28 protein-coding genes and 1 pseudogene are annotated in these 40,664 nt (G+C 72.0%); 14 read left to right on the top strand and 15 right to left on the bottom strand.

What is annotated here, in order from left to right:
• Nucleotides 1-75 precede the first annotated feature (75 nt).
• Complete coding sequence (locus AB0D94_RS06460) at nt 76-1,020, top strand: GDP-L-fucose synthase (protein WP_362046361.1); 945 nt, start codon at nt 76-78, stop codon at nt 1,018-1,020.
• An 18-nt stretch (nt 1,021-1,038) separates the two neighbouring features.
• Here AB0D94_RS06460 and AB0D94_RS06465 read toward each other — a convergent pair whose 3' ends face one another.
• The gene (locus tag AB0D94_RS06465) at nt 1,039-2,514 is read right to left on the bottom strand and encodes a sugar transferase (protein WP_362046364.1); all 1,476 of its coding nucleotides are present in this window, start codon (nt 2,512-2,514) and stop codon (nt 1,039-1,041) included.
• 381 nt (nt 2,515-2,895) lie between these two features.
• Between AB0D94_RS06465 and AB0D94_RS06470 the strand changes: the two genes are divergently transcribed.
• On the top strand, nt 2,896-5,163 hold the full coding sequence (locus tag AB0D94_RS06470) for a M4 family metallopeptidase (RefSeq protein WP_362046367.1): 2,268 nt from the start codon (nt 2,896-2,898) through the stop codon (nt 5,161-5,163).
• A gap of 229 nt (nt 5,164-5,392) precedes the next feature.
• Nucleotides 5,393-6,862, top strand: coding sequence for a nitronate monooxygenase (locus AB0D94_RS06475; protein WP_362046370.1), 1,470 nt, complete (start codon nt 5,393-5,395; stop codon nt 6,860-6,862).
• A 16-nt stretch (nt 6,863-6,878) separates the two neighbouring features.
• Here AB0D94_RS06475 and AB0D94_RS06480 read toward each other — a convergent pair whose 3' ends face one another.
• From AB0D94_RS06480 to glgP, 3 genes are all read right to left on the bottom strand, one after another.
• On the bottom strand, nt 6,879-7,667 hold the full coding sequence (locus AB0D94_RS06480) for a hypothetical protein (protein ID WP_362046373.1): 789 nt from the start codon (nt 7,665-7,667) through the stop codon (nt 6,879-6,881).
• A 233-nt stretch (nt 7,668-7,900) separates the two neighbouring features.
• Nucleotides 7,901-9,397, bottom strand: coding sequence for an MFS transporter (locus AB0D94_RS06485; protein ID WP_362046376.1), 1,497 nt, complete (start codon nt 9,395-9,397; stop codon nt 7,901-7,903).
• Nucleotides 9,398-9,650: 253 nt separating this feature from the next.
• Entirely contained in the window at nt 9,651-12,293 is a 2,643-nt protein-coding gene (gene glgP, locus AB0D94_RS06490) for an alpha-glucan family phosphorylase (RefSeq protein WP_362046379.1), read from the bottom strand.
• Between the two features lie 701 nt (nt 12,294-12,994).
• On the opposite strand from glgP, the gene AB0D94_RS06495 reads away from it, so the two are divergent.
• From AB0D94_RS06495 to glgB, 4 genes and pseudogenes are all read left to right on the top strand, one after another.
• Complete coding sequence (locus AB0D94_RS06495; RefSeq protein WP_362046382.1) at nt 12,995-14,989, top strand: alpha-1,4-glucan--maltose-1-phosphate maltosyltransferase; 1,995 nt, start codon at nt 12,995-12,997, stop codon at nt 14,987-14,989.
• Entirely contained in the window at nt 14,986-16,704 is a 1,719-nt protein-coding gene (treS, locus tag AB0D94_RS06500; RefSeq protein WP_362046385.1) for a maltose alpha-D-glucosyltransferase, read from the top strand. The genes AB0D94_RS06495 and treS overlap by 4 nt, the downstream gene beginning before the upstream one ends.
• A 167-nt stretch (nt 16,705-16,871) precedes the next feature.
• Nucleotides 16,872-18,403, top strand: a pseudogene (locus AB0D94_RS06505) (phosphotransferase).
• Nucleotides 18,400-20,739: a 1,4-alpha-glucan branching enzyme gene (gene glgB, locus AB0D94_RS06510; protein WP_362046388.1), complete on the top strand. Its 2,340-nt coding sequence runs from the start codon at nt 18,400-18,402 to the stop codon at nt 20,737-20,739. The pseudogene AB0D94_RS06505 and the gene glgB overlap by 4 nt, the downstream one beginning before the upstream one ends.
• Here the strand turns inward: glgB and trxA are convergent.
• Nucleotides 20,729-21,082: a thioredoxin gene (gene trxA / locus AB0D94_RS06515; RefSeq protein WP_362046391.1), complete on the bottom strand. Its 354-nt coding sequence runs from the start codon at nt 21,080-21,082 to the stop codon at nt 20,729-20,731. The two genes, glgB and trxA, sit on opposite strands and share 11 nt — an antisense overlap.
• Nucleotides 21,083-21,152: 70 nt before the next feature.
• Nucleotides 21,153-21,545, bottom strand: a complete 393-nt coding sequence (locus tag AB0D94_RS06520) for a MerR family transcriptional regulator (protein WP_362046394.1) — start codon at nt 21,543-21,545, stop codon at nt 21,153-21,155.
• 317 nt (nt 21,546-21,862) lie between these two features.
• On the opposite strand from AB0D94_RS06520, the gene AB0D94_RS06525 reads away from it, so the two are divergent.
• On the top strand, nt 21,863-22,555 hold the full coding sequence (locus AB0D94_RS06525) for a helix-turn-helix transcriptional regulator (RefSeq protein WP_362046397.1): 693 nt from the start codon (nt 21,863-21,865) through the stop codon (nt 22,553-22,555).
• Nucleotides 22,556-22,692: 137 nt separating this feature from the next.
• On the opposite strand, the gene AB0D94_RS06530 is transcribed toward AB0D94_RS06525, so the two are convergent.
• Nucleotides 22,693-23,718, bottom strand: coding sequence for an ATP-dependent 6-phosphofructokinase (locus AB0D94_RS06530; RefSeq protein ID WP_362046400.1), 1,026 nt, complete (start codon nt 23,716-23,718; stop codon nt 22,693-22,695).
• 225 nt (nt 23,719-23,943) lie between these two features.
• Between AB0D94_RS06530 and pta the strand changes: the two genes are divergently transcribed.
• The 3 genes from pta (at nt 23,944) to pyk (ending at nt 28,792) form a co-directional block, all read left to right on the top strand.
• Nucleotides 23,944-26,037, top strand: coding sequence for a phosphate acetyltransferase (pta, locus tag AB0D94_RS06535; RefSeq protein WP_362046403.1), 2,094 nt, complete (start codon nt 23,944-23,946; stop codon nt 26,035-26,037).
• 47 nt (nt 26,038-26,084) lie between these two features.
• Nucleotides 26,085-27,299, top strand: a complete 1,215-nt coding sequence (locus tag AB0D94_RS06540; RefSeq protein WP_362046406.1) for an acetate kinase — start codon at nt 26,085-26,087, stop codon at nt 27,297-27,299.
• Nucleotides 27,300-27,361: 62 nt separating this feature from the next.
• The gene (gene pyk, locus AB0D94_RS06545) at nt 27,362-28,792 is read left to right on the top strand and encodes a pyruvate kinase (RefSeq protein ID WP_362046409.1); all 1,431 of its coding nucleotides are present in this window, start codon (nt 27,362-27,364) and stop codon (nt 28,790-28,792) included.
• A gap of 151 nt (nt 28,793-28,943) precedes the next feature.
• Here pyk and AB0D94_RS06550 read toward each other — a convergent pair whose 3' ends face one another.
• The 4 genes from AB0D94_RS06550 to AB0D94_RS06565 form a co-directional block, all read right to left on the bottom strand.
• Entirely contained in the window at nt 28,944-30,278 is a 1,335-nt protein-coding gene (locus AB0D94_RS06550) for a hypothetical protein (protein ID WP_362046412.1), read from the bottom strand.
• Nucleotides 30,268-30,855: a DUF6114 domain-containing protein gene (locus AB0D94_RS06555; RefSeq protein WP_362046415.1), complete on the bottom strand. Its 588-nt coding sequence runs from the start codon at nt 30,853-30,855 to the stop codon at nt 30,268-30,270. The genes AB0D94_RS06550 and AB0D94_RS06555 overlap by 11 nt, the downstream gene beginning before the upstream one ends.
• 108 nt (nt 30,856-30,963) lie before the next feature.
• Entirely contained in the window at nt 30,964-31,617 is a 654-nt protein-coding gene (locus tag AB0D94_RS06560) for a DUF6230 family protein (protein ID WP_362046418.1), read from the bottom strand.
• Between the two features lie 595 nt (nt 31,618-32,212).
• Nucleotides 32,213-33,223 carry a tetratricopeptide repeat protein gene (locus AB0D94_RS06565; RefSeq protein WP_362046421.1) on the bottom strand — a complete coding sequence of 337 codons (1,011 nt, stop codon included), beginning with the start codon at nt 33,221-33,223 and terminating at the stop codon, nt 32,213-32,215.
• Between the two features lie 282 nt (nt 33,224-33,505).
• Here AB0D94_RS06565 and AB0D94_RS06570 point away from each other — a divergent pair, with 282 nt between their 5' ends.
• On the top strand, nt 33,506-34,156 hold the full coding sequence (locus AB0D94_RS06570; RefSeq protein ID WP_362046424.1) for a TetR/AcrR family transcriptional regulator: 651 nt from the start codon (nt 33,506-33,508) through the stop codon (nt 34,154-34,156).
• A 78-nt stretch (nt 34,157-34,234) separates the two neighbouring features.
• On the opposite strand, the gene AB0D94_RS06575 is transcribed toward AB0D94_RS06570, so the two are convergent.
• The 4 genes from AB0D94_RS06575 to AB0D94_RS06590 all read right to left on the bottom strand — a co-directional run bounded on the left by AB0D94_RS06575 (nt 34,235) and on the right by AB0D94_RS06590 (nt 38,210).
• Complete coding sequence (locus tag AB0D94_RS06575) at nt 34,235-35,935, bottom strand: methylmalonyl-CoA mutase family protein (RefSeq protein ID WP_362046427.1); 1,701 nt, start codon at nt 35,933-35,935, stop codon at nt 34,235-34,237.
• Between the two features lie 74 nt (nt 35,936-36,009).
• A complete protein-coding gene (locus AB0D94_RS06580) occupies nt 36,010-36,339 on the bottom strand; it encodes a DUF3817 domain-containing protein (protein WP_362046430.1) in 330 nt (109 codons plus the stop codon).
• A 68-nt stretch (nt 36,340-36,407) separates the two neighbouring features.
• Nucleotides 36,408-36,917, bottom strand: a complete 510-nt coding sequence (locus AB0D94_RS06585) for a MarR family transcriptional regulator (protein ID WP_362046433.1) — start codon at nt 36,915-36,917, stop codon at nt 36,408-36,410.
• 21 nt (nt 36,918-36,938) lie between these two features.
• Nucleotides 36,939-38,210 (bottom strand): MFS transporter, encoded by a 1,272-nt coding sequence (locus AB0D94_RS06590; RefSeq protein WP_362046436.1) that lies wholly within the window; start codon nt 38,208-38,210, stop codon nt 36,939-36,941.
• Between the two features lie 93 nt (nt 38,211-38,303).
• Between AB0D94_RS06590 and AB0D94_RS06595 the strand changes: the two genes are divergently transcribed.
• Both AB0D94_RS06595 and AB0D94_RS06600 read left to right on the top strand, forming a co-directional pair.
• On the top strand, nt 38,304-39,296 hold the full coding sequence (locus AB0D94_RS06595; protein ID WP_362046439.1) for a DUF5937 family protein: 993 nt from the start codon (nt 38,304-38,306) through the stop codon (nt 39,294-39,296).
• Between the two features lie 208 nt (nt 39,297-39,504).
• The gene (locus AB0D94_RS06600) at nt 39,505-40,488 is read left to right on the top strand and encodes a glycoside hydrolase family 6 protein (RefSeq protein WP_362046503.1); all 984 of its coding nucleotides are present in this window, start codon (nt 39,505-39,507) and stop codon (nt 40,486-40,488) included.
• Nucleotides 40,489-40,664 lie beyond the last annotated feature (176 nt).

Here is a 40,664-nt window from a genome sequence, read left to right on the forward strand (position 1 = left end):
ACCCGCAGAGGAAGCGGCCCGCCAGCGCCCGGACTGCTGCCACCCCCGCGGGAGCGGGCTGGCATCATCGGCGGTATGACAAGTTCGCTGCCGCTCCTGCCCCCGAACGCCCGCGTCTTCGTCGCGGGCCACCGCGGCCTCGTGGGGTCCGCGGTCGCCCGCCGGCTCACCGCCGACGGCCACGAAGTGCTGACCCGGGGCCGCGCCGACCTCGACCTGCGCGACGCCGCCGCGACGGAGGCGTACCTGAAGGACGTCCGCCCGGACGCCGTGGTGCTGGCAGCCGCCAAGGTCGGCGGGATCATGGCCAACAGCACGTACCCAGTGCAGTTCCTGGAGGACAACCTCAAGATCCAGCTCAGCGTGATCGCCGGGTCGTACGCGGCCGGAGTGGGTCGGCTGCTCTTCCTCGGCTCCTCGTGCATCTACCCGAAGCTGGCGCCGCAGCCGATCAGCGAGGACGCACTGCTGACCGGCCCGCTGGAGCCGACCAACGAGGCGTACGCCCTCGCGAAGATCGCCGGCATCGTCCAGGTCCAGTCGTACCGCAAGCAGTACGGGGCCTCGTACATCTCGGCCATGCCGACGAACCTCTACGGTCCCGGCGACAACTTCGACCTGGAGTCCTCGCACGTCCTGCCCGCCCTGATCCGGCGGTTCCACGAGGCCGCCGCCGAGGGCCGCGAGGAGGTCACCCTGTGGGGATCCGGCACTCCGCGCCGGGAGTTCCTGCACGTGGACGACCTGGCCGCGGCCTGCGCGGTCCTGCTGAACAGCTACGACGGGGACGAGCCCGTCAACATCGGCTGCGGCGAGGACCTGACCATCCGGGAGCTGGCCGAGACCGTCGCCGGAGTGACCGGCTTCGAGGGCCGGCTCGCCTGGGACACGTCCAAGCCGGACGGGACCCCGCGCAAGCTGCTGGACGTCGGCCGCCTCACCTCGCTCGGCTGGAAGCCCGGCATCCCGCTGCGGGACGGCATCGCGGCCACGTACCAGTGGTGGCGCGAGCAGAGCTGACCTCAAGACCTCGGCCCCTCAGTACGCTCCGCGACCGTCGACGACGGCGCGGAGGGTACGGCCCATGACGTCGACATCGCTGGTGAAGGACCAGTTGTCCACGTACTGGAGATCGAGCTGAATCGTTTCGTCCCATGACAGGTCCGACCGTCCGCTGATCTGCCACAGCCCCGTCATCCCGGGCCGTACGGTGAGCCGGCGCAGCTCGACCTCGCCGTACTCCGCCACCTCCTCCGGCAGCGGCGGGCGCGGCCCGACCAGCGACATGTGTCCGGTGAGCACGTTGATCAGCTGCGGCAGCTCGTCCATCGAGGTGCGGCGCAACAGCCGGCCGACCCGGGTCACGCGGGGGTCGCGGCGCATCTTGAACATCAGGCCGTCGTTCTCGTTCGCCCCGGAGAGCTCGGCCTTGCGGGCATCGGCGTCGACGACCATGGTGCGGAACTTCCACATGACGAACGGGACGCCGTCGCGGCCGATGCGCCGCTGGCGGTAGAAGGCCGGGCCGCGGGAGCCGAAACGTATCGCCAGGACGATGCCGAGGAAGAGCGGCGAGAGCAGCAGCAGTCCGGCCGCGGCCCCCGTCCGGTCCAGGACCGACTTGAGCAGGGTCTGCCAGCCCCGGCTGAGGGGCGGTACGACCCGCAGCACCGCGAGCCCGCCCGCGGTCAGGGTCTCCAGCCGCTTGACGGAGACCTCGACCAGCCCCGGGAAAACGGCGAGTTCCAGGCCCGCGTCGTGCAGGGCCCAGGCGACCCGGCGCAGCCGGTCACCGGCGAACCGCGCGCCCGGGGTGACGAGCACCAGGTCGGCGTGGTGGCTGCGGACGGCGCCGAGCACGGCCTCGGAGTCGCCGCCCGGCGCCTGGGGCATGGCCTCGCCGAGCCGGGCCGCGACGGGCACCCCGCTGGCGAGCGACCCGGCGCCGACCGGGACCACGCCGACCACGACGTACGGGTGGTCGGTGCGCGCGGCGAGGTGCGCGATGACGTCCTCGGCGGCGTCGGGCTCGCCGACGACCAGGACCCGGCTGACGGCCTGGGCCTCGCGGCGGGCCGCCGAGAGGTGACGGTAGGTCAGCTTGTGGCAGGCCACGGTGATCAGCAGGGCGGGCAGCAGGGCCCCGAGGGCCGAGAGCCGGGGGGTGTCCTCCTCGGTCACCACGCGGGCCACGGCCAGGACGCCGATCAGAATCAGCCAGTCGTGCAGGACGGGCAGCACACCGCGGGATTCCCCGAGCAGCCGGGACGCGTAGCGGCGGCGCAGCGCCTGCACGCCGGTCCACGCGAGGGCGGCGCCGAGGGCGCAGTAGACCGGTCGTACCTGCTGGGCGGCCTCGAAGACGAGCCCGACGGGCACGGCGGCGCCGAGGAAGTCCGCGGCGAGGGCGGCGGGCAGGTACCACCTCGCCTTGTCACCGAGCCGACGGGCAGGGGCTGTCGGCCCCTGGGCCGTTCTGGCCACTCTTTGCGCAGGAAAATGAACATGCCTCATGGGCCCCCCTGGCACGTGGTCTATGTCTGTGGCGAGTGTCCACGGCTTCCCCAGGCAACGGACATCTGTCGCACCGGGAAACAGTACGACAAACGCCCGTACGGTAAATGCCGTTTGGGTTAACGAGACCTCTTGTTGCCCAAGTGTTAGCAACCGGTATCAGCCGTTCCTGTTGGCGCACTCTTCTCTCGCACACAAAGGTGAATGGTCCGGATACCGGATACGTCTCTTCGGACAACGAACCGTTTCCAGCCAACCTTTTGACGCGACCCTGACATTCCGCGCGCCAAGTGGCAATCTTCGACCGTTCATCGCACCAGCCCTGATCTGCCCGGAGGCCCACCCAGCCGTCCGGAACCCCCCTTGCAGAAGGAGTCTGCGTTGAGAGCCACCCCCCAGAGGCGTGCCACCGCGGCCGGCGCACTTGTCGCCGCGGCAGCCCTGCTCGCCGTAGGCATACAGGCCGGATCCGCCACCGCCGACGCCACCGCGTCGCAGGCGAGCACGGCCGTCCAGTCCAACCCGGGCGCGGCCCCCCTCAAACTCAGCGCTTCGGAGCGTGCGACGCTCCTCGCCGAGGCCAACTCGACCACCGCGCAGGCGGCCAAGGCCCTCGGCCTCGGCGGCGGCGAGAAGCTGGTCGTCCGCGAAGTCACCAAGGACGCGGACGGCACCACTCACACCATGTACGAGCGGACCTACGACGGTCTGCCCGTGCTCGGCGGCGACCTGACCGTCCACGCCAAGGACGGCGCCACCAAGAGCGTCACCAAGGCGACCCAGCACGAGATCAAGGTCGCGGACACCAACGCCTCGGTCACCCCGGCGGCGGCCGAGAGCCAGGCCGTCTCCGCCGCCAACGACGAGGGTTCGAAGGAGGCCAAGCCCTCCAAGAACGCCCGCAAGGTGATCTGGGCGGCCGAGGGCGTTCCGGTCCTCGCGTTCGAGACCGTCGTCGGCGGCCTCCAGCACGACGGCACGCCGAACGAGCTGCACGTGGTGACCGACGCCAAGACCGGCGCGAAGATCACCGAGTGGCAGGCCGTCGAGAACGGCACCGGCAACACGCAGTACAGCGGCCAGGTGACCCTCGGGACCACGCAGTCGGGCAGCAACTGGAACCTGACCGACGCCGTCCGCGGCGCCCACAAGACGTACAACCTCAACCGCGGCACCTCCGGCACCGGCACGCTCTTCTCCGGCCCGGACGACACCTGGGGCAACGGCCTGCCGACCAACCTGGAGACGGCCGGAGCCGACGCCCACTACGGCGCCGCGATGACGTGGGACTACTACAAGAACGTGCACGGCCGCAACGGCCTGCGCAACGACGGCGTGGCCCCGTACAGCCGGGTCCACTACGGCAACAACTACGTGAACGCGTTCTGGCAGGACTCCTGCTTCTGCATGACCTACGGCGACGGTGACGGCAACGCCAAGCCGCTGACCTCGATCGACGTGGCCGCCCACGAGATGACCCACGGTCTGACCTCGGTCACCGGCAACATGACGTACAGCGGTGAGCCCGGCGGTCTGAACGAGGCGACCTCCGACATCTTCGCCGCGGCCGTCGAGTTCTACGCCAACAACCCGCAGGACGTCGGCGACTACCTGGTCGGCGAGAAGATCGACATCCGCGGCAACGGCACCCCGCTGCGGTACATGGACAAGCCGAGCAAGGACGGATCGTCCAAGGACGCCTGGTACTCGGGCATCGGGTCGATCGACGTCCACTACTCCTCGGGCCCGGCCAACCACTGGTACTACCTGGCCTCCGAGGGCTCCGGCGCCAAGGTCGTCAACGGCGTGAGCTACGACTCGCCGACCTCCGACGGCCTGCCGGTCACCGCGATCGGCCGCGACGCCGCCTCGAAGATCTGGTTCCGCGCGCTGACCACCGGTCTGTTCCGGTCGAACACCAACTACGCGGCCGCCCGTACGGCCACGCTGCAGGCCGCCGCCGACCTCTACGGCGCCGGCTCGACCACGTACAACAACGCGGCCAACGCCTGGGCGGCCATCAACGTCGGCCCCCGTGTGGTCAGCGGCGTCACGGTCACCAACCCGGGCAACCAGACCACCGTCACGGGCAGCGCGGTCAGCCTCCAGGTCCAGGCCACCAGCACCAACCCCGGTGCGCTGAGCTACGCGGCCACCGGCCTCCCGGCCGGCCTGTCGATCAACTCCTCGACCGGCCTGATCTCGGGTACGGCCTCCACCGCGGGCACGTCCAACGTGACCGTCACGGTGACCGACTCGCAGAGCAAGACGGGTACGGCGGCGTTCACCTGGACGGTCGGCACCTCGCAGCCGAACGTCTTCGAGAACACCACCGACTACGCGATCGCGGACAACGCGACCGTCGACTCCCCGATCACCGTGAACCGCACGGGCAACGCGCCGAGCACCCTCAAGGTGGACGTCAACATCGTCCACACCTACATCGGTGACCTGAAGGTCGACCTGGTCGCCCCCGACGGCACCCTCTACAACCTGCACAACCGCACCGGCGGCAGCGCGGACAACATCGTCAAGGCCGTCACCGTCAACGCCTCCTCCGAGGTGGCCAACGGAGTGTGGAAGCTCCGGGTCAACGACAACGCGAACCTCGACACCGGCAAGATCGACAGCTGGAAGCTCACCTTCTGACCCCACCGGGGTCCGCGTGAAGGACAGCTGAACCGCTAGACACGGGGCCGCCCGGGAGGAAACCTCCCCGGGCGGCCCTGTCCCATTCGGCCGTCTCCGCCCGGGACCACCTGCCCCCGGGCCCGTGACCTTCGGCGCCGTCGCCCGGGCTCCCGTACGGGGAGACTGGATCCGAGCGAACCTACGCAACCGTAGGTTCGGCTGACCCCCCGAGTGACGGACGTGCCCCATGCCGCAGCTCCCTCCGACCGCCCCGCCCGCTCCCGCCGCGCGGCGCCCCTGGCTGATCCAGGGCGGCATGGGCGTCGGCGTCTCCGGCTGGCGGCTCGCCCGGGCCGTGTCCCGGGAGGGCCAGCTCGGCGTGGTCTCCGGCACCGCCCTGGACGTCGTACTCGCCCGCGTCCTGCAGACCGGCGACCCCGGCGGACACGCCCGCCGCGCGCTCGCCGCCTTCCCGCTCCCCGAACTCGCGCAGACCGCGCTCGACTGCTACTTCCGCGAGGACGGCCTCGACGAGGGCGTCCCCATGCGGACCACCCCGCGGCTGCGCGCGACCGGCGGGGCCCCGGCGGAGATCCTCACCGTCCTCGGCAACTTCGCCGAGGTCTGGCTCGCGAAGGAGGGACATGACGGCCTCGTCGGCATCAACTACCTGGAGAAGATCCAGCTGGCCACCGCCCCCGCGATGTTCGGCGCGATCCTGGCAGGCGTCGACCACGTGCTCGTGGGCGCGGGAGTCCCCGGCCAGATCCCTGCCCTCGCCTCACGGCTGGCGCGCTACGAACCCTGCGTGACCAAGATCGCCGTCGAGGGCGAGGAGCAGCCGCTCGACCACCTCTTCGACCCGCGGGCCCTGCTCGCCGGTCACCTGCCGGGCCCGCTGCGCCGCCCGGACGTCCTCGCCATCGTGTCGCTCCCGGTGCTGGCCGCCTACCTGGCCCGGGACGAGGCGACCCGCCCCGACGGGTTCGTGATCGAGACCAGCCGGGCGGGCGGCCACAGCGCGCCGCCGCGCGGCCGGCTGACGCTCGACGCGGACGGGGAACCGGTCTACGGGCCGCGCGACCAGCCGGACCTGGCACGGATGGCGGCGCTGGGGCTGCCGTTCTGGCTCGCCGGGGGCCAGGCCGACCCCGGTGCGGTGGCCGCGGCCCGGGCCGCGGGGGCGGCCGGGGTGCAGATCGGCAGTGCCTTCGCCCTGTGCGAGGAGTCGGGGATGGCCCGCCCCCTGCGCGAGGAGCTGCGCGGCCGGGCCCACGAGGGCACCCTCACCGTCCGCAACGACCCCGAGGCCTCGCCGACCGCGTTCCCCTTCAAGGTGGCGGAGCTGGCGGGCACGGTGTCCGAGCCGGAAGTGGCCGCGGCCCGGCGCCGGGTGTGCGACCTCGGCTTCCTGCGCACGCCGGTACGGGGTCCCCGCGGGCTCGCGTACCGCTGCGCGGCCGAACCGGTGGCGGCCTACGTCCGCAAGGGCGGGGACGCGGCCGACACCGAGGGCCGGAAGTGCCTGTGCAACGGGCTGCTCGCCACCATCGGGCTGGCGCAGCGCCGGCCCGGCGGGCGGGTGGAGCCCCCGCTGGTGACGATCGGCAAGGACCTGTCGTTCCTGCGGAGGCTCTCCCCGGACGGCGGCCCCTACACCGCGGCCGATGTGGTGCGGTGGCTGGCCGCGGGGGCCGGCGCGGTGGCGCGCGGCTGAGAGGCGGGCCGGGCGGTCAGCCGATGGAGCGGAAGATCCGGGTGATGAGGTCCTCCTCTTCGCCCTCCGCGCCTTCCTGATCGGTGTCGGAGGCGTTGTCCCCGCGGCCGGTCTCCCCGCGGCCGCCCTGGTCCGCGTTGCCCGCGCCGTCCTCAGCGACCCCGTCCTCGGTGCCCTGCTCGCCCCGGCCCTGATCGCCGGTGCCCTGGTCGCCACGGCCCTGCTCACCACGGCCCTGGTCCCCGGTCCCCTGGTCACCGCGGCCCTGCTCGCCACGGCCCTGGTCCCCGGTGCCCTGCTCGCCGCGGCCCTGGTCCTCGCCGGTCTCGTCCCCGCTGCCCTGGTCACCGCGGCCTTGGTCACCGCGGCCCTGGTCACCGCGGCCTGGGTCCTCTCCCCCCTGGTCACCGCCCTGGTCACCGCGGCCCTGGTCCCCCCGGCCGTCGACCGCCCTGAAGAAGACCGCGATGACCTCCAGGTCCCGCGCCCGCTGGCCCGGCGCCAGCACCCTCGCCGGTCTCCCCGCGCAGCCCTGGTTGTCGTAGAGGACGGCCTGCGACCTGGTCTGGTTGACCACTTCGACGGCGGGCTCGTTGCGGGAGGTGTGCGTCAGCAGGTAGCAGGTGTCGTTGTCCGCGGGACGGATCTGCGCTCGGCGCTCGTCCCCGTCCTGCTCGTAGAAGCGGTAGTGCAGCGTGCCGAGGCCGCGCCCTCCGGTGTCGTCGGCCGGCGACGGGCCGGCGGTGGGCAGGACGAGCGCGACAGCGCCGACGAACACGGCGGCGGCGGTGGTACGAAGACGCATGGGGAGTCCGTTTCTCGGGTTCCGCGGATGCCGGGTCGGGGGTGGCATCCGCGGGCAGCGTAGGAGCGGACAAAGGTGCAGAAACGGTTAGGCATGCTGAATGCGTTCGAAGGTTCACCCTCCCGGAAGGCCTGGCTGAGCCCATCCGGCAGCGCCCGGGCAGACCCCGTACGCCCCAGTCGTGATCGGCGAGACCCCCTGAGGATGCGGAGCGTACGGGAAGCCGCGCCGGGTCAGGCGGAGGCGCGTTCGGGGGTCGCCCCGGCGGCCCGGCCCGCGGCGGCCGGGCGGACCAGCACCACCAGCACCAGCGCACCCAGCAGCCCCATCACCCCCGCGACCACGAACACCTCCCGCAGCCCGCTCGCGAAGGCCGCCTCCACCCAGCCCCGGGCGCCGTCGGACGCCGCCAGCAGCTCCCCCGCCCTGCCGGAGGCCAGCGCCCCGGCCGTGCCCGGCGGCCGGCCCGAGCCGTCGAGCCCGTCCGCCAGCCCGGACTGGAAGACCGCGCCGAGCACCGCGATCCCCAGGGCCATGCCCAGCTGCCGCGCGGTGTTCAGCGCGCCACCGGCCATGCCCGCCCGGCCCGGGGCCACGGCGGCCATCGCGGCGGCGGCCAGCGGCGGGATCGCGACGCCCACGCCCACCCCGGCCACCACCATCCCCGGCATCAGGGCCGGCCAGCCGTCGCCGGCGTCCAGCAGCCACGCCTGGAGCAGCGCGCCCGCGCCGATCAGCAGCAGTCCGCCGCCGATGGTCAGCCGGGCGGGGGCCTCGTGCAGCAGCCGGCCCGCCAGCGCCGACGCGACGAAGGAGGCCAGGCTCAGCGGCACCAGCACCAGGCCCGCGTCCACCGGGCCCATCCCCTCGGCGGACTGGAGCCACAGGGACACGTACATGAGGTACGAGAACGCCGCCCCGGACAGCAGCAGGGCGGACGCCATCACCGCGACGAAGACCGGGCTGCGGAAGAGCGAGAGGTCCAGCATCGGACGGGAGCTGCGCCGTTCGACGAGGACGAAGGCTGCGAAGCAGGCGGCGCCCAGGCCGATGACACCGAGGGTGGCGGGCTCGGTCCAGCCGTGCTCGCCGGCCCGGATCAGGCCGTACGTGAGGGCGGCGGCGCCCGCGGTGAAGGTGGCCGTGCCCGGCAGGTCCAGGCCCTTGGCGTGCGGATCGCGGGACTCGCCGACCGCCTTGAGGGTGACGTAGACGGCCAGTGCGCAGACGGGCAGGTTGATGTAGAAGATCCAGCGCCAGCCGAACTGCTCGGTGAGCAGCCCGCCGATGACCGGCCCGGCCGCGGCGGCGGCGCCGTTGACCGCGCCCCAGACGCCGAAGGCGATCCCGCGGTCGCGGCCCTGGTAGGCCCCGCTGAGCAGGGCCATGGTGGTGGCGAACATGGCGGCGCCGCCCACCCCCTGGACGGCGCGGAAGGCGATCAGCGCGGCCGGGCCGCCGGCCAGGCCGCAGGCGAGCGAGGCGAGGGCGAAGACCCCGATCCCCGCGAGGTAGAGGCGCCGGCGGCCGATCCGGTCGGCGAGGGCGCCCGCGCCGAGCAGCAGGGCGGCCAGGGCCAGGGCATACACGTCCAGCACCCACTGGAGCCCGGCGAACGAGGTGTCCAGGTCGGCGGCCATGTCGGGCAGGGCGACGGTCACGATCGTGACGTCGACCAGGAGCATGAAGGCCCCGAGGCACACCGCCGTCAGCGGCAGCCACTTGCGCATGGTTCTCTCCTCGGGGGTCGGGCCGGATCCCGGTCCCGGCGGCCCCAAGGTCTCAGGCACGGGCCTCGATCCCGCACCTGGAAGCGGGTTTCCGGCTGATCTCCGCCAGCGAGGTGCCTGGGATGACGGAAATCCATGGACCCAGTGGAGCCGGACCCCCTCGACCGAGCCTTGATCCAGGCTTTGGTGGTGGAGGACGGGCGGCCGGTGGACCCGCCGCCCGTCCTCCAGGTCGTGTCGTCGAAGCGGCGGCTCAGCGCAGGACCACGCCGTCTCCCGGACCCCCCTCCCCCGGCGCCGGGCCCACGACCAGGCCCAGTTCGGCCGGGGTCGCCAGCAGCGGGTGCGCGGGCAGGATGCGTACGGTGTAGCCGAACGGCCCCGTGCGGTCGAGGGCGAGCGGGCCCTCGTACACCCAGCGGCCCTCCAGGTCGGGACCGGCGGCCGGCTTGAGCGGGAAGGTCCGCGCGTCCCGGATCACGTCCTGCGGGTCCACCCGGCCGGCGACGGCCTGCACCTCCACGTCGTCGGGCGCGAGCGCGTCCAGTGACACCCGCACCCGCAGCGTGAGCGTGGCCCCGAGTTCGGCGGTGCCGTTGACGGGCGCGGCGGCCAGGGCCTCCACGTGCTCGACGGTGACCCGCGGCCAGGCCGCCCGGACCCGTCCCTTCCACCAGGCGAGGTCCCGGGCCGCCCCGGCGGTCAGGGCCCGGTGGGCGAGCGCGGCCGGCGCGTACAGCCGCTCCACGTACTCGCGCACCATCCGCCCCGCCAGCACCTTGGGCCCCAGCGAGACCAGCGTGCGCCGGACCATCTCGATCCACCGCACGGGCAGCCCGGTGCCCCCGGTCCGGTCGTAGAACCGGGGTGCGACCCGGCCCTCGATCAGCTCGTAGAGCGCGGTCGCCTCCAGGTCGTCCCGGCGGTCCTCGTCGGCCCCGAGCCCGTCGGCGGTCGGGATGGCCCAGCCGAAGTCGGGCTCGAACCACTCGTCCCACCAGCCGTCCAGCACGGACAGGTTGAGGCAGCCGTTGAGCGCGGCCTTCATCCCGCTCGTCCCGCACGCCTCCAGCGGACGCAGCGGATTGTTCAGCCAGACGTCGCAGCCCGGGTAGAGCTTCTGCGCCATGGCCATGCCGTAGTCGGGCAGGAAGACGATCCGGTGGCGCACCCGCGGGTCGTCCGCGAAGCGCACCAGCTCCTGCACGAGCCGCTTCCCGCCGTCGTCGGCCGGGTGCGCCTTGCCGGCGACCACGATCTGCACGGGCCGGTCCGGGTCCAGCAGCAGCCTGCGCAGCCGCTCCGGGTCGCGCAGCATCAGCGTCAGCCGCTTGTACGAGGGCACGCGCCGGGCGAAGCCGATGGTGAGCACGTCCGGGTCGAGTACGGAGTCCACCCAGCCCAGTTCGGCGTCCGCGGCCCCGCGCTGGCGCCAGGAGGCCCGCAGCCGGTCCCGTACCTCCTGCACCAGCTGCTCGCGCAGCACCCGGCGCAGGTCCCAGACGTCCTGGTCGGGGATGTCCGCGACCGCGTCCCAGCGCTGGGAGCCGCCGACCGAGAGGGCGTCCTCGGTGCGGCCGGCGCCGATCTGCCGGACGCCGAGCCGGACGACCTCGGGGGCCACCCAGGTCGGGGCGTGCACCCCGTTGGTCACCGAGGTGATGGGCACGTCGGCGGCGTCGAAGCCCGGCCACAGCCCGGCGAACATCCCCCGGCTGACCGAGCCGTGCAGGGTGGACACCCCGTTGGCCCGCTGGGCCAGGCGCAGCCCCATGACGGCCATGTTGAACACGCCGGGGTCGCCGCCGGGATAGGACTCGGCGCCGAGTTCGAGGATCCGCTCGACCGGTACTCCGTCCAGTTCCCCGCCCTCTCCGAAGTGCCGGGCGACCAGGGCGCGCTCGAAGCGGTCGATGCCGGCGGGGACGGGGGTGTGCGTGGTGAAGACCGTCCCGGCGCGGACCGCCTCGACGGCGGCGTCGAAGCCGAGGCCCCGCTCCCGTTCCAGTTCCCTTATGCGTTCGAGTCCGAGGAAGCCGGCGTGGCCCTCGTTGGTGTGGAAGACCTCGGGGTCGGGGTGGCCGGTCAGGGCGCAGTAGAGGCGGACGGCGCGGACTCCGCCGATGCCGAGGAGCATCTCCTGGAGCAGCCGGTGGTCGCTGCCGCCGCCGTAGAGCCGGTCGGTCACCTCGCGGGCGGCGGTGTCGTTGTCCTCGACGTCGGAGTCCAGGAGCAGCAGGGGCACACGGCCGACGCGGGCCTGCCAGACGTGCGCGTGCAGGGCGCGGCCGCCGGGCAGGGTCAGCGAGACCCGGGCGGGGGTGCCGTCCTCCTGGCGAACCAGGGCGAGGGGCAGCTCGTTGGGGTCGAGTACGGGGTAGTGCTCCTGCTGCCAGCCGTCGCGGGAGAGCGACTGGCGGAAGTAGCCGTGGCGGTACAGCAGTCCCACGCCGATGAGGGGGACACCGAGGTCGCTGGCGGCCTTCAGGTGGTCCCCGGCGAGGATCCCGAGCCCGCCGGAGTACTGGGGCAGGGCGGCGGTGATGCCGAACTCGGGGGAGAAATAGGCGATCCCGGCGGGCAGGGCACCTTCGGACTCGTGTCCCTGGTACCACCTCCCGCCGTTCAGGTAGTCATCGAGGTCGGCGGCGACGACGGCGAGCCGCCGCAGGAACCGGCGGTCGCCGGACAGCTCCGCCAGCCGGGCGGCGGACACGGCGCCGAGGAGCCGGACGGGGTCGCCGTCGGCGGCCTGCCAGCCCTCGGGATCGACGGATTGGAAGAGTTCGCGGGTCTCCGCGTGCCACGACCAGCGCAGGTTGTGCGCGAGGTCGGTGAGCGGCAGCAGGGTCTCCGGGAGGACGGGGCGCACGGTGAATCGACGGATAGCCTTCACGTGTTCCACCTTCGCAGGGGATTGCGGATCGGAGCGGCCGCACCACGCTGTGCACCCGCGCATCACCCCCGGAAGGCTAGCGAGGACGGCCTCCGCCGACCATGGCGCCCCGGCCCGGCCCCTGCCCTCCCCCTGCCCTCCCGCTGCCCTTCCCCTGCCCTCCCGCTGCCCTTCCCCTGCCCTTCCACGGCCCCGCGGCGGATCGGCCGGCCCGGGGACGGAACCGCCCTCCGGACTCTCACGGGCTCGCCGAACCGGTCGGGAACGGTGGCCGACCGAGCGGGTGTTGCGGTGGGCGGCGGAAGGTGAATCGGGGCACGGGAGGGACCCGGGAGGTGGATGTGACGCCTGATGTCCGTACCCACATCAGGTAGTCCTGTCCGACTTGACGGAGCCCCGCCGGATGTCGACCCGGGGCTTCATATTGCCCGTGCCACTACGTACGAGTAGTTAACCAGGCGCCCGGATTGGGCGGGGCGAGAGTGGGAAGGGCTCACCGGGTACGCGCGGTACACGCACGGCGCACCCGCCCCCAACCTCTCCCCGCCACCCGAGTGAACGCGGACAGGAGCGGCCATGCCCGCAGCCCAGCCGTCTTCCGAGCGGCTAGAAACAGAGCGAACAGAGCGTGCACGACCAGCCGGTTCCCCGGCTGCGCTGTTGTCACCGAGCCCTGCGAACTGCCCCCAGGTGATCCCATCATGATCGGTCGCATTCCCGTGCTGGACGTCCGCCCCGCCGTCGACTGCGGCGCCAGACCCGCCAAGGCGGTCGTGGACGAGGTCTTCGAGATCTCCGCCACCGTGTTCCGTGAGGGACACGACGCCGTGGCCGCCCATGTCGTGCTCCGAGATCCGAGCGGGCGGCTGCGGCCCCCCGTGCCCATGCGCGAGCTCGCCCCCGGTACCGACCGGTGGGGGGCCCGGGTGTCCGCCGAGGCCGAGGGGAGGTGGACGTACGCCGTCGAGGCGTGGAGCGACCCGGTGGCCACCTGGCGGGCCCATGCGGCGATCAAGATCCCCGCCGGGATCGACACCGGGCTCGTCCTGCTGGAGGGCGCCGAGCTCTACGCGCGCGCCGGGGCCCGGATCCCCAAGCGCGACGGCCGCGAGGCCGTGCTGGCCGCGGCCGAGGCCATGCGAAACGAGGACGCCGAGGTCGCCGACCGGTACGCGGCCGCCCTCGCCCCCGAGGTGGACGCGGCGCTCGCGCGGCGCCCGTACCGGGAGCTGGTCACCTCCGCGAAGGCCCTGCCGCTGCTGGTCGAGCGCAAGCGGGCCCTCTTCGGCTCCTGGTACGAGCTGTTCCCGCGGTCCGAGGGGGCCTTGGTCGACGCCGGGGAGGTGCCGATCAGCGGGACCTTCCGGACCGCCGCCGACCGGCTGCCCGCGGTCGCCGCGATGGGCTTCGACGTGGTGTACCTGCCGCCGATCCACCCCATCGGCAGCACCTACCGCAAGGGCCCGAACAACACGCTGTCGGCGGGGAGTTGGGACCCGGGCGTGCCCTGGGCCATCGGTTCCACGGAAGGCGGGCACGACGCCGTCCACCCGGACCTCGGCACCATCGAGGACTTCGATGCCTTCGTCGCGCGCGCCCGCGAGCTGCACCTGGAGATCGCGCTCGACTTCGCCCTCCAGTGCTCCCCCGACCACCCCTGGGTGGAGAAGCACCCGGAGTGGTTCCGCCACCGCGCCGACGGGACGATCGCGTACGCCGAGAACCCCCCGAAGAAGTACCAGGACATCTACCCGATCCACTTCGACACCGACATGGCCGGCATCGTCGAGGAGACGGTCCGGATCCTGCGGTACTGGATGGCGCACGGCGTCCGCATCTTCCGGGTCGACAACCCGCACACCAAGCCGGTGGTCTTCTGGCAGAAGGTGATCGCGGACATCAACAAGTCCGACCCCGACGTGATCTTCCTGGCCGAGGCCTTCACCCGCCCGGCGATGATGCGCGCCCTCGCGGCCGTCGGCTTCCAGCAGTCGTACACGTACTTCACCTGGCGCAACACCAAGGCCGAGCTCACCGAGTACCTGACCGAGCTGTCCGGCGACCGCTCGGCCTCCGTGATGCGGCCGAACTTCTTCGTGAACACGCCCGACATCCTCCACGAGTACCTCCAGCACGGCGGGCGCCCCGCCTTCGAGGTGCGGGCCGTGCTCGCCGCCACGCTGTCGCCCTCCTGGGGGGTCTACGCCGGGTACGAGCTCTGCGAGAACACCCCGGTGCGGGAGGGCAGCGAGGAGTACCTGAACTCGGAGAAGTACGAGTTCCGGCCGCGGGACTGGTCGGCGGCCGACCGCGAGGGCCGCACGATCGCCCCGCTGATCACCTCCCTGAACCGGCTGCGCCGCCGCAACCCCGCCCTCCAGCAGCTGCGCGACATCCACTTCCACCCGACCGACAACGAACAGGTGATCGCCTATTCGAAGCACGCCGGACCCAATTCCGTACTGGTGGTCGTCAACCTCGATCCGCACCACACCCAGGAGGCGACGGTCTCGTTGGACATGCCGGTACTCGGCCTCGACTGGCACGGGTCCCTCGCGGTGCGCGACGAGCTCACCGGCGATACCTATCACTGGGGCAGGGCGAACTACGTGCGCCTAGAGCCGGGCCGCACGCCCGCGCACGTACTTTCCGCTCTGCGACCGTCCCCGCCCACCGGAGGGTCACCCACCACATGATGATCAACGATCCCGTCCCCGACACCTTCGAGGACACCCCCGCCAAGGACCGCGACCCCGACTGGTTCAAGCGGGCCGTCTTCTACGAGGTCCTCGTCCGCTCCTTCCACGACAGCAACGGAGACGGCGTCGGGGACCTCAAGGGGCTCACCGCGAAACTGGACTACCTCCAGTGGCTCGGCGTCGACTGCCTCTGGCTGCCCCCGTTCTTCGCCTCACCCCTGCGCGACGGGGGCTACGACGTCTCCGACTACACCTCCGTACTCCCCGAGTTCGGCGACCTCGCCGACTTCGTGGAGTTCGTGGACGCCGCGCACCACCGCGGCATGCGGGTGATCATCGACTTCGTCATGAACCACACGAGCGACCAGCACGAGTGGTTCCAGCAGTCGCGCAAGGACCCCGAGGGGCCGTACGGCGACTACTACATGTGGGCCGACAACGACAAGCAGTACCAGGACGCCCGCATCATCTTCGTCGACACCGAGACCTCGAACTGGACGTACGACCCGCTACGCAAGCAGTACTACTGGCACCGCTTCTTCTCGCACCAGCCGGACCTGAACTTCGAGAACCCGGCCGTGCAGGAGGAGATCGTCTCCGCCCTCAGGTTCTGGCTGGACCTCGGCATCGACGGATTCCGGCTCGACGCCGTCCCGTACCTGTACGCCGAGGAGGGGACGAACTGCGAGAACCTGCCCCGCACGCACGAACTGCTGAAGCGGGTGCGGGCCGAGATCGACGCGCACTACCCGGACACCGTCCTGCTCGCCGAGGCCAACCAGTGGCCCGAGGACGTGGTCGACTACTTCGGCGACTTCGCGAAGGGCGGGGACGAGTGCCACATGGCCTTCCACTTCCCCGTCATGCCGCGCATCTTCATGGCCGTACGGAGAGAGTCCCGCTACCCCGTCTCCGAGATCCTGGCCAAGACCCCGGCGATCCCGGACCGCTGCCAGTGGGGCATCTTCCTGCGCAACCACGACGAGCTCACCCTCGAAATGGTCACGGACGAAGAGCGCGACTACATGTACGCCGAGTACGCCAAGGACCCGCGGATGCGGGCCAACATCGGCATCCGGCGCCGCCTCGCCCCGCTCCTGGACAACGACCGCAACCAGATGGAGCTGTTCACCGCCCTGCTGTTGTCGCTGCCGGGCTCGCCGGTGCTCTACTACGGCGACGAGATCGGCATGGGCGACAACATCTGGCTGGGTGACCGCGACGGCGTCCGCACCCCCATGCAGTGGACCCCGGACCGCAACGCCGGTTTCTCCTCCTGCGATCCGGGCAGGCTGAACCTGCCCGTCATCATGGACCCGGTCTACGGGTACCAGGTCACCAATGTCGAGGCCGCGATGGCATCGCCCTCCTCACTGCTGCACTGGACCCGCCGACTCATCGAGATCCGCAAGGCGAACCCCGCCTTCGGACTCGGTTCGTACACCGAACTGCCCTCGTCCAACCCGGCGGTGCTCGCCTTCCTGCGCGAGTTCGGGGACGACCTGGTGCTGTGCGTGCACAACTTCTCGCGCTTCGCGCAGCCCACCGAGCTGGATCTGCGGTCGTTCAACGGGCGGGTCCCGGTGGAGCTCACGGGTGATGTGCGCTTCCCGCCGATCGGCGAGTGGCCGTACCTGCTGACCCTGGCGGGACACGGCTTCTACTGGTTCCGGCTGCGATCCGAACAACGGGCCGAGCCGCGAGCCGAATAGCCGGCCGGCAGCCCCGAACGATGAGGGGCGGGCAGCTCGAATGGGTCAACCGCCCGCCCCTGTACGGATCATCCTGACCCGACACTCGCACACGCCGGAGAAGCAACTGCCGCACATCCGGGACACTCTGCGCATTCTGTGACGGCCCGGGGAAAGGACGCGACGCCATGTCGGAGGCTGCATCCGCCCGGAGCCGACTGGCGGCCGACCGGGCCGCCGGGATCGGCCCGCTGGAACCGATGCTGCGGGCCTGGCTGCCCGCACAGCGCTGGTTCGCGGGCAAGGGCCGCACCATCAGCAGGCTCAGGGCCGTCTCGGCCGCCGAACTGCTGCCCCCGGGCTCCACCCCCGGACTGCTGCACCTGCTCCTCGACGTGGACGGGGACTGCTACCAACTGCTGCTGGGCATCCGCCCGTCCCTGCCGCCCGCGCTCGCACCCACCCTGATCGGCCACCCCGAGGACGGCCCGTACGCCGGCCGGGCCGTGTACGAGGCCCTCGGCGACCCCCGGCTGGCGGCGATGCTGCTGGAGCGGCTGCGCTCCCCCGGCACCCTCGGCCCGCTCCGCTTCGACCGGGACCCGCAGGCTCACGTACCGGCGGGGCTGGTCCCCCGGCCGCTGTCCGGGGAGCAGACCAACTCGTCCCTCATCTACGGAGATTCGTTCATCCTCAAGGTGTTCCGCCGGGTCGGCCCCGGGGTCAACCCCGACCTGGAGCTGCCCAGGGCGCTGGCCACCGCCGGCTGCGCCCGCGTCCCGGCGCCCGTCGCCTGGTACGAGGCCGAGCTGCCCGGCAGCGAACCGCTGACCCTGGGCGTCCTCCAGCCGTACCTGCGCGGCTCCGACGACGGCTGGCAACTGGCGCTGCGCCGGCTGGGGGCCGGGGAGGACTTCACCGCCGAGGCGAACGCCCTCGGCCGGGCCACCGCCGAGGTGCACAGCGCGCTGGCGGGCACCCTGCCCACGCTCGCGCTCGGCCCCGAGCAGACCGCCCGGCTCGCCGCCGGGATGACGGCGCGCCTGGCGGCCACCGCCCGCGAGGTGCCCGCGCTGCGGCCCTACGAGGCGGGGCTGCGGGGGGCCTTCGACGCACTGGCCGCCTCCCGCGGGGCGGGGGTCGCCGCCCAGCGGATCCACGGGGACCTCCATCTGGGGCAGACCCTGCGCACCCTGGACGGCTCCTGGTCGTTGATCGACTTCGAGGGCGAGCCGGCCCGGCCGCTGGCCGACCGGCGCCGCCCCGAACCGGCCGTGCGCGACATCGCCGGGATGCTGCGCTCCTTCGACTACGCCGCCCGCTCGCACCGGCCGTTCGCCCCCGCCTGGGCGGACGACTGCCGGACCGCCTTCTGCGAGGGCTACGCCCGCACCACCGGGCGCGACCCGCGGGAGGACCCCGTACTGCTGCGGGCGTACGAGACCGACAAGGCGGTGTACGAGGCCCGGTACGAGTCCCGGCACCGCCCCGACTGCACGTGCCGATGGCCGCGATCCGGCGGCTCGCCTCCGGCACGGACCGGAGCTTCGGCCGGGCCATGCCGGGCCCGGGGTCCGTCGCCCGCCCGGGGCCGGCCACCGGGGCCGGTCCGGGTCCCGGTTCCGGTGCCGGTTCCGGTTCTGGTCCTGGTTCCGGTGAAGGCTTCTCCTCCCTCTCCCCCCACCCCCGCCCGCAGCCGCCTAGGAGGCCGCACACGTGAGCCCCGCCCGTCAGTCCCCGTCCACCACCTCGCCGTCCCCGGCACCGGCCGCCCCCGCTGCCCCGGCTCCGGCCGCGGCTCCGGGCCGCGGAGCGCCGGTCGCGGCGGCGCGCAAACCCAAGGCGCCGGCGCCACGCACCCGGAGGGCTCCCGCGCACGGGCTCCGGCCGGCGCCCGCCCTCGGCGGTGACGAACGGACCCGGCTGCTGGAGGGCCGCCACCACGATCCGCACGCCGTGCTGGGCGCCCGCGCCCAGCGGGGCGGGGTGGCCTTCCGCGTGCTGCGCCCGTACGCCAAGGCGGTCACCGTCGTGGCCAAGGGGCTGCGCGCCGAGCTCCTCGACGACGGCGACGGGCTGTTCTCCGGGCTCCTGCCGCTCGCCGGGGTGCCCGACTACCGGCTGCTGGTCACGTACGACAGCGACGAGATCGAGATCCACGACCCGTACCGGTTCCTGCCCGCGCTGGGCGAGCTGGACCTGCACCTGATCGGTGAGGGCCGGCACGAGCAGCTGTGGAAGGCGCTCGGGTCCGAGCCCATGGAGCACCAGGGGGTGGCGGGCACCCGGTTCACGGTGTGGGCGCCGAACGCCCAGGGGGTCCGGGTCACCGGTGACTTCTCGTACTGGGACTCCGTCGCCTACCCGATGCGCTCCCTGGGTTCGACCGGGGTGTGGGAGCTCTTCCTGCCGGGCGTGGCCGAGGGCGCGCTGTACAAGTACGACATCACCCGGCCCGACGGCAGCCACACCCTGCGCGCCGACCCGATGGCCCGGTCGGCGGAGGTCCCCCCGGCGAACGCCTCGGTGGTCGCCGCCTCGCGGTACGTGTGGCAGGACGAGCGGTGGATGGCGGAGCGGGGCGCCCGCCCGGCGCACCAGGCCCCCCTGTCGGTGTACGAGGTGCACCTGGCGTCCTGGCGGCCCGGGCTCTCGTACCGGCAGCTGGCGGAGCAGCTCCCGGCCTACGTGAAGGAGCTGGGCTTCACGCACGTGGAGCTGATGCCGGTCGCCGAGCACCCCTTCGGCGGCTCGTGGGGGTACCAGGTCACCGGCTTCTACGCGCCGACCTCGCGGATGGGCACCCCGGACGACTTCCGCTGCCTGGTGGACGCGCTGCACCGGGCGGGGATCGGGGTGATCGTCGACTGGGTGCCGGCGCACTTCCCGCGCGACGACTGGGCCCTCGCCGAGTTCGACGGGCGGCCGCTGTACGAGCACCAGGACCCGCGGCGGGCCGCGCACCCGGACTGGGGGACGCTGGAGTTCGACTACGGCCGCAAGGAGGTCCGCAACTTCCTCGTCGCCAACGCCGTGTACTGGTGCGAGGAGTTCCACGTGGACGGGCTGCGCGTGGACGCGGTGGCCTCGATGCTCTACCTCGACTACTCGCGCGGCGAGGGCGAGTGGACGCCCAACGAGCACGGCGGACGGGAGAACCTGGACGCCGTGGCGCTGCTCCAGGAGATGAACGCCACCGTGTACCGGCGCTGCCCCGGGGTGGTGACCATCGCGGAGGAGTCCACCGCCTGGGAGGGCGTGACGCGGCCGACGGACTGCGGCGGTCTCGGCTTCGGGCTGAAGTGGAACATGGGCTGGATGCACGACACCCTGCGCTACATGTCGAAGGAGTCGGTGCACCGCAAGTACCACCACCACGACATGACCTTCGGGATGATCTACGCGTTCAGCGAGAACTACGTGCTGCCGATCTCGCACGACGAGGTGGTGCACGGCAAGGGCTCGCTGGTGTCGCGGATGCCCGGGGAGGACTGGTGGCAGCGGCGGGCCGCGCACCGGGCGTACCTGGGCTTCATGTGGGCGCACCCCGGCAAGCAACTGCTGTTCATGGGGCAGGAGTTCGCCCAGGGTTCGGAGTGGTCGGAGGTGTACGGGCCGGACTGGTGGCTGCTGGACGAGTCCTACCCCGCGGCCGCCGACCACCGGGGGGTGCGCACCCTCGTGCGCGACCTGAACCGCGCGTACACGGCGGCGCCCGCGCTGTGGGAGCGGGACACGGTGCCGGAGGGCTTCGCCTGGGTGGAGGCGGACGCGGCGGAGGACAACGTGTTCGCCTTCCTGCGGTACGCGCAGGACGGGTCGCAGCTGCTCGCGGTGTCGAACTTCTCGCCGGTGGTCCGGCACGGCTACCGCATCGGGGTGCCCGAGGAGGTGCCGCTGTGGCGGGAGGTGCTCAACACCGACCACCAGGCCTACGGCGGCAGCGGCGTCCACCACGCGCAGCCGCTGCGGCCGGAGCCGGTGCCGGCGCAGGGCCGGCCGGCGAGCCTGCGGATGACCCTCCCGCCCCTGGCGACGGTCTGGCTCAGGCCGTAGCGGCGGCCTCCCGCTCCTCCTCCAGTTCCTGGAGGAGCTTGCGCTTGGCCCGGGCCCCGATCATCTGCTTCACGGGCTCGCCGTCGCGGAAGACGAGCAGGGTCGGCATGGACAGCACCCCGTACCGCGCGACGGTCCCGGGGTTGCTGTCCGCGTCGATCTGCACGACCTTGAGGCGGCCGGCCTCCTCGGCGGCCACCGCGGACAGGACGGGCGCGAGCTGGCGGCAGGGGCCGCACCAGTCCGCGGTGAACTCCACGAGGACGGGCCGTCCCCGCTCCCCCAGCACCTCGGCCTCGAAGTCCTCGTCGGTCACTTCCGCCACGCCTTGTGCGCGCACCATGTCGTTTCCCCTCTCGTTCGTGATGTGGGTCGCCGGGTTCGTGCTGCTGGTCGCCGTGCCCGCGGGCAGGTCAGCCCGTCATCTCGCAGCGCGGCGGCGCGGCCGCACCGGCGGCCTCCTCGGCGCCGGCCAGCTGCCGCGCGACCTGTTCGCGTACGCCGGTCAGCTGGCCGATCAGGCCGTCCAGCTCGGCGAGCTTGCGCCGGTACACGGCGAGCGAAGCCGGGCAGGAGTCCCCGGCCGGATGCCCGGCGCGCAGGCAGTCCACGAAGGGCCGGGTCTCCTCCAGCTCGAACCCGAAGTCCTGGAGCATGCGGATCTGGCGAAGCAGCCGCAGGTCGTCCTCGTCGTAGGTCCGGTAGCCGTTGCCGTCCCGCCGCGCGGGCAGCAGTCCCCGCGACTCGTAGTACCTGAGCGTCCGGGTACTGGTCCCGGCCCGCTCGGCCAGTTCGCCGATGCGCATGTCCCGACGGTAATCCTTGACGCGGACGTCAAGGCAAGAGGTGGTGCGGGACCCCTCGCCACCCCCGTATGCGAGGGGTCCCCGGTATGGATCACGTACGGGAGTGGCGACTGGTTCACGGGGTGTGAGCGGTGTCACGGGTCTTGCGCCGACGGGCAATGGCTGGAACCGTATCCCGGGAATGGATCTTACGGTGGAACCGATTACCGGACAGTCGCTAAGAAAACCGACTAATGCCCTGAACTTCATAGGACTTTCCTACGAGTTATGGGCTTGTTTGTTCGGTCTGTAGTCGCCATGCCCCAGCCACTTCTACGGTGTGCCATGTGCACTCCAGCCCACCTTTCAATGCCCCCGCCGCGCGTCGCCTGCGCGCGGCCCTGGGCATGGCGCCCGGTCATGTCGCCTATGGCCTCCGCGCCCAGTACGGACTGCTCGTCACGCCCGAGACCGTGATGGCGTGGGAACGTGGCGAGATATCGCCCTCTTCCGCCGAACTCACCGCTCTCGCAGGCGTCCTGTGGTGCTCACCCGGGGAGCTGCTCGCCGAGCCGGTCACCTTGCGGGAGCACCGGATCTCCAGGGGGCTGACCGCCGAGGAGCTGGCCCGGCGGGTCGGCCTGGAGACGAACTCCTACCAGAAGATGGAGGACACCGGGCGCTGGCGGGGCAACGAACGGCAGTCCGCGGCGCTCGCGGGCCTGCTGAGCCTGACGCTCGCCCAGTTCGTGACGGCGACCGGCAAGCAGGAGGAGCTCGCCGAGCTGCTGCGCAGCGCGGTCACCACGCGCTGGCAGGCGTACGTGAAGCCGCTGGGCAAACTGCTGCCGATCCCCAAGGCCCACCTGGAACGGGTGCTGGACCAGCTGCACGGGGAGTACCAGTCGCGGATGGTGGCGACCCTGAGCTGGGGCGGCGGCGAGGGCGAGGCCGGGAGCGGCGACTCGGGGCGGGAGTTCCTCGCGGAGATCGTGGACCGGTTCTGGCGCCTGGCGGGCGGTGCGGCGTAGGGGCGGGCCGCACGGCGCCCCCGCGACGGCGAACGGCCCCGGGCCCGTCCCTCACGGGGACGGGCCGGGGCCGTTCGGCGGCGCGATCCGGGGCGGAAGTCCCTGCCCCGGGGGCCGCAGGTCCCGTCCGGGGCGGTTCAGAAGACCGACTCGGCCTCGTACATGCGGTCCTCGGGGACGGTCTTCAGCTCGGTGACCGCCTCGGCCAGCGGGGCCATCACGATGTCCGTGCCGCGCAGGGCGGTCATGTTGCCGAAGTCGCCGCGGTGGACGGCCTCCACGGCGTGCCAGCCGAAGCGGGTCGCGAGCACCCGGTCGTAGGCGGTGGGGGTGCCGCCGCGCTGGACGTGGCCGAGGATGACCGGGCGGGCCTCCTTGCCCAGGCGGTGCTCCAGCTCGACGGCGAGGCGGTTGCCGATGCCGGCGAAGCGCTCGTGGCCGTACTGGTCGATCGCGCCCTTCTCGTACGGCATGGAGCCCTCGGCCGGGTGCGCGCCCTCGGCGACGCAGATGACGGCAAACTTCTTACCGCGGGAGAATCGTTCCTCCACCATCTTCACCAGGGCGTCCACCTCGAAGGGCCGCTCCGGCAGGCAGATCCCGTGGGCGCCGCCGGCCATGCCGGACTCCAGGGCGATCCAGCCCGCGTGGCGCCCCATGACCTCGACCACCATGACGCGCTGGTGCGACTCGGCGGTGGTCTTGAGGCGGTCGATGGCCTCGGTGGCGACCATGACGGCGGTGTCGAAGCCGAAGGTGCGGTCGGTGGACGAGATGTCGTTGTCGATGGTCTTCGGCACGCCGACGACCGGCATCCCCGCGTCCGACAGCATCCGGGAGGCGGTCAGGGTGCCCTCGCCGCCGATCGGGATGAGGGCGTCGATGCCGTAGCGCTTCGCCAATTCCTGGGCGTTCTCGGCGGCTTCGTGCAGGCGGGCGCGCTCCATGCGGGCCGACCCCAGGATCGTGCCGCCCCGGGCGAGGATGCCGCTGACGGCATTGATGTCGAGGGGCCGGTAATGGCCGTCCAGGAGGCCCTTGAAACCGTCCTCGAAGCCGATGACCTCGTCGCCGTGACCGACCAGGGCACGGTGTACGACCGAACGGATGACAGCGTTCAGGCCGGGGCAGTCGCCGCCTGCGGTGAGAACTCCGATACGCATCGTCCTGTGTCTCCTGCCGTACAAATGAAGGGCGTAATGGTGAAGCCTGTCCGATTGTTCCACGGGCCGGGGGTGGCCCGCGTCTTCTGATACTCCGGCCACCGGGCCCTTCGACCCTCCCCGCCAGGCCTTTTTCCCGGCGGGCGTCCTAACCACTGGCGGAGGTATTGTCAAGAGGTCAAGGCACATCAATCAGACATTCGCAGCAGGGACGGGAGAGCACGCGTGACGCGCAGCGTGTACGTGACCGGTATCGAGCGGGGGGACGGCCGGCAGGTCGTCGAGCTGGGGATCATGGAGCTCCTCACCCGGCAGACGGGCCGGGTCGGCGTCTACCGGCCGTTGCTCCACGACGGACCCGACCGGCTCTTCGACCTGCTGAAGGCCCGCTACCGGATCGACCAGGACGCCGGTACGGCCTACGGCATGGAGTACCGGGAGGCCTCCGTCCTCCTCGCCGAGAAGGGCACCGACGAGCTGGTCTCCCAGCTGGTGGACCGCTTCCACCGGGTGGCCCGCGACTACGAGGTCATGCTGGTCCTCGGCACCGACTACGCCGACACCAACCTCCCCGACGAGCTGGCGCTCAACGCCCGCCTGGCCAACGAGCTCGGGGCGGTCGTCGTTCCCGTCGTGGGCGGCACCAAGCACCCCGCCGACGCCGTGCGCGCCGAGACCCGCAACGCCTACCGCGCCTACGAGAGCCTGGGCTGCCACGTCGTCGCGATGGTCGTCAACCGGGTGGCCGCCGAGGACCGGGACGCCATAGCCGAGCGGCTGGCCGCCCGGCTGCCCGTCCCCTGCTACGTGCTGCCGGACGACAAGTCGCTGTCCGCGCCGACCGTCGCGCAGATCACCCGGGCGCTCGGCGGCGAGGTGCTCCTCGGCGACGACGCCGGGCTGGCCCGCGACGCCCTGGACTTCGTCTTCGGCGGCGCCATGCTGCCGAACTTCCTGAACGCCCTGACCCCGGGCTGCCTGGTCGTCACCCCCGGCGACCGCTCCGACCTGGTCATCGGCGCCCTGGCCGCACACACCTCCGGCACCCCGCCGATCGCCGGTCTGCTGCTGACCCTGAACGAGCGCCCCAGCAAGGACATCCTGACGCTGGCCTCGAAGCTGGCGCCGGGCACCCCCGTGGTGTCGGTGGCCGGCAACAGCTTCCCGACCGCCGCCGAACTCTTCGCGCTGCAGAGCCGGTTGAACTCCGCGACCCCGCGCAAGCTGGAGACCGCACTCGGCCTGTTCGAGCGGCACGTGAACACCGGCGAGCTGCGCGACCTGCTGTCGGTGTCCCGCTCCGAGCGCGTCACGCCGATGATGTTCGAGCACGAGCTGCTGGAGCGGGCCCGCTCCCAGCGGCGCCGCGTCGTCCTGCCCGAGGGCACCGAGGAGCGCGTGCTGCGCGCCGCGGACGTGGTGCTGCGCCGCGGTGTGTGCGACCTGACCCTGCTGGGCGAGGAGCAGGCGATCCTGAAGAAGGCCGCCGACCTCGGCATAGACATCTCCGGCGCGCAGCTCATCGACCCGGCGCTGTCCCCGCTGCGGGAACGTTTCGCCGAGTACTACGCCAAGGTCCGCGCCCACAAGGGCATGACCGTCGAGCTGGCCGGCGACGTGGTCACCGACGCCAACTACTTCGGCACCCTGATGGTCCAGGAGGGCCTGGCCGACGGCATGGTCTCCGGCTCGGTGCACTCCACCGCCGCGACCATCCGCCCGGCCTTCGAGATCATCAAGACCAAGCCCGAGGCCTCCATCGTCTCCTCGGTCTTCTTCATGTGCCTGGCCGATCAGGTCCTCGTCTACGGCGACTGCGCGGTCAACCCGGACCCCGGCGCCGAGCAGCTCGCCGACATCGCCGTCCAGTCGGCCGCCACCGCCGCCGCCTTCGGCGTGGAGCCGCGGATCGCGATGCTCTCGTACTCGACCGGCACCTCGGGCTCGGGCGCGGACGTGGACAAGGTCCGCAAGGCCACCGAGATCGTCCGCGAGCAGCGCCCCGACCTGCTGATCGAGGGACCGATCCAGTACGACGCCGCCGTTGAGCCCTCGGTCGCCGCGACCAAGCTGCCCGACTCCGAGGTCGCGGGGCGGGCGACGGTGCTGATCTTCCCCGACCTCAACACGGGCAACAACACGTACAAGGCCGTGCAGCGTTCGGCGGGCGCCGTCGCGGTCGGCCCGGTGCTCCAGGGTCTGCGCAAGCCGGTCAACGACCTCTCGCGCGGGGCGCTCGTCCAGGACATCGTCACCACCGTGGCGATCACCGCGATCCAGGCGCAGACGCCGCCCCAGGACCCCGCCCCCTCCGCATGACCGCCCGTACGACCGTCACCACCCCCACACGAGAAGGCTCCGCACCCGTGACCGCATCGCGCGTACTCGTCCTCAACTCCGGCTCCTCGTCGGTCAAGTACCAGCTCCTCGACATGGCGGACCGCTCCCGGCTCGCCGTGGGGCTGGTGGAGCGCATCGGGGAGGAGACCTCCCGGCTCGTGCACGAACCGCTGATCGGTCCGGGCGCCGCGGGCGGCAAGCGCGAGCGGCTCGGCCCGATCGCCGACCACGAGGAGGCACTGGGCGCCGTCGCGGCGGAGCTCGCCGCCGACGGGATGGGCCTGGACTCCCCCGAACTGGCCGCCGTAGGACACCGGGTGGTGCACGGCGGTACGAGGTTCACGCAGCCGACCGTGATCGACGACGAGGTGCTGGCGGAGATCCGGAGCCTGATCCCGCTGGCTCCGCTGCACAACCCGGCGAACGTGACGGGCATCGAGGTGGCCCGCGGGCTGCGCGGGGACATCCCGCAGATCGCCGTCTTCGACACCGCCTTCCACTCGACGATCCCGGAGTACGCCGCCCGGTACGCGATCGACGCGGCGACGGCCGACAAGTACGCCATCCGGCGGTACGGCTTCCACGGCACCTCCCACGCCTACGTCTCGCGGGCGACCGCCGGGCTGCTCGGCAAGCCGGTGGAGGACGTGAACGTGATCGTGCTGCACCTGGGCAACGGGGCCTCCGCCTCCGCCGTCCGCGGCGGCGTGTGCGTGGAGACCTCCATGGGCCTGACCCCGCTGGAGGGACTGGTCATGGGAACCCGGTCGGGAGACCTGGATCCGGCGGTCATCTTCCACCTGGCCCGGGTGGGCGGCCTCTCGGTGGATGAGATCGATTCGCTCCTGAACAAGAAGAGCGGTCTGCTGGGCATGTGCGGCGACAACGACATGCGCGAGGTGCTGCGGCGCGCGGGCGAGGGAGACGAGGCGGCGGCGACGGCCTTCGCCGCGTACGTCCACCGCCTGAAGAAGTACATCGGTGCCTACTCGGCGGTGCTCGGGCGGGTGGACGCGGTGGCGTTCACGGCCGGGGTCGGCGAGAACGCGCACCAGGTCCGGGAGGCTGCGGTGGGGGGTCTGGCCGAGCTGGGCCTGGCGCTGGACCTCCAGGCGAACGCCGTGCGCTCGCCGGAGCCGCGGCTGGTCTCGGCGGAGTACGCCCGGGTGGCGGTGGCCGTGGTCCCGACGGATGAGGAACTGGAGATCGCCACCCAGGCGTACGCGCTCGTTACCCGCTAGTCACTTGGACTTTCCACCAGACGGAATATTCCGCTGCGAAACAAACCGATAGGATCCGCTCCATGCGCCGTTCCAAAATCGTCTGCACGCTGGGCCCCGCCGTCGACTCGTATGAGCAGCTGAAAGCGCTCATCGAGGCAGGCATGAACGTGGCCCGATTCAACTTCAGCCACGGATCCCAGGCAGAACACCAGGAGCGGTACGACCGCGTCCGGCAGGTCTCCGCGGACACCGGGCGCGCCGTCGGCGTCCTCGCCGACCTCCAGGGCCCGAAGATCCGTCTGGAGACCTTTGCCGAGGGTCCCGTCGAGCTGGTGCGCGGTGACGAGTTCACCATCACCACCGAGGACGTCCCCGGCGACAAGTCCATCTGCGGCACCACCTACAAGGGTCTGCCCGGTGACGTCTCCAAGGGCGACCAGGTCCTGATCAACGACGGCAACGTCGAGCTGCGGGTGACCGAGGTCGAGGGCCCGCGGGTCAAGACCATCGTCATCGAGGGCGGTGTCATCTCGGACCACAAGGGCATCAACCTGCCGGGCGCCGCGGTCAACGTCCCCGCCCTGTCGGAGAAGGACGTCGACGACCTCCGCTTCGCCCTGCGGATGGGCTGCGACATGGTCGCCCTGTCCTTCGTCCGCGACGCCAACGACGTCAAGGACGTCCACAAGGTCATGGACGAGGAGGGCCGCCGGGTCCCCGTCATCGCCAAGGTGGAGAAGCCGCAGGCCGTCGCCAACATGGAGGCCGTCGTCGACGCCTTCGACGCGGTGATGGTGGCCCGCGGCGACCTGGCCGTCGAGTACCCGCTCGAAAAGGTCCCGATGGTCCAGAAGCGGCTCATCGAGATGTGCCGCCGCAACGCCAAGCCGGTGATCGTCGCGACCCAGATGATGGAGTCGATGATCACCAACTCCCGGCCGACCCGCGCCGAGGCCTCCGACGTGGCCAACGCGATCCTCGACGGCGCGGACGCGGTCATGCTGTCGGCCGAGTCCTCGGTCGGCGCCTACCCGATCGAGACCGTCAAGACGATGTCGAAGATCGTCGCGGCGGCCGAGGAGGAGCTCCTCTCCAAGGGCCTCCAGCCGCTGGTGCCGGGCAAGAAGCCCCGTACCCAGGGCGGCTCCGTCGCCCGCGCCGCCTGCGAGATCGCGGACTTCCTCGGCGGCAAGGCGCTCATCGCCTTCACCCAGTCCGGTGACACGGCCCGCCGGCTGTCGCGCTACCGCGCGACCCAGCCGATCCTGGCCTTCACCACCGACGCCAACACCCGCAACCAGCTCACGCTGAGCTGGGGCGTCGAGTCCTACATCGTCCCGCACGTGGACAACACCGACGCGATGGTCGACCTGGTGGACGGCGAGCTGCTCAAGCTCCAGCGCTACAACGACGGCGACACCATGGTCATCACCGCCGGTTCGCCCCCCGGCGTCCCCGGCACCACCAACATGGTCCGGGTCCACCACCTGGGCGGCGGCGCCCGCGACTGATGCCGTAGGCACCGCACCGCACGACTCTGCCGCACAGAGGCCGAGGGCGGCACCCCGCAGTGATGCGGGGTGCCGCCCTCGGCGCGTCCGTACGGGACTGCGGGACTGCGGACTGCGGGACTGCGGACTACGGGACTGCGGCCTACGGGGACTACTCGGGCGGGCCGATGTAGTTCTTCAGGCCCGGGACGGTCAGGGTGCCGCCGAACTGGCCCGCCTGGACGACCTTGACGTCCGTGAAGAACGCGAAGGGGACGTTCAGGGGCGGCGGGCTGTTGGGGGTGAACTCGATGGGGATCAGCCCGAAGAGATTGCCCTTGAGACTCTCGGTGTACATGGTCACCGTGCCGCCGCGGATCTCGGACGTGGAGCCCGGACGGGACTTCAGGTGGGCGACGTTCCCCTCCTTGCCGACCGTCTGGTACAGGTCCTTGATGTCCAGCGAGTCCGCCGTGAACTTCAGGACCTTCTTGATCTTGCCGCCGGCCGTCTTCACCTCGACGATGCCGTGGTAGTCCAGGCCGTAGAGGGTCAGCCGCGAGCTGTCGAGGTACCAGGGCTGGTCCGGCAGGAGCGGGACGTCCTGCTCCAGCTCGGCGTCGGCCAGGGCCTGGGCGTCGTAGGTCGGGCAGGGGAAGGGTTCCTTCCCGTCCGCGTCCTTCGTCTCCTCCGGCTCCGCCTCCTCGCCCTCGGTCTTCTCCTTGTCCTTGTCCTCCGCCTCGGTCTTGCCGTCCGCGTCCTCGTCCTCGGACGCGTCGGGCTTCTTGTCCGTCTCGTCCTTCGGGGTCTTCGCGGTGTCCTTGACGTCCTGCGGGAGCTCCGCGACCTCGACGCCGGCCTGCTTCGCCGCCTCGCGGATCGCGTCTGCGGCCGGGTCCGGTGTCTGCGCGCCGCTCGGGGTGGGCGCAGGGGCCGGGGTCGCCTTCTCCTGGCCGCCGGTGAGCGGCTTGCCGAGCCCGTCGACGAGACCCTTGAGCGCGTCGCCGACGCCCAGCGGGTCCAGCGGGTTCGGGGTCTTGGACGGCTCCGGCGTGGTGGCCGGGGCCGTCGTCTTGGTCTCCGGGGTCTCGGCCGGCTTGTCGGCCGTGGGCTCGGACTCCGTCTTGGGGTCCGGCTTGGCCGCCGGCGGGGTCACGCCGGGCTTGGGCGTACCGGACGCGGAGGGCGAGGGCGTCGCGCTGGGCGACGTACTCGGCGTGGGCGTCTTGGAGGGCGTCGGCGAAGCCGACTCCTCCGGCTCGTCGGACCGCGTCACGCACGGTCCGGGGGCGAAGGGGATCTCCTTGTCGTCGGCCACGGCCAGCTTCGGCGCCATGCCCATCCCGACGAACACCGCAGTCGGCATGGCGGCCAGCGCCATCGTCCTGCCGACGGGTATCTGGAGCTTGTTCAGCAGCGACTTCCTGGGGGCAGCGTGGCGCGGCCCCTTGCTCTCACGGGACTCTGCACCTGGGGCCACGCCCCGCTGCGTCTCGTCACCCCGCACTGTTCCTCCCGCCATCGGCGTGGGCAGTCGTCTCGCTCGCGTGTGCCGGTGATTCCGTTTCGCGCTGTCCGGGGACGACCTGGCCCGCCATCGCATCGTTCTTGCCCAGGCTGACCGGCTGCCGGTCCGCCTCATCGTCCCTGTCGGCCGCGGCCTCGTCCTCGTCCTCCACCGGGTTCCCGGGGGCCCACGACAGCGCGAGTGCGCCGCCGATCAGGGAGCTGAGGAAGCCGATGAAGAAGCCGCCGAGGTTGGACACCGGGATCGACACCAGGGCCAGCAGGATCGCCGCGACGCCCGCGAAGACGCGGATGGTCTGCTGGAACCACAGGGCCAGGCCCAGCGTGATAAGCAGTACGCCGATGATCAGCGCACCGGCCCCGCCGGTGGTGGCCATGGCGAGGGTGACGTTGCCCAGCCGCAGGTCCGCGTACGGGAAGTAGGCGATCGGCAGACCACCGAGGAGCGTGAACAGACCGGCCCAGAAAGGACGGCTACCTCTCCAGGCACTGAAGGTGTGGCGAGCCACGGTGAGCCAGTGGTCGTCTGCGGCGTGCACCGGGGACTGGGGGTTCATGGACAACAGCTCCCTGGAAACGGTGGTACTTGAGAACTCTGTGGAGCCCGGACGGGCGGGCGGCGACTCGCGCCGCCGGCCGCCCTTCCGGTCACCCGCCGGGACGGACTACTTCTCGTCCTGGTAGCACGGCTTGTCGCCGCCGAGCAGGCGCAGCTTCAGGTCGGGAAGCTTGAACGTGCCCGCCGTGGTCGCCCACGCCTTCTGGCGCACGTTCGTCAGGACCGCCTTCTCGGCGCGCTGCGAGAACGCGGACTTGTTCCGCTCGTTGACCGTGCCGGCCTGCGGCTTCATCCGCTCGTTGTGGCTCGGGTCACCGACCGCGATACCGATGTCCAGGTTCTTGAACTCGGCATCGGCGTCGAGCTCGGCGACATCCAGGTAGATGTTGTCGGCCTCGGCCGGCGTGCCCTTGTGGCCGGTCCTCAGCTGCAGGGTGATGTTGCCCAGCGGCGTCGGGGTGACCAGGGACTGGCACATGTTCGTGATCTTGGCGTGACTGAACCCGGAGATGGTGACCGGGTGCTGGACGGCCTTGTTCGTCCCGAGTTCGTGCCCCTCGGCGATACCGCCGTACTGGATGAGGTTGTCACCGTCGAGCTTGTCGGCCGAGACCTTGAAGTCCTGGCCGGAGACGCTGAAGGACGCCGCGAGGGCTCCCTGCGCCAGACCCACACCGACCGCGGCCGTGGCCGCGATGCTCGGCACCATGACGAGCGCGAAGCGCTTCCATCTGGTCCCGCCACGAACCTGAGAACTCATTTCGTTCCTCCTTCTCGGACGTACATCTCCGGTCCGGGCCGTGCCCGTCCTGGGATGGGAGAAGTGCTACGTCCTCGGGAAGAAGCGCAGGCGGCCGGGCCGCGGCTGTGCCACGTCCGATACACCGGCGATCACCCCCGAGCGACAACCACTCGGCCACGCGTTCGCGCAACCTGGGGGACAGGCCCTGCCGGTGCGGCAGAGACCCCCCTGTCCCACGGCCGGTGCCACTGCCACCGGCCGGCCCGGTGGGGACCCTTCACCGCGGCTCCGGATGAGCGGCTCTGCGGGAAGGACCGAGCGTCGCCGATCGTGGTCCATTCCCGGCCGGGGCACAAGGGGGTTCGTTACTGGCGGGTAACGGACAGATAACCTGGGGGCGACCCGCCGCCATCGGCCAGCAACACAGGGTGTCACCAAGGGCCACGACAGATCGGCGGAAGAGTGAACACTCCGGACAGTTCACGGGGTTCGATTTACTGCGAGTAACAGCGGCCGCGTTTGCCAAGTTTTGGCAAAGCGCGGCCGCTGTTTATCTCTGTGTCAACAAATCGCCGGTGGGCCACCGGCGTCCGGAATCCTTCCGGGGACGGGCCTAGAAGAGCACCCGTGCGAGCGCCGTGCGCGCCGCGGAGACCCGCGGGTCGTCCGCGCCGATCACCTCGAACAGCTCCAGCAGCCGCAGCCGTACGGAGTCCCGGTCCTCACCGAACGTCACCCGTACGGTGTCCACCAGGCGCCCGAAGGCGTCCTCCACGTGACCCCCGACCAGGTCGAGGTCGGCCGCTGCGATCTGCGCCGCCGGGTCGCGCGGGTTCTCGGCGGCCGCGGCACGCACCGCCTGCGGGTTCATGTCCCGCACCCGGGTGAGCAGTTCGGCCTGGGCCAGGCCCAGCTTGGCCTCGGTGTTGCCCGGGTCGTCGGCCAGCACGTTCTTGTACGCCTGCACCGCGCCGCCCAGGTCACCGGCGTCCAGCGCGACGACGGCCGCCTCCAGCAGCGCGTCGTGCGGACCGGCCGGGACCTCGGCCCCGGCGGCGGCATCGGCGGCGCCCGGACCAGCGCCCTCGGCGTTCGGGTCCACCTCGATGCCGATGATCCCGAAGCGCTCCTCGGCGACCTGCACCAGCTGGGCCAGGGTCTCGCGGATCTGCTGCTCGGGGGCCACGCCCTGGAACAGGGGCAGCACCTGGCCGGCGACCACGGCGAAGACGGCCGGGATGCCCTGGATGCCGAACTGCTGCATCAGCATCTGGTTGGCGTCGACATCGACCTTCGCGAGGACGAGGCGGCCGTTCGCCTCGACGGTCAGCCGCTCCAGGAGCGGGCTGAGCTGCTTGCACGGCTCGCACCACTCGGCCCAGAAGTCGAGGACGACCGGAACCTCGGCGGAGAGCTGGAGCACATCACGTTCGAAGCCGGCCTCGTCTACGTCGATGACGAGCGCTGAGGGCGCGACGGCGCCGGCGGACGCGCCGCCACCGCCCTGGGCGGCCTGCCGTGCCGATTCGGCGCGGGCCTGCTCGGCCTTCGCCTTGGCCTCACCGGCCGCCTTCACCGCGGCGAGGTCGACGACGCCGCTCATGGACATGTTTCTGGGCTGCATGCGTACATCCTCCCCCGAGTGCGCGCGTCGACGAAAAAGATCGCGTGAATTGCCGCGCCGAACCCGCCGTACTGCGGGTCGGCGCGGGTGGTGCGGTCATGGAACTGCGGTCCTGAGTTGTTCGGCGCCGGGTCCCCACCTGGCGCCTGTAGCCCTTCGCGTGGTTGTCGCTCTTACGCTACGAGCCGTAGCGTAACTCCTCGCGCCCCGCGGCGCCCCGTGATCTGAACCACAGCGATTCCCGGCCCGGCCGTTCCCCTACCGACGGGTATGGTCTCGGCCATGCGCAACCCCAGCCACGGCACGAGCACCGGCACCGGCACCACGACCGGCCGCACCGGCCGCCCCCGGAGCGCCGCGGCGGACGCCGCCATCCTGGAGGCGACGCGGGACGCGCTGGTCGAGCTGGGCTGGTCGAAGCTGACGATGGGCGACGTCTCGGCGCGCGCGGGGGTCGCCAAGACCACGCTCTACCGGCGCTGGGCGGGCAAGAACGAGCTGGTCGTGGACGCGGTCGCGGAGCTCTTCGACGAACTGGAGCTGCCGGACCGGGGCTCCCTGGAGGCGGACATCGAGTACGTGGTCCTCCAGTTCGCGCAGCTGCTGCGGCGCCCGGAGGCCCGTACGGCCCTGATGGCGGTGGTCGCCGAGTCCACCCGGGACGAGGCCCTGCGCGACCGGATCCGGTCGGCCATCGTGGACCGGCAGAAACGTCTCGTCGTACTGGGCCGCGAACGGGCGCAGGCCCGTGGCGAACTCCCGGCAGAGGAGGACGAGGCCCTCGCGGGCCACACCACGGACCTGATCTTCGACGTGATCGCGGGCACGGTGGTGCACCGGGCGCTGGTGAGCTCCGAACCGGTGGACGAGCTCTGGGTGTCCACCTTCACGGCCCTGCTGATGCACGGCCTGCGGGGCCCGGCCCCGGCCTGAACCGCGCGACGGGCCCGCCACCACGGGGGCGGCGGGCCCGGAGGACGCCCGGGCCGTACCGGGCGGGCGGGGCGGGACTCAGAAGCCCGGCGGCTCCGTGTAGGTGCCCCACTCCTCGCGCAGGACGTTGCAGATCTCGCCGAGGGTGGCCTCCGCCCGGACCGCGTCCAGCATGGCCGGAATCATGTTCGACCCGTCCCGTGCGGCCTCCAGCATGGACTTCAGCGAGGCCGCGACCTTGGTGTCGTCCCGCCGGCCCTTGCGCGCCGCCAGCTCGCTCACCTGGACGGTCTCCACCTCGTGGCTGACCCGGAGGATCTCCAGGTCCCCGGTGACCGACCCGTGGTGGACGTTGACACCGACGACCCGCTTGTCGCCCTTCTCCAGCGACCGCTGGTACTGGAAGGCCGACTCGGCGATCTCCCCGGTGAACCAGCCGTCCTCGATGCCGCGCAGGATGCCCGAGGTGATCGGCCCGATCGGGTGACGCCCGTCCGGGTGGGCGCGCAGCCCGCGCTCCTTGATCTGCTCGAAGATCTTCTCGGCGTCCGCCTCGATGCGGTCGGTGAGCTGCTCGACGTACCAGGAACCGCCCAGCGGGTCGGCCACGTTGGCCACGCCCGTCTCCTCCATGAGCACCTGCTGGGTGCGCAGGGCGATCTCGGCCGCCTGCTCGCTCGGCAGCGCGAGGGTCTCGTCCAGGGCGTTGGTGTGCAGCGAGTTGGTGCCGCCGAGGACGGCCGCGAGCGCCTCCACGGCGGTGCGTACGACGTTGTTGTACGGCTGCTGCGCGGTCAGGGAGACCCCGGCCGTCTGGGTGTGGAAGCGCAGCCACATGGACTTCTCGCTCTGCGCCCCGTAGACCTCCTTCATCCAGCGCGCCCAGATCCGGCGGGCGGCGCGGAACTTGGCGATCTCCTCGAAGAAGTCGAGGTGCGCGTCGAAGAAGAAGGAGAGCCCGGGCGCGAACTCGTCCACGTCCATGCCGCGCGAGAGCCCGAGCTCCACGTAGCCGAAGCCGTCCGCCAGGGTGTACGCGAGCTCCTGCGCGGCCGTCGCCCCGGCCTCGCGGATGTGGTAGCCGGAGACGGACAGCGGCTTGTAGGCGGGGATGCCCTTCGTGCAGTACTCCATGAGGTCGCCGATGAGGCGCAGGTGCGGCTCGGGCTCGAAGAGCCACTCCTTCTGGGCGATGTACTCCTTGAAGATGTCGGTCTGGAGCGTGCCGTTCAGCACGGCGGGGTCCACGCCCTGCCGCTCGGCGGCCACCAGGTACATGCAGAACGCGGGCACGGCGGGGCCGGAGATGGTCATCGAGGTCGTGACGTCGCCCAGCGGGATGTCCTTGAACAGGACCTCCATGTCGGCGGCGGAGTCTATGGCGACCCCGCAGTGCCCGACCTCGCCCAGCGAGCGGGGGTCGTCGGAGTCCCGCCCCATGAGCGTCGGCATGTCGAAGGCCACGGAGAGCCCGCCGCCGCCGGCGGCGAGGATCATCTTGTACCGCTCGTTGGTCTGCTCGGCGTTCCCGAAGCCGGCGAACTGCCGGATGGTCCAGGTCCGCCCCCGGTACCCGGTGGCGTGCAGGCCCCGGGTGTAGGGGTACTCCCCCGGCCACCCGATGCGCTCGAACCCCTCGTACGCATCGCCGGGCCGGGGCCCGTACACCGGATCGACCGCATCGCCGGAGAGAGTGGTGAAGTCGGCCTCGCGCTTGCGGGCCTTGTCATAGCGGGCCTGCCAGCGACGGCGGCCTTCCTCGATGGCGTGAGCGTCCATGGCTCGAATTTACTAGGACGTCCTAGTAAATGTCGATGGGCAACCCCGGGGAGTCGCCCCGGGGCTGTGGGAAATCAGGCCTTCGCGGTGGCCAGACCGCCGCTGACGAGCGGCTCGACCTCGGCGCGAACCGTGCGCTCGACGAAGAAGGCAGCGAGCGGGATCGTGCCGGAGAGCATGATCCACAACATCTTGCCGAAGGACCACTTCGCCTTGGAGCTGAGGTCGAAGGCGAAGACCAGGTAGATCATGAAGAGCACGCCGTGGGCCTGGGACACCACGAAGGTCAGATCGGCGCCCTTGTCGAAGCCGTACTTGAAAACCATGCAGGTGCAGAGCACCAGCAGCATGACGGCAGTGGCGAAGGCCATCACCCGGTAGCGGGTCAGCACGCTTTTCTTCATGCGACTGAGCCTAACCGTCCGTTTTGCGCGATCCCGACGCGGGTCATCGGGGGGCGGCGTGACGGTGGTTACTTCTCCTCGAAGTCCGCGGCCGCCACCCGCAGGGGGCGCAGCAGCGCGAAGATCTCCGCGCACTCCTCGGCGTCGTACGCGCCGAGGCCGAAGTCGATCTCCATCAGGTCCTTGGTGGCGGCCTCGACGACCTCGCGGCCCTTGTCCGTGATGGAGGCGAGGGTGCCGCGGCCGTCGTTCGGGTTCGGGCGCTTGTCGACGAGCCCGGAGCGCACCAGCCGGTCGACCGTGTTCGTCACCGACGTCGGGTGGACCATCAGCCGCTCGCCGATCTTCGACATCGGCAGCTCACCGGCCTTGGAGAAGGTGAGCAGCACCAGCGCCTCGTACCGCGCGAAGGTCAGTCCGTACGGCTTGACCACCGCGTCGACCTCGCCGAGCAGGATCTGGTGCGCCCGCATGATCGAGGTGATGGCGGCCATCGAGGGCACCGGCCCCCAGCGCTGCTGCCACAGCTCGTCGGCGCGGGCGATGGGGTCGAAGGGAAGACTGAGCGGCTTGGGCACGCACCAGACCCTACCGGGCGGTCATTTGGTGGCCAGCCCCGTCTCACGCCTCGGCCGCCCGTCCTCCGGGCCCGCGGCGCGCAGTTCGGCGAGGAGCAGCAGGACCACGACGGTGCCGAGGGCTCCGGCGCCGGTGACGACGGTGTGGACCGGCAGGAACTCGGCGGCGAGGCCGCCCAGGGCCATGCCGACGCCCTGGAGGGTCATCATCCCGGTGCTGAGCAGGGTCATCGCGCGGCCGCGCAGCTCGGCGGGGACGGCGTCCACCCACCACCGGTCGAGCCCCAGGGTGTAGGCGTGGGCGAGCCCGGCGAGCAGCAGCGCCACGAGTACGCCGGGCACGCCGGGCCGGACCGCGAAGAGGAGGAGCGGCAGCAGGGCCACGGCGGCGAGCGGGACCACGATGCGCGAACGCGTTCGGGCGGTGAGCGCCGAACCCGCGTACACCTCACCGGCGATGGTGGCGGCGGGCAGCGCGCACATCAGCAGTCCGAGGGTGGCGGTGCCGGCGCCGAGGCCGTCGGCGTACGGGGCCAGCAGCACCTCGGGCACGACGACGAAGACGGGCGGCAGCCAGAACAGCAGGGTCAGGGCGCGCACCCGGCGCCCGCCGAGCACGGCGCGCAGCCCGGCGAGCGGTGCGGGGCCGCTCCCGGGGGACCGGGCGCCCGCGCGGGCGGGGCGGGCGCGGGTGCCCAGGCCGAGCAGGAGCGCCGAGCCGAGGAACCCGGCGGCGGTGAGGGCGACGGCCCCGCGCGGCGCGAGGACGGTCAGCAGCAGCCCGCCGAGGCCGAAGCCCACCAGCTGGGCGCTCTGGGCCACCATGCGCAGCAGCGAGCGGCCGAGGACGAAGGCGTCGCCGGTGCCGAGGATGTCGGCGAGGGAGGCGTTGCGGGTGCCCTGGAACAGCGGCGCCACGAAGGCCAGGACGCAGCGCAGTACGAGGAGCAGCGCGACCGGGGTGCCCGGCCAGGCCATGGCCGCGGCGCCCGCCGCGCAGAGGAGGTCGCACCCGACGAGCACCCGCCGGGCGGGGTAGCGGTCCGCGATCCCGGCGAGCAGGGTGCCGCCGATGGCGTACGGGAGGAAGCCGAGGGCGAAGGTGAGCGCGCTCATCAGCGGCGAGCCGGTGGCGCGGTAGACGAGGACGGTGAGGGAGATCTCGGCGACGACGAGGCCGAGCACGGACATCAGGTGGGCGGCGAAGACGGCTCGGAACTCCCCGATCCGGAAGACGGAGAGGTAACCGGCGGAGCCGCGTGCGGCCGCCGGGGCCGGTGTGACGGTTGCCATGCCCGCAGCGTCGCGGGCCTAGGCTGGCCGGCGTAGAGATTCGGCCTGGGCCGAATGTCGAGCCGAATGTTCCGGAGAGCGAGAGGGTGCGGCATGGGGTTGCACCACCGGTTCGGACACGAGGATCTGCTGCGGTGCCGGTTCGCGCTGTCGCCCGCGTGGGAGACGCAGGAGGCGGTCCGCACCCTGAGCCGCCCGGACCGGCAGGGCTATCACCTGCCGTGGCTGCAGCGGATCCGCGACGCCGCTGACGGGCTGGACCTGCGGCCGCTGTGGCTGCTCATGCCACGGCGAGGGCACAGTACGGACTTCATCAGCCCGCCGCCGAGCGGCCCCGGCGTGTCCTTCGCGGAGGAACTCGCGCTGATCCGCGCGGCGGATCCGGCCGAGGCGCGCGAGGACATGCGCAAGTCACTGGCCTGCACGCCGGGCGCGCTCGACAGCGGTCTGGGCCGGGCACTGCTCGCCGATCCGGCGCGGGCGGTGCACGAGCTGGCCGATCTGCTGGAGCAGGCCTGGAGCGTCCTGGTCGAGCCGCACTGGCCGCGGCTGCGGGCCCTGTTGGAGGCGGACGTCCTCTTCCACTCGCGCCGCCTCGCCGCCGGCGGGCTGGAGTCGCTCTTCGACGGTCTGCACCCGGACCTCCGCTGGGACGCCGCTTCCCTCACCCTGACCATCGAGCGACCCACTCACCACGAGCGCGTCCTCGGCGGCCAGGGCCTGCTCCTCATGCCGAGCGCCTTCGTCTGGCCGCAGATCGCGGGCGGCTTCGACCCGCCCTGGCAGCCGACCGTCGTCTACCCGGCCCGCGGCGTCGGCGCCCTGTGGACCCCGGCGGGGGAGGACACCCCGGCCGCGCTGGCCCGGCTGCTGGGGCGCGTACGGGCCGACGTGCTGTGCGCCCTGCACGAGCCGGCCTCCACCACGGTCCTGGCGGACCGGCTGGGCCTGGCGCCCTCCACGGTCTCCGCGCACCTGGGGGTCCTGCGTGCGGCGGGCCTCCTCGTCTCGGCCCGCCACGGGCATCAGATCCTCTACGAACGGACCCCCTTGGCCATCGCCCTCACCACGGGAGACCACGCGTAGGGAACGGTGTCGCGACCCGGGGCTGACGGTCCGTCATGTGACGATGTCCCGGTTCGCTGCCCGACCCTTCGTCCCGAGGAGCCGGATGTCAGGCCGACGCCGCCCCACCGATCCCGCCGACCCTTCCCGCGGGCCGGCCCCTTCCCGCGGGCCCGCCCCTGCCCGTGCGCGCGGACCCCTGGCCGCCCTCGGGCTCGTCCTGCTGCTCATGGCGCTCCCCGGCTGCGCGGACGACGAGCGGCCGGCGGCCGCGCCCGCCCCGGCACCGGCCGCGGCCGGGAGTGGCGCGCCCCCTGCCGGGAGCGGCGCGTCCCCGCTCTGGGTCGACCCGCGGAGCGAAGCCGCCCGGCAGGTCGCGGCCTGGGAGGCGCAGGGCCGCTACGGCGACGCGCAGGTGCTGCGCCGGATCGCGGACCGGCCGCTGGCCCTGTGGCTCACGGGCGCCGACCCCGGACCCGGCGTCCGCCGGGCCGCGGCGGCCGCCAGGGCGGCCCGGCAGACGCTGGTGCTCACCGCGCACCACATCCCGTACCGCGACTGCGGGCAGCACCCGGCCGGGGGTGCGCGCGACGCGCGGGCCTACCGCGGGTGGATCGCCGCCCTCGCCGAGGGCATCGGCGACACCCGGGCCCTGGTGGTCCTGGAGCCGGGCGCCGTCGCCCGCGTCGTCGACGGATGCACCGCGCCGGAGCACGGCGCCGAGCGCTACCGGCTGCTGTCCGAGGCCGTCGACCGGCTGAAGAAGAACCGGAACACCAAGGTCTACCTGGACGCGGGCGGCCCGGCCTGGATCCCGGACCCGCGCGACCTCGTCGAGCCGCTGCGCAAGGCCGGTCTCGCCCGCGCCGACGGCTTCGCGCTCAACGTCTCCGGCTTCCAGCCCGACGCGACGGTGCGGGAGTACGGCGCCAGGATCTCCGAGGCGGCCGGCGGCGGGCACTTCGTCCTCGACACCAGCCGCAACGGCGACGGCCCACTGCCCGGCGAGGGGAAGCAGGCCGCGTGCAATCCGCCGGGCCGCTCCCTGGGGGTGGCACCGACCACCGACACCGGGGACCCGCTCGTGGACGCGTACCTCTGGGTCAACCGGCCCGGCACCTCGGACGGGCCCTGCCGCGGCGGCCCGGCGGCCGGCCGGTGGTGGCCGGAATACGCACTGGGCCTGGCCCGGCGCGCCAAGGGCACGCCCTAGCAGGACGGTCACAGCACTAGGCGGTGTCTGATGGCTCTTGCCCGGGTGGTGGATCTGCTGCCGTTCCGGGCATGAGTCGGTCATGGTGCGTCGGCATGAACTGACGAATGCTCAGTGGGATCGCATAGCCCCGCTGCTGCCGGAGACCGGTGGGCCGGGTGGTCGGTGGGCGGATC

The sequence above is a fragment of the Streptomyces sp. NPDC048255 genome, assembly GCF_040652415.1.
Classification (GTDB): domain Bacteria; phylum Actinomycetota; class Actinomycetes; order Streptomycetales; family Streptomycetaceae; genus Streptomyces.

Excerpts from the sequence above, each read along its gene's own strand:
- AB0D94_RS06460 (WP_362046361.1), top strand. The coding sequence starts at position 76 with ATGACAAGTTCGCTGCCGCTCCTGCCCCCGAACGCCCGCGTCTTCGTC.
- AB0D94_RS06465 (WP_362046364.1), bottom strand. The coding sequence starts at position 2,514 with ATGAGGCATGTTCATTTTCCTGCGCAAAGAGTGGCCAGAACGGCCCAG.
- AB0D94_RS06475 (WP_362046370.1), top strand. The coding sequence starts at position 5,393 with ATGCCGCAGCTCCCTCCGACCGCCCCGCCCGCTCCCGCCGCGCGGCGC.
- AB0D94_RS06480 (WP_362046373.1), bottom strand. The coding sequence starts at position 7,667 with ATGCGTCTTCGTACCACCGCCGCCGCCGTGTTCGTCGGCGCTGTCGCG.
- AB0D94_RS06485 (WP_362046376.1), bottom strand. The coding sequence starts at position 9,397 with ATGCGCAAGTGGCTGCCGCTGACGGCGGTGTGCCTCGGGGCCTTCATG.
- AB0D94_RS06495 (WP_362046382.1), top strand. The coding sequence starts at position 12,995 with ATGATCGGTCGCATTCCCGTGCTGGACGTCCGCCCCGCCGTCGACTGC.
- treS (WP_362046385.1), top strand. The coding sequence starts at position 14,986 with ATGATGATCAACGATCCCGTCCCCGACACCTTCGAGGACACCCCCGCC.
- trxA (WP_362046391.1), bottom strand. The coding sequence starts at position 21,082 with ATGGTGCGCGCACAAGGCGTGGCGGAAGTGACCGACGAGGACTTCGAG.
- AB0D94_RS06520 (WP_362046394.1), bottom strand. The coding sequence starts at position 21,545 with ATGCGCATCGGCGAACTGGCCGAGCGGGCCGGGACCAGTACCCGGACG.
- AB0D94_RS06530 (WP_362046400.1), bottom strand. The coding sequence starts at position 23,718 with ATGCGTATCGGAGTTCTCACCGCAGGCGGCGACTGCCCCGGCCTGAAC.
- pyk (WP_362046409.1), top strand. The coding sequence starts at position 27,362 with ATGCGCCGTTCCAAAATCGTCTGCACGCTGGGCCCCGCCGTCGACTCG.
- AB0D94_RS06555 (WP_362046415.1), bottom strand. The coding sequence starts at position 30,855 with ATGAACCCCCAGTCCCCGGTGCACGCCGCAGACGACCACTGGCTCACC.
- AB0D94_RS06560 (WP_362046418.1), bottom strand. The coding sequence starts at position 31,617 with ATGAGTTCTCAGGTTCGTGGCGGGACCAGATGGAAGCGCTTCGCGCTC.
- AB0D94_RS06565 (WP_362046421.1), bottom strand. The coding sequence starts at position 33,223 with ATGCAGCCCAGAAACATGTCCATGAGCGGCGTCGTCGACCTCGCCGCG.
- AB0D94_RS06570 (WP_362046424.1), top strand. The coding sequence starts at position 33,506 with ATGCGCAACCCCAGCCACGGCACGAGCACCGGCACCGGCACCACGACC.
- AB0D94_RS06575 (WP_362046427.1), bottom strand. The coding sequence starts at position 35,935 with ATGGACGCTCACGCCATCGAGGAAGGCCGCCGTCGCTGGCAGGCCCGC.
- AB0D94_RS06580 (WP_362046430.1), bottom strand. The coding sequence starts at position 36,339 with ATGAAGAAAAGCGTGCTGACCCGCTACCGGGTGATGGCCTTCGCCACT.
- AB0D94_RS06590 (WP_362046436.1), bottom strand. The coding sequence starts at position 38,210 with ATGGCAACCGTCACACCGGCCCCGGCGGCCGCACGCGGCTCCGCCGGT.
- AB0D94_RS06595 (WP_362046439.1), top strand. The coding sequence starts at position 38,304 with ATGGGGTTGCACCACCGGTTCGGACACGAGGATCTGCTGCGGTGCCGG.
- AB0D94_RS06600 (WP_362046503.1), top strand. The coding sequence starts at position 39,505 with ATGGCGCTCCCCGGCTGCGCGGACGACGAGCGGCCGGCGGCCGCGCCC.